We start from the raw sequence: 55,991 nt of genomic DNA on the forward strand, positions 1-55,991 counted from the left end.
TGCGCTGTGTGCTGGACACCGACAGTCTGCGGCCCACGGCCTCGCGCGAGTCCCTGTACGAGGACGAGACGCTGGCGGCCGTGCGGGAGGCGCTGGGGGAGCGGATCAGGTCGTGGCTGACGGGCCTGGCCGCCGGTGATCCGGAGCGGCTCGCGGCCTTCCTGGCCGTGCACCACCTGGGGGTGAAGTCCCTGGCGCGGCACGACGGGGAGATGCTGCGCACGATGCTGCCGTGGCTGCCGTTCGAGACGACCGACGGGCGGCTGTCGCTGGAGGAGTTCGCGCAGCGGCACCCGGTGGTGCACTTCACCCGGACCGTGGAGGAGTACCGCCAGGTCGCGCCGATCGCGTCGGCGCAGGGCGTCGGGGTGGTCAACGGCGGTTACACCTACGACAGCGAGCTGGTGGAGGCGCTGCCGTCGGTGCGGCCGGGAACGGTGGTCGCCGAGCTGGACGCGGACACGGTGACCGCGCACCTGGACGCCGTGGACCCGGCGGAGGAGCTGGCGCTCTCCGGCTTCCTGGCGGCCGCGCGGGCGCGGCTCGACCCGCTGGGCTGCGACGTCGTCCTGCGCGCCTTCCACCCCCTGTCCGTGCCGGCGCTGCACCTGGACGACCGGGCGGCCCGGCACGAGCAGGCGCGGGCGGAGGCGGAGGCCGGGGCCGACGACCTGTGGGCGGGCATCCTGGGGTCGCTGCGCGGCAGCGCCCCGCGCGCGCGTCTGGTGCTCAACCACCTCAACCCGCTGATCCGCCGGATCGGTTCCCTGCGCGACACGGAGCTGATCGGCACCGCGACGGAGTCGCTGTACGGGCAGGCGCTGCTGATGGCGCAGCGGCCGCTCAGGCCGGCCGACTCCGCGCTCCTGAACCGCGCGTTCATCGGCCTTCTGGAGTGGGCCACGCACGGGGGCTCCGCACCGGGGGGCTCCGCACAAGGGGAGGACGGCCACTGATGACGGGGATCACGGACTTCGACGCGCTCCGCCGGGCGATGGCGGAGAACTCCGAACAGCCCGAGGGTCCGGCCCGCAACGCGCGCGCGGAACAGCTGCTCGGGGAGGCCGAGAGGCTGAACATCCCGCTCGCCGTGATCGAGGCGCTCGGGCACCAGCTGAAGGTCTACAACTACAGCTCCGAGAAGGACAAGATGTTCGTCCCGTTCGCGCGGCTGCTGCGCATGTGGGACGAGCGGCCGGAGGACTTCGACGAGTACGAGGCGCACTCGCTGCACTGGGTCTTCAAGTGGGTGTCGGCCGGCATGCTCGACCAGCCGCACGTCCCGCTGGCGTCCGTGGAGAAGTGGCTGGGCGAGATGGAGCACCGCTACCGGCTCGCCGGGCACTCGGAGCGGGCGGTGCGCGGCGCCGAGTTCAGCGTGGCCGCGCACGTGGGGGACGTCGAGCGGGCCGAGCGGGCGTTCGCCGCCTGGCTGGCCGCGGACCGCGACACCATGGCCGACTGCCACGCGTGCGAGCTGCACGGCCAGGGCTGGTGGCAGGCGGAGCGGGGCCGGGACGCGGAGGCCCTCCAGCTGTGGGCGCCGGTCCTGGAGGGCGTCTACAGCTGTGCGCACGAGCCGCACACCGTGCTCGCCTCGTCCCTGGTGCCGCTGTTGCGGCTGGGCCGGCTGGAGGAGGCGCGCGCCCACCATCTGCGGGGCTTCCGGCTGGTGCGGACCATGGAGAGCATGCGTGGCGCGTACGCCGACCACGTGGAGTTCTGTGCGCTGACCGGCAACGAGGCGCGGGGTCTGGAGCTGCTGGCGGAGCGGCCCGCGTACTTCACGGACGAGGGGCATCCGCGCAGCCGGCTGGAGTTCCTGAGCGTGGTCGCGCTGCTCATGGAGCGGCTGTGCGCTCTCGGTCTCGGTGACCAGCGGGTGCCCGGCCCGGCCGGGCGGACGTGGACCGCGAGGGGTCTCGCCGCCCACGCGCGCGGGGAGGCCCTGGCGCTGGCCGCGCGTTTCGACGACCGCAACGGCACGTCGTACGTGAGTGAGCGGGCCCGCGCGCGGATGGCGCAGCGGCCGCTGGCCCAGCGGCTGCCGCTGGGGGTGCGGGCGGTGCGCCCGGCGACGGCGGCCGGGCCCGGGGCCCCGGCCGGCGCGGAGCGTGCGGCCGGACCCGCCGAGGAGTCCGGCCCGTCCCGCCCGCCGGGTCTGCCCGGTCTGCTCGCCGAGGCGCGGCGGCTGTCGGACGGCCTGCTGCCGCACGCCGTGGAGGCGTGGGCGGCGGTGGCGCGCGCCGCCGAGGGGGCGGAGCTGGACGCACGCGACCGCGCGGAGATCGCCGACCACGAGGCGATGGGGCTCGGTCCGCAGGGCGCCGAGACGTTCGAGCGGGCGGCGGAGCTGTACGAGGAGGCGGGCGACCCCGGGGAGGCCCTGGCGGCACACGCGCGTGCCGCGTACGTCCGCGCGCTCGCCGGGGACGTCGACGGGGCGGTCGCGGCGGTCGCCGGCCCCTACGACCGGGTCCTCGCGCTGTACGCCGAGGGCGGCACGGGGATACCGCAGGCGGCGGGCGTCCTCATGGGCCGTGCCCGGATCCTGATGCGCCGCGTCCAGGAGACCGAGGGGCCCCTGCCGCAGCGGGTGCGGACGGACGCCGAAGCGGCCGTACGGGAGGTGCTGGCGCTCGTCGGGGGACGGGCCGGGGACGACGTACGGCTCGCCGCGCGGATCGCCGAGGGGCACGCGATGCTCGCGGAGCTGGCGGCGCGCTCGGGGGACGCCGAGCGGGGCGCGGAGCTGTTCGCCGGGGCCGCGGCGGAGTTCGTCGCGGCGGGGCTGCCGTGGTTCGCCGTGGAGTACGAGGCCCGGCTGGCCGGGCTCGCGCACCAGCTGGGCGACCTGGTGGAGGCGGAGCGGGCGCTGCGGGCCGCCCTGGAGCACGGCGGCACCCATCTGGAGCCGGTCGGACGGGCCCAGCTGCACCTCCAGCTCGCCGAGGTCGTCTGCGGCCGGGGGCGGGGCGGGGAGGCCGCGGAGCACGCGCTGGAGGCGGCGCACTGGGCCGACGCGGCGGGCGAGGGTCCGACGCTCGGCGCGTGGGCGCGGCACCAGTTGGGCGGGCTGCTGGTGCGGCAGGGCCGCTGGGCGGAGGCGGCCGAGGTGCTGGAGTCGGCGCTGGCCGATCTGCGGGCCGACACGCACGGCGACGGGGTCGTCGTCCAGACGCAGTGGTGGCTCGGTGACTGTCTGAGCGAGCTCGGCGAGCACCGGGCGGCCGCCGAACGCCGGCTCCAGGCCGCCGAGACGGCCCGGCACTGGCCCGAGCAGCACGACCACGCCACCCTGGCGCACCTGGCCGCCGAGTCCCTCGGCCAGGCCGGCCTGCCCGCCGACGCGGACCGGGCCTACGCGCGCGCGGGCGAGCTGTGGCGTTCCCTCGGCAACGTCCACGGCCTGGTCCGCTCGCTGCGCGCCCGCGCGTGGCTGGCACTGCGCACGGAGGACGGTCCGGACGCGGCGCGGGCGCTGATGACGGCCGCCGTCGAGGAGTGCGCGGACGCGCTGGGCGGGACGGAGGACGAGGAGTCCCGCCTGCGGCTCGTCGGCGAACTCGGCCACACGCACCGCCAGTTCGGGGACCTGCTCGCCCGCTCGGCGGCGGAGGACGCCGACGACGACTCCATCCGGGCCACGCTGGAGGAGGCCCTGGGGCAGATGGCGCGGGCGGTCGCGGTGTTCGTCTCCCTGGACGACGGCACCCCGCCGCACGCCCGCACCGGCGCCGAGCTGGCCGCGGGCTGGCTGGAGACCGACCTGGGCCGTCCGGCGCAGGCGGCGGCACGCGCGCGTGCGGTGCTCCGGGCGTACGCGGACACCGCGGACGCCGACGGCGGGGCCGACGAGACCGTACGGGCGCGGCGGGCGGAGGCGGAGCAGTTGCTTCAGGTGGTGGAGGAGCAGGCGACGGGCTGAGCGGACCGGTGGAGCGGGGCGTCCGAGCAGGGCCGCCGGGGCGGGGCCTTCGCTACTCGACGCCGATCAGCAGGAGCGCGCCCTGCCGTCCGCCGCGGTACACCACCGTGTCGACGGCGAGGTACCTCTCCCGCACCCGTGTGCGCAGGTGCTCGGCGATGCCCTCGGGGGCCTCGTCGCCGAGCACCAGGGTGACGAGCTCCCCGCCCGCGGCCAGCATGCGGTCCAGGACGGTCTCGGCGGTGGCGGTGACGTCGGCGCCGATGACGGCCACGTCACCGTCGATGAGCCCGAGGACGTCACCGGCCTGGCAGATGCCGGCCATGGTCCAGGACTGGCGCTCGGCGACGGCGACCTCGGCGTGGCGGGTGGCGCCGGCCGCCGAGGTCATCGACACGACGTCCTCGTCGAACCGGCGGTCCGGCTCGTGCACGGCGAGCGCGGCGATCCCCTGGACCGCGGACCGGGTCGGGATGAGGGCCACCCGGACGCCCTCCGAGCGGACCTGCTCGGCCGCGGCGGCCGCGGTGTGGCGCAGGTCGGGGTCGTTGGGCAGCAGGACGACCTCGCGCGCGTGGGCGCGCCGTACGGCCTCGACGAGTTCACCGCTCGCGGGGGGCTCCCCGGGCCGGGCGAGGACCGTGGTCGCGCCGGCCTCGGCGTACAGCCCGGCCAGGCCCTCGCCGGGGACGACGGCGACGACCGCCCGCTCGGCGCGGTCGCGGGCCGGGCGGTCGGCTCCGCGGGTGTGCGCGTCGCCGGCGCCGAAGTGCGTGATGCGGATGCGGTGGGGCCGGCCGGCCTCGACGCCCGCTTCCACGGCGGCGCCGGCGTCGTCGACGTGCACGTGGACGTTCCACAGTCCGTCGCCGCCGACCACGACGAGCGAGTCGCCAAGCGCGTCGAGCCGTTCCCGCAACCGGTCCACGGCCGCGTCGGGCGCCTCCAGGAGGTAGATGACCTCGAAGGCGGGGCCGTCGCCCCCCGCGGTCTCCGGGCAGCCGCCGCCCCCGGTGGGGCCCACGGTGGCGGTTGCGGTGGAGGGAGAAGCGGTTGCGGTGGACGGGGCTGTGGCGAAGGTGCCCGGCCGCTCCCCCGTCAGTGTCTCCACCAGCGCCGAGAGCACCGTCACCAGCCCCCGCCCGCCCGCGTCGACGACCCCGGCACGCTCCAGGACGGCCAGCTGGCCCGGCGTCGCGGCGAGCGCCGCGCACGCCCCCTGGTGGGCCGCCCGGGCCACCGTCCCGCAGTCGCCCCCGGTCCCGCCCGCCGCGTCGGCGGCGGCCGAGGCCACCGACAGGACGGTGCCCTCGACCGGGTGGGCGACGGCCTGCCGGGCGGAGTCGGAGGCGTGCCGCAGGGCCAGCCGAAGTCCCGCCGCGTCCGTGTGAGGGGGCTCACCCTCGGCGAGCACCTGGGCCATGCCGCGCAGCAGCTGCGCGAGGATTGTCCCGGAGTTCCCGCGCGCGCCTATGAGCGCGCCGTGCGCCATCGCGCGGACGGCGTCGGCGAGGGAGGGCTTCCCGGCGGCGGCCGAGCCGGCCTCGTACCCGGCGAACACGGCCTCGACGGCGGCCGCCGCCGACTCGACGGTCAGGTACAGGTTGGTGCCGGTGTCCCCGTCCGCGACGGGATAGACGTTGATCGCGTCGATCTCCTCGCGGTCCCGTCCCAGCGCGCGCAGCGCCAGACCGCACCAGGTGCGCACCGCGAGAGCATCGAGGAATGTCTGCGGCACCTGCGGCACCTGCGCCTCCTTGAGCTGCTGGACTGGGACGCAGCGTAGACCGTGGGCGGGTGTCCACCGGAAGAGGGCCGGGCACCGGCCCGTGGGCGGCCATGGTAGTTTCGTTGCACTGGCGCAGTCGTTGTATGCTGCTCCGGTTGCCCGATCCTGATCGGGCCATCCCCCTGGCACCGCCACTCAGATCTCTGATCCCAACGATCTCGATCCCGGCATGCCGGGATCAACCGTAAGTGCATCTGAAGTCTTTGGAGTGACCCGTGGCTGCCAACTGCGACGTCTGCGGCAAGGGGCCGGGCTTCGGCAACAACATCTCGCACTCGCACCGCCGTACGTCCCGTCGCTGGAACCCGAACATCCAGCGTGTGCGTACCGTGGTGAGCGGGACGCCGAAGCGCGTGAACGCTTGCACCTCGTGCATCAAGGCCGGCAAGGTCTCGCGCTGACGCTCAGCTGAGCGCGCGGCCACTGCCGGTTCGCTGCACAAAGCCGGTCCACCTCGCGTGGGCCGGCTTTCTGCTGTACCTGAAGACGTTCTGTACCTGACAACGTCGTTCGGTACCTGACGACGTTCTGTCCGGGCACACGTGCTGTCCGGAACGACGTGCTGTCCGGAACGACGTGCTCCCCCGACGGGCCTCAGGCCCCGGGCGTCTCCGCCCGCCGGGTGAGCTCCCAGCCGTGGTTCACCGGCCCGATGCCCCCGCCCAGGGCGAACCCCGCCGCGATCGCCCCGGTGACGTACCGCTTGGCCGCCGTCACCGCCTCCGGCACGGTCCGCCCCCGCGCCAGCTGCGACGCGATCGCCGACGCCAGGGTGCAGCCGGTGCCGTGGGTGTGCCGGTTGTCGTGCCGGGGGGCGCGCAGCCAGTGCTCCTCGGAGCCGTCGGTGAGCAGGTCGACGGCGTCGCCGGAGAGATGACCGCCCTTGATCAGCACCCATCGCGGCCCGTACGCCAGCACGGCGGCCGCGGCCTCGGGCAGCTCCCGCTCCGAGGCGACCCGCACGCCCGTGAGCTGCGCCACCTCGTCGAGGTTCGGGGTGGCGACGGTCGCGACCGGCAGCAGCTTGGTGCGGACGGAGTCCAGTGCCGAGGCCGCCAGCAGCGGGTCGCCGTGCTTGGAGACGCCCACCGGGTCGACGACGGCCGGCGCGTCCGTGCCGGCGAGCAACTCGGCCACCGTCTCGACGAGTTCGGCGGAGGCGAGCATCCCGGTCTTCACGGCCTGGACGCCGATGTCGTCGACGACGCTGCGGTACTGGGCCCGCACCGCCTCGGCGGGCAGCTCCCAGGCACCCTGCACTCCGAGGGAGTTCTGGGCGGTGACGGCGGTGACCACGCTCATGCCGTGCACGCCGAGCGCGAGCATGGTCTTCAGGTCCGCCTGGATGCCCGCGCCCCCACCGGAGTCGGAGCCGGCGACGGTCAGCACACGGGGAAGGACGCTCATGACTCTATGCTCCCGAAGTGGTCCCAGCCGCCCTTGCTGGTCCAGGGTGCCCCGTCGACCGTCACCTGGGGCAGCGCGGAGGGGTTGAGGACCTCGCCGATCACCTTCCAGCGGGCCGGCAGCTTCACGTCCGGCGGGAAGGTCGCCACGATCGCGTGGTCCTCTCCCCCGGTCAGCACCCACTGGATGGGGTCGACGCCGACGGCCTGGCCGATGTCGTTCATCTGCGTGGGGATGTCGATCGCGCCGGACCGGATGTCGATGCGGACCTTGCTCGCCTCGGCGATGTGCCCGAGGTCGGCGATCAGCCCGTCGCTCACGTCGCACATGGCCGTCGCGCCGAGCACGGCTGCCGCCGGGCCCGCGTGGTACGGGGGTTCGGGACGGCGGTGGGCCTCGACGAAGGCGCGCGGCGAGCGGAACCCGCGGGAGAGGACCGCGTACCCGGCGGCGGACCAGCCCAGCCAGCCGGTGACCGCCACCAGGTCGCCGGGCTGGGCGCCGGCCCGGGTGATCGGCTCCTGGTTGCGCAGGTCGCCGAGCGCGGTGATCGACACCATGATCGTGTCGCCGCGGACGACGTCACCGCCGACGACCGCGGCCCCGGCGACCTGGCACTCGTCCCGCAGTCCGTCCATCAGCTCGGTCGGCCAGGTCACCGGCAGTTCGGCGGGCACGACGAGGCCGAGCAGCACGGCGGTCGGCACGGCGCCCATCGCGGCGATGTCGGCGAGGTTCTGCGCGGCGGCCTTGCGGCCGACGTCGTAGGCGGTGGACCAGTCGCGGCGGAAGTGCCGGCCCTCCACCAGGATGTCGGTAGTGGCCACGACCCGTCGGTCGGGTGCGGCGACCACGGCGGCGTCGTCGCCGGGGCCGACCCGGACCGCCGGGGTGGTGGTGAGACGGGAGGTGAGCTCCCTGATGAGCCCGAACTCCCCGAGCTCACCGACCGTGCCCTTCATCGTCCTGGCTCCCCTTCTGTCCCTGTCCGTGCCCGGTCGCGCGCCACCAGTGTCCTCGATACGGTCGAGAAGGCCGTCAACCTCTGTCCTGCCCGCACCCCGGCGCGCGATCCGTGGGCCCCGCAGGTCTCCCCGCGGTGAGCGGCGACGCGATACCGTGGCGTTCCTTTTCCCCACATGATCCTCGTGGCCGCCCTGGAGGTTCCGTGGTACAGGCGTACATCCTGATCCAGACGGAGGTCGGCAAGGCGTCGACCGTCGCCGAGACGATCAGCAAGATCCCCGGGGTCGTCCAGGCCGAGGACGTGACGGGGCCCTACGACGTGATCGTGCGGGCCCAGGCCGACACGGTCGACGACCTCGGCCGCATGGTGGTCGCCAAGGTCCAGCAGGTGGACGGGATCACCCGTACCCTGACCTGCCCGGTCGTGCATCTGTAGCCCCCGTCTACCCTGGGCCGGTGAACCTTCTCCGCCACCGGCCGGTCGTTGCGCCGTCGCTCGCCCTCCTGCTCGCTGCGGTGGGCTGCTCCTCAGCAGACGGTGACGCGTCGGCGGCGGTTCCCAGCCCCTCGGCCCCGGTCACCGAACTGTGCCGGAACCTGGACAAGGCGCTGCCGTCCGAGGTGGACGACCTCGGCCGACGGGATCCCTCACCCGCGTCCCCGCTGACCGCGGGCTGGGGGAACCCGGCGATCATACTGCGCTGCGGTGTCGAACGGCCCGCCGAGATGAGCGACGAGGAGGCCGACGGGGTCGAGGTGAACGGGGTCGGCTGGCTGCTGGAGAAGCAGGAGAACGGCTCGTTCCGCTTCACCACGACGCTGCGCAGGGCCTACGTCGAGGTCACGATCCCCGAGGACCGCACGGGCAACGGCATGGCACCGCTCGTCGACCTGGCCGCCGCCATCAAGAAGGCGATCCCCGAAGGGATCGCCGACTAGGTCCTGTCGTCACATTCCCGTCGTCGCCCGCGGGGCAGACGGGAGGCTCGGCCATGTGGGCCTGGGTCGTACCGGCGGGAGCCGGATCAGCGCAGGCCCGTCGGCCTGCGCAGGGCCGACTGCACCAGCCGGTCCACCAGCTCCGGGTAGTCGACGCCGGTCGCCTGCCACATCTGCGGGTACATGGAGATCGGCGTGAAGCCCGGCATGGTGTTGATCTCGTTGATCACGAACTCCCCGTCCTCGGTGAGGAAGAAGTCCGCCCGGACCAGACCCTCGCAGGAGGCCGCCTCGAAGGCGTCCACCGCGAGCCGGCGCACCTCGGCGGTCTCCTCGGGCGTCAGCGGCGCCGGGACGATGCCGGGGGTGGAGTCGATGTACTTGGCCTCGAAGTCGTAGTAGGCGTGCGCCTCCGGCGGCGGGATCTCGGCCGGGACGGAGGCCCGCGGCCCGTCCTCGAACTCCAGCACGCCGCACTCGATCTCGCGGCCCCGCAGCGCCGCCTCGACCAGGATCTTCGGGTCGTGACGCTGCGCCTCGGCGATCGCCTCGTCGAGACCCGACAGGTCGTCGACCTTGGTGATGCCGATGGAGGAGCCCGCGCGCGCGGGCTTCACGAAGAGCGGCCAGCCGTGTTCGCCGGCGAAGTCGATGATCTTCTTGCGGGCGGCGGACTCGTCCCGCTGCCACTCGCGCGGCCGGATCACCAGGTACGGACCCACCTTCAGCCCGAAGGAGGTGAACACCCGCTTCATGTACTCCTTGTCCTGGCCGACGGCCGAGGCGAGCACGCCCGAACCCACGTACGGGATCCCGGACAGCTCCAGCAGCCCCTGGAGCGTGCCGTCCTCGCCGTACGGGCCGTGGAGCACGGGGAAGACGACGTCGACCTCGCCGAGCGCCTTCGGTACCGATCCGGGCTCGCTGTAGACGACTTCGCGGCTCGCGGGGTCGACGGGGAGCACCACGCCGCCCTCCTGCGACTCGGCCAGGTCCTCGACGCTCGGCGTGCGGCGGTCGCTGATCGCCATGCGATCCGGCGCGTCGGCGGTGAGCGCCCAGCGGCCGTCCTGGGTGATGCCGATCGGCAGGACCTCGTACTTGGTCCGGTCGACGGCCGCGAGGACGGCGCCGGCGGTGACCACGGAGATCCCGTGTTCGGAGCTGCGCCCGCCGAACACGACGGCCACGCGCGGCTTGCGAGACGGCTGCTCAGGGCTCTGGGGGAGGTTCTCGGTGCTCATATCGCGATGAGAGTACCCGGTGGTAGGGCCCGGAGACAGCGTCGACTCAGGGGATCGCTCAGCGTCGTTCCGGCTTCGCGCTGCGCGACATCAGTTCCTTCAGCGCCACCACCGGCGGCTTGCCCTCGTGGACGATGCCGACGACCGTCTCCGTGATGGGCATGTCGACGCCGTGCCGACGGGCCAGATCCAGCACCGACTCGCAGGACTTGACGCCCTCGGCGGTCTGGCGGGTGACCGCGATGGTCTCCTGGAGGGTCATGCCCTTGCCCAGGTTGGTGCCGAAGGTGTGGTTGCGGGACAGCGGCGAGGAGCAGGTCGCCACCAGGTCGCCGAGACCGGCGAGGCCGGAGAAGGTGAGCGGGTCGGCTCCCATGGCGAGGCCGAGGCGGGTGGTCTCGGCGAGGCCGCGGGTGATCAGCGAGCCCTTGGCGTTGTCGCCGAGGCCCATGCCGTCGGCGATCCCGACGGCCAGCCCGATGACGTTCTTCACGGCGCCGCCCAGCTCGCAGCCGACCACGTCGGTGTTGGTGTAGGGGCGGAAGTAGCTGGTGTGGCAGGCGGCCTGGAGACGCCGGGCGACGGTCTCGTCGGTGCAGGCGACGACGGACGCGGCCGGCATCCGCGAGGCGATCTCCCGCGCGAGGTTGGGACCGGTGACGACGGCGACGCGGTCCCGGCCCACCTTGGCGACGTCCTCGACGACCTCGCTCATCCGCATGGTCGTGCCGAGTTCGACGCCCTTCATCAGTGAGACGAGGACGGTGTCCTGGGCGAGCAGCGGGCGCCACTCGGCGAGGTTGGTGCGCAGGGTCTGGGAGGGGACGGCGAGGACGGTGAAGTCGGCGTCGCGCGCGGCCTCGGCGGGGTCGGAGGTGGCCCGCAGGTTCTCGGGCAGCTCGACGCCCGGGAGGTAGTCGGGGTTGGTCCGGGTGGAGTTGACCGCGTCGACGAGGTCGGCGCGGCGCGCCCAGAGCGTCACCTCGCAGCCCGCGTCGGCGAGGACCATGCCGAAGGCGGTGCCCCAGGATCCGGTGCCGAAGACGGCCGCCTTGACGGGCTTGCTCACGTGCCGTTCTCCCCTTCTCGGCCGGCCGTCCGGCCTGCCTGTGTCTGTGCCTGTGCCTGTGTCTGCGCCGGTGTCTGCGTCTGTGCCGGTGTCTGTGCCTGCGTACGGCGCCGCTGCTCGATCCGCTCCCGACGGGGGTCGTAGGGCGTGGCGGGCGCCTTCTCGCCGCGGATCTCCTCCAGCAGGACGGTGATGGCGGCCATGATGACCTCCGTCGCCTCCTTCAGCAGCTCGGGAGTCATCTCCTTGTCGTAGAAGCGGTCCAGGTCCACGGGCGGGCCCGCCAGGACGTGGTGCGTCTTGCGCGGCAGGAGGTGCGGCTTCTTGGCGTAGGGCGGGAGCAGTTCGTTGGCCCCCCACTGCGCGATCGGGATCACCGGGCACTTGGTCTGCAGGGCGACGCGTGCGGCCCCCGTCTTGGCGGTCATCGGCCAGCCGTCGGGGTCACGGGTGAGGGTGCCCTCGGGGTAGAAGGCGACGCACTCGCCGCGCTCCACGGCGTCGATCGCGGCCCGGAAGGCGCTGAGCGCGTCGGTGCTCTCGCGGTAGACGGGGATCTGCCCGGTGCCCCGCATCGCGGCGCCGACGAATCCCTGACGGAAAAGCCCGCTCTTCGCCAGGAATCGCGGCACTCGTCCGGTGTTGTACTGATAGTGCGCGTAGGCGAAGGGATCGATGTGTGAATTGTGGTTCACCGCGGTGATAAATCCGCCCTCGGCCGGAATGTGCTGCATTCCTTGCCAGTCCCGCTTGATCAGAACCACCAGCGGCGGTTTGCAGAGGACCGCAGCGAAGCGGTACCAGAAGCCGATTCTGCGGCGGGGCACGCGGACACCTTCCTCTAGAACTTCCTCCGGCCCCTGGGGGCCGCACAAGTGTCGCCCCGGGCCGCCGGTCTGTCGAGAACACCGTACGCCCCGATCGAGGGACCTCCTGAAGAGCCGGGTGACAATGGCGGCGACGAGAGAGGGACGGTACAGCGGTGCTGTGGAGCATGGTCATACCCCTGAAGCCGTTGGCGCTGGCCAAGAGCAGGCTCGCGGACACCGCGGGCGACGGGCTGCGCCCGGGGCTCGCCCTCGCCTTCGCCCAGGACACGGTCGCGGCCGCCCTGGCCTGCCCGGCGGTACGGGATGTGGTGGTCGTCACGGACGACGTCCTGGCGGGTCGGGAACTCACGGCGCTGGGCGCCCGCACCGTCCCCGACGAGCCGCGCTCCGGTCTCAACGCCGCTCTGGCGCACGCCGCGGCCGTCGTACGCGGTGAGCGCCCGGACGACGCGCTCGCCGCCCTGAACGCCGATCTCCCGGCTCTGCGCCCCCAGGAATTGACCCGCGTCCTGGCGGCGGCCGCGCAATTCCCGCGCTCTTTTCTCCCCGACGCGGCCGCGATCGGCACGACGCTTCTCGCGGTGGCCCGAGGCCGTGAATTGCTCCCGGCATTCGGCACGGATTCCCGCGCCCGTCACCGCGCTTCCGGAGCCGTGGAACTCCGCCTCGACGCGGTGGATTCCGTACGCCAGGACGTGGACACCGGCGAGGACCTGCGGGCGGCGCTGGCCCTGGGCGTGGGTCCCCGGACGGCCAGGGCGGCCGCGCGCCTGCTGATCCCCGGACAGTAGGCTGCCGACCATGCAGGCCACCGCGTACACCTACGACCCCGGCACCCGCAGCGGACAGGTGCTGCTGGACGACGGCACCCCGGTGCCCTTCGACGCCCCGGCGTTCGACGCGGGCGGGCTCAGGCTGCTGCGGCCGGGGCAGCGGGTGCGGATCGAGACCGAGGGCGAGGGCGACGCCCGGCGCATCACCCTGGTGACCTTGCAGACCTTCTGAACCGGACCGACGGCAGGGACCGGCGGTGCGGGACCGACGGCCGGAACCGGCGGTGCGGGACCGGCGATCAGGACCGGCGATCAGGGACGGCGGCGGAAGCCGGCGGCTGGCCCGGTGATGGAGCTCGGCAACAGGAACCGGCCGTGCCGGCACCGGCGATCAGCGCCGGTGACCAGTGCCGTCGACAGGGCCGCCGTCAGGGCCGTCGTCAGCAGGGCCGTCGACAGCAGGACCGTCGTCAGCGCCGGTGACCAGGGCCGCCGGTGCGGGGACATCGGTGCCGGAGCCGTCGGTGAGGGCCGGTGACCGGGCCGGAGAACAGCCCCCGGACACGCCGCGGGCCGGACTCCGAGAGGGAGTCCGGCCCGGCGCGTGGGTGCCCCTGGCCTCCGGCGCCTAGCGCGCGGTGGTCTTCTTGGCGGTGGTCTTGCGGGCGGTCGACTTCTTGGCCGGGGCCTTCGTGGCCGTCGCCTTCTTCGCCGGGGCCTTCTTGGCCGTGGTCTTCTTGGCGGCGGCCGCGGTCTTCGCGGTGGAGGCCTTCTTCGCCGCGGGCGTCGCCGTCTTGGTGGCCGCCTTCTTGGCGGTCGTCTTCTTGGCGGCGGCCGTGGTCTTCTTCGCCGTCGCCGCCTTCTTCGCCGGAGCCGCCTTCTTGGCGGCAGCCGTCTTGGTGGTGGCCTTCTTCGCTGCGGCCTTCTTGACCGTCGCGGTCGCGCCGCCGGTCAGGCTGCCCTTGGGGGCCTTCTTGACGGAGACCTCGCCGCCACGCGGCAGCTTCTTCGAGCCGCTCACCAGGTCCTTGAAGCCCTGGCCTGCGCGGAAGCGCGGTACGGACGTCTTCTTGACACGAACACGCTCGCCCGTCTGGGGGTTGCGTGCGTAACGCGCCGGGCGGTCGACCTTCTCGAACGAACCGAAGCCGGTGACCGAGACCCTCTCCCCCGCGACGGTCGCGCGGACGATCGCGTCCAGGACCGCGTCGACGGCGTCGGCGGCCTGCTGTCGGCCGCCCAGCTTGTCGGCAATCGCTTCTACGAGCTGCGCCTTGTTCACGTCTTCCCCTTCGGAGACATCGCCAGAACGAAAGTGTTCAAGCTTTTTCGCACGTTAGGCAGATATATACCGCAAATCAAACACGAAACGGGCTAATCACCCTTGTGCCGCAACGAACTCGGCTGCTCCGGAGGCGATCAGCTCTCCTCTTCGGGCATTCGCCCTTCGTCGAGGTCCGCCATGAACCGCTCCAGACGCCTTGTCGCATCGGCGAGATCGTGCTTGGCCGCGGCCGTAATGACCAGCAGCTTCCGGGTCAGCGCCATCCGTACGCCCTCCGGGACTTGCAGTGCGCGCACCCGCGAGTGCGCTTCCTTGAGCTGGTTCGCGACTGCCGTATAGAGCTCGAGTTGGCCGTCGTGTTCCATGCACAGATTGTGCCATCTGGGGCGAGTTGTCGCCCCCCCAGGGGGCAACTGCCGCCTCGAGCCGCCGCCCGGGTGCCGTCGCGGGCCACGTCGCCAGAGGGCGCTTACCCGGCCAACCACCCCGTTAACGTGGGGCGTTGGGAGGAATGGTGAGGACCCGGGGGCCGAAAGGGGGCAGACACAGCCGTACCCCCGATCGGACCGATCGGGGGTACGGAGGGGGTGTCGCGGTGGCCGAAAGTCGACCTGTCCCAGGGGGTCAGACCTGGAGCGTGCGCGGCTTGAACGACGGGCGCCCGGCCTCGTAGGCGGCGATGTCGTCCTCGTTCTGGAGGGTGATGGAGATGTCGTCCAGGCCGTTCAGCAGCCGCCAGCGGGAGTTCTCGTCCAGCTCGAAGGAGGCGGTGATGCCCTCGGCCCGCACCTCACGCGCCTCAAGGTCCACAGTGACCTCAGCCGTGGGGTCCTTCTCCGTGAGCTCCCAGAGGGCGTCCACGATCTTCTGCTCGATGACCACGGTGAGCAGGCCGTTCTTCAGCGAGTTGCCACGGAAGATGTCGGCGAAGCGGGAGGAGATGACGGTCTTGAAACCGTAGTTCTGCAGCGCCCAGACGGCGTGCTCACGGGAGGAGCCGGTGCCGAAGTCGGGGCCGGCGACCAGGACGGTCGCACCCTGCCGCTCGGGGCGGTTGAGGATGAACTCCGGGTCCTTGCGCCAGGCCTCGAACAGCCCGTCCTCGAAACCGTCCCGGGTCACCTTCTTGAGCCAGTGAGCAGGGATGATCTGGTCGGTGTCGACGTTGGAACGGCGCAGCGGGACGGCCCGGCCGGTGTGCGTGGTGAATGCTTCCATGGCTGATCAGACTCCAGCGGGCGTACGGGTCTCGGCGTCGGACAGGTCGGCCGGGGAGGCCAGGTGGCCCAGGACCGCGGTGGCCGCCGCGACCTGCGGCGACACCAGGTGGGTGCGACCGCCCTTGCCCTGCCGGCCCTCGAAGTTGCGGTTGGAGGTGGACGCGGAGCGCTCACCCGGCGCGAGCTGGTCGGGGTTCATGCCCAGGCACATCGAGCAGCCCGCGTGCCGCCATTCGGCGCCGGCCTCCTTGAAGACGACGTCCAGGCCCTCGGCGACGGCCTGGAGGCCCACCCGGGCGGAGCCGGGGACGACCAGCATCCGTACGCCGTCGGCGACTTTGCGGTCCTTGACGATCTCCGCGGCGGCCCGCAGGTCCTCGATGCGCCCGTTGGTGCAGGAGCCTACGAAGACGGTGTCCACCTTGATGTCGCGCAGCGGCTGGCCGGCCTCCAACCCCATGTACTCCAGGGCCTTTTCGGCGGCGAGGCGCTCCGAAGCGTCTTCGTACGAAGCCGGGTCGGGGACGTTCGCCGAAAGCGGCGCGCCCTGGCCGGGGTTGGTGCCCCAGGTGACGAACGGCGACAGCGCGGCGGCGTCGATGACGACCTCGGCGTCGAACTCGGCGTCGTCGTCCGTCTTCAGCGTCTTCCAGTACGCGACGGCCGCGTCCCAGTCCTCGCCCTTGGGGGCGTGCGGGCGGCCCTCGAGGTAGGCGAAGGTGGTCTCGTCGGGGGCGATCATGCCCGCGCGGGCGCCGGCCTCGATCGACATGTTGCAGATGGTCATCCGGGCTTCCATCGAGAGCTTCTCGATGGCGGAGCCGCGGTACTCCAGGACGTAGCCCTGGCCGCCGCCGGTGCCGATCTTCGCGATGATCGCCAGGATCAGGTCCTTGGCGGTGACGCCGTCGGGCAGTTCGCCGTCGACGGTGATCGCCATGGTCTTGGGCCGGGTCATCGGCAGCGTCTGGGTGGCCAGCACGTGCTCGACCTGCGAGGTGCCGATACCGAAGGCCAGACCGCCGAAGGCGCCGTGCGTGGAGGTGTGCGAGTCGCCGCAGACGACGGTCATGCCGGGCTGGGTCAGACCCAGCTGCGGGCCGACGACGTGCACGACGCCCTGCTCGACGTCGCCCAGCGGGTGCAGACGCACGCCGAACTCGGCCGCGTTCTTGCGCAGCGTCTCCAGCTGGACGCGGGAGACCGGGTCCGCGATGGGCTTGTCGATGTCGAGGGTCGGGGTGTTGTGGTCCTCGGTGGCGATGGTGAGGTCGAGACGGCGCACCGTGCGGCCGCTCTTGCGCAGGCCGTCGAAGGCCTGCGGGCTGGTCACCTCGTGCAGCAGGTGCAGATCGATGAAGAGGAGGTCGGGCTCGCCCTCGGCGCGCCGGACGACATGGTCGTCCCAGACCTTCTCCGCGAGTGTCCTACCCATCGCTTTCCCTCCGGCCGGCAGACGATCACCGGCCCAACTAGAGATCTTGTGGAGGCGGCGCCCACGCCCCTGTTCACGGGCACCCTCCGCCAGGCCCGTCGGTCTTCGGGCGCTGTGCATCCAAGGGTTGCGCGTCTCACGGAAAATTGAACTTGCGTTTCACAGAGTGAGACGGGAATATCGTTTCATGGACAACAGTAGCGGCGTCGGCGTCCTGGACAAGGCAGCACTTGTCCTGAGCGCCCTGGAGTCCGGTCCGGCCACCCTCGCGGGCTTGGTCGCGGCGACCGGACTGGCACGACCCACGGCCCACCGGCTGGCCGTGGCTCTGGAACACCACCGCATGGTGGCGCGGGACATGCAGGGCCGTTTCATTCTCGGTCCTCGCCTGGCGGAACTGGCCGCGGCCGCCGGTGAGGATCGTCTCCTCGCCACCGCCGGCCCGGTGCTCACCCACCTCCGCGACATCACGGGCGAGAGCGCACAGCTCTACCGCCGCCAGGGCGACATGCGCATCTGCGTCGCCGCGGCGGAACGTCTGTCCGGCCTTCGGGACACGGTCCCGGTCGGTTCGACGCTCACCATGAAGGCCGGCTCCTCGGCTCAGATCCTCATGGCCTGGGAGGAGCCCGAGCGCCTCCACCGCGGCCTTCAGGGGGCCCGCTTCACGGCGACGGCCCTGTCGGGCGTACGGCGCCGGGGCTGGGCCCAGTCCATCGGCGAGCGCGAACCGGGCGTCGCCTCCGTCTCGGCGCCGGTACGCGGCCCGTCCAACCGCGTGGTGGCCGCCGTCTCGGTCTCCGGTCCGATCGAGCGCCTGTCGCGCCACCCGGGCCGGATGCACGCCCAGGCCGTCATCGACGCGGCCTCCCGCCTGTCGGAAGCCCTGCGCCGCACCGGCTGAGCGGCCGCCCGGTAGAACGGGACACCCCGGGACGTCACCGGGGAGAGCCGGCCTCAACGCCGCGGCAGGCTCTCCCCGGTCCCCCGGATCCCCCCGTCACCCGGTCTTCCCGCCGGCCTCCGCCGTGCGGTAGGCGTAGCGGTCCTTCGCGGTCCGGCCGCGCCGCTCCAGCGGGACCTGCCCGTGCGCGGCGGCGAGTCCGAACGCCGGCATGTCGCCGTAGATCGCTTCGTAGGACCCCTCCGGCACGACGTACGTCTCGTGCCAGATCCCCACATGGCCGCCCAGCTTCCCGTCCCGTTCCATGCGGTTGACCTTCGTCCACACCGCGTGATGGAAGGCGTCGGGCGCGCTCGCGTACGCGTACAGCTTCTCCTTGGACTCCCAGTACTGGACGACGTAGTACGTCCGCGGGGAGGCCGTGAGCAGTACCCGGGAGAGCAGCCCGCGGCCGGGCTCCTTCTTCAGCTCGGCCAGCATGCGGAACATGGCCAGCAGGACCGGCAGCCACTGGTGTACGGCCCGGAAGTGGTTGATCCGCATGCCGATCAGCAGGACGACCACCTCTCCGCGGGCGTCCGCGGTGGTCCGGCGTGCGGTCGAGGTCCGTTTCCCGTTCCCGTCCATGCTTGGATAGTGCCGCTGACCAACAAGGAGCACAAGAGATGCGGCTGGCCGAATTGAGCGAGCGCAGTGGCGTGGCCACCGCGACGATCAAGTACTACCTGCGCGAGGGCCTGTTGCCGCCCGGCCGCCAGATCAACACGACGACCGCCGAGTACGACGAGGAGCACCTGCGCCGGCTGCGGCTGGTGCGCGCGATGATCCAGGTGGGCAGGGTCCCGGTGGCCACGGTCCGGGAGGTCCTCGGCCACGTCGACGACGACTCCCTGGGCCGTACGGTCCGTCTGGGCGCGGCCCTGTGGGCGCTCCCGCAGGTGCCGGAGCCGGACACCGAGGACGAGCACGTACGGTCCGCGCAGCGGGAGGCGGACGCGTTGCTGCACACGCTCGGCTGGGCGAACGCCCGGCTGCTGACGAGCCTCTCGCCCGCCTACCGCTCGCTCGTGGTGTCGGTGGCCGCGCTGCGCCGGCTGGGCTACGACTGGGACGCCGAACTCCTCGTGTCCTACGCCCGGTTGATGCACCGGGCGGCGGTGCTCGACCTGGACTTCGTGGAGACGCGGGAGTCGGAGGCGGAGCGGGTCGAGACGGCGGTGCTGGGGGCGATCCTCGTCGAGCCGATGTTGCAGGCGCTGCACCGGCTGGCACAGGAGGAGGAGTCGGCACGGCGGTACGGCTTCGAGTGAGGCACGGCGGTACGGCTTCGAGTGAGCGTGTGCCGGGACACGGCGAAGGCCCCCCGCCGAAGCGAGGGGCCTTGCGATGGTGTACCCCCGACCGGATTCGAACCGGCGCTACCGCCTTGAGAGGGCGGCGTGCTAGGCCGCTACACAACGGGGGCGTGGACACTGCGTTTCCGCAGGTCCGAGCTGGTCTACCTGGACTCGAACCAAGACTAACTGAACCAGAATCAGTCGTGCTGCCAATTACACCATAGACCAATGTGGTTTAGACCAGTCAGTACCCCCGACCGGATTCGAACCGGCGCTACCGCCTTGAGAGGGCGGCGTGCTAGGCCGCTACACAACGGGGGCCCTAGCGATTCCGAGGTGGTCGGAACCAGTACCCCCGACCGGATTCGAACCGGCGCTACTGCCTTGAGAGGGCAGCGTGCTAGGCCGCTACACAACGGGGGCTTGCGGATGTGATCCGCGGGCGCAGATGAGCTCTGCGAGCTGGCCTACCTGGACTCGAACCAAGACTAACTGAACCAGAATCAGTCGTGCTGCCAATTACACCATAGGCCACTGGAACGCAAGCCCCGGAGGGGATTTTGTTCTAGCTTGCGCCTCCGGGTTCCGGCCTTTCGGCCCGCTCCCCGGCGGCGCAGAAAGAACATTACCCGAAGGTGGACCGGGCTCCAAAACGGGTATCGGCGCCGAGGATCGCGGGCAGTTCGGCGAGGGTGGCGATCCGGTGCCGTCCGGACGGGAGCTCCACGGTTGCCGTACCGCCGAAGCGGTCGATCCACACCGAGAGCAGTCCGGCGTCCGCGGCGCCCTGGCCGTCGATCTCCGGGTGGTCGCCGACGTAGGCCACCTCGTGCGGGGGGAGGGACAGTGCCTCGCAGGCCGCGAGGAAGGCGGCCGGCTCGGGCTTGGACACGCCCAGCTCGGCGGCGCACAGGATCGCCTCGAAGCGGTCGTGGACGCCGAGGACGCGCAGCTTGCGGTCCTGGACGTGGATGCTGGAGTTGGAGAGCACCGCGTGCCGGTGGCTGGCGGCGAGGGCGTCGAGGACGGGCAGGACGTCCGGGAAGAGGGCCCAGGCGGCCTCGTAGTGGCCGACGTAGCGCCGGAACCAGTCGTCGGCCTCGTCGTCGGTCATCTCCCGTCCCAGGAAGACCCGCACCCGGTCGCGGCGCTGGTCCTCGAAGGTGGCCTCGCCGGCCGCGTAGCGCGCCCACTGCCGGTCGGTGATCTCCCGCCACAGGTCCAGGGCCTGTTCCGGGGTGCCGTACCCGTCCAGCAGCCCCTCCGCCGTGAGATGGCCGCGCATGCCCTCCCGGTCCGCGGTCGTGTAGTCGAAAAGGGTGTCGTCCACGTCCCAGACCACGGCGCGAATGTTCATGCTCCGACGGTAACGCGGAGTACGGCGGTCTGTCCGCCGATCGCCGCCGGTCCGCCGTCGGCTCAGGCGGGGCCGCTCGTGCCCTCGTCCGGGCCGGGGGCCACGAAGAAGTCGGTGACGAAGCAGGTGACCTCGCCCTCGGCGGAGCGGCCCGTCCAGGTCGGGTACGCGCCGTCGCCCCAGCCGGAGGTGAAGGCCGCCAGGGTGTGGCCGGTGGCGGGGGACCGCACCAGATGGGGCCCCTCCGACCAGTCGCTGTTCTCGAAGGCGTCCCACAGCGGGCCCTCGTCCTCGTCGGCCTCGGGGAAGCCCTCCTCCGCCGCGGCGTCGTAGAAGCAGCCGGTGCCGGCGTCCACGCCGTAGCCGAAGAACTCGTCGTCGCCGAGTTCGGCGGGGTCCTGGCCGGGGAGCAGGGCCAACTCCCAGGTCACGGCGGGTTCGTCGCGGATGACGAGGCGGGCCGCGGCCACCCGCCGGTGGGGACGGGCGGCCGGCGGCTCGTCGGGCCGGGCGAGCGTCGCCACGGCCGCCTCGACGCGGTAGCGGCCGGGGGCCACCGTGACCGTGAACGGCTCGATGTCCCCGGTGCCGAGGTACACGAAGGGGTCGCAGGCGACGACCCGGCCGGTGGGCAGGTCCAGTGCGCCGCCGTCGGTCACCTGGATCACTCCGGTGGTCCCGGACTCGTAGCGGAACGTGCTGCCCGGTGTGAACAGCCAGGTGTAGTCACGGGGGGACATCGGCATCGCGGGGCCTTTCGGGGCGGGCTGGGCCGGGCCGCCCACGTGCCGGAGCCCGCGCGCACGCGCCGGGACCTCCCCCGGTACGACGGCGGTGTGGCAAGTCCCCGGAACACTAGCCGTCGGCACTGACATCGATCTCCGCCCCTCGGACGTCGATGCCCAAAGCTCCCGCCCCTGCCCCCGGCACCCTCGCCGGGGGGCATGCGACGAGGGCGGCAGCTTCCGCAGCTGCCGCCCTCGTCGTGTGCGTCAGGCGGTGCCTACGCCGCCGCCAGCTTCGCCAGTGCCGCGTCGATGCGGGCCAGCGTCTTCTCCTCGCCCAGGATCTCCAGGGACTCGAAGAGGGGCAGGCCGACCGTGCGGCCGGTGACCGCCACCCGGACCGGGGCCTGGGCCTTGCCGAGCTTGAGGCCGTGGGCCTCGCCGGCGGCCAGGACGGCCTCCTTGAGGGACTCGGCCGAGGTCCAGTCCGCGGCCCGGAGCTTCTCCCGGGCCGTGGTGAGCAGCGCGTCGCTGCCCTCCTTCATCGCCTTCGTCCAGCTCGGCTCGTCGAAGACCGGCTCGGGCAGGAAGAGGAAGTCGACGTTGTCGGTGATCTCCGACAGGACCTTCAGGCGGGTCTGCGCGTGCGGGGCGATCGCCTGCCAGCGGGCCTCGTCGAAGTCCTCCGGCGCCCAGGGGGCGAAGGGGGCCCTCAGCCACGGGCGGCAGCGCTCCGTGAAGTCCTTCACGTCGAGCAGGCGGATGTGGTCGGCGTTGATGGCCTCGCACTTCTTCAGGTCGAAGCGCGCCGGGTTGGGGTTGACGTCCTTGAGGTCGAACGCCGCGACCAGCTCGGCGGTGGTGAAGATGTCCTGGTCGGCGGAGAGCGACCAGCCCAGGAGGGAGAGGTAGTTGAGCAGGCCCTCGGGGAGGAAGCCCCGCTCCCGGTAGAGGTTGAGGGACGCCTGGGGGTCGCGCTTGGAGAGCTTCTTGTTGCCCTCGCCCATCACGTACGGCAGATGGCCGAAGGCGGGGATCTCCTTGGCGACGCCCAGCTCGATCAGCGCCTTGTACAGGGCGATCTGGCGGGGGGTGGAGGAGAGCAGGTCCTCGCCGCGCAGGATGTGGGTGATCTCCATCAGGGCGTCGTCGACCGGGTTGACCAGCGTGTACAGCGGGGCGCCGTTGGCGCGGACGATGCCGTAGTCCGGGACGTTCTCCGGGGTGAAGGTGAGCTCGCCGCGGACCAGGTCCGTGAAGGTGATCGTCTCGTCGGGCATGCGGAACCGGACGATCGGGTTGCGGCCCTGGGCCCGGTACTCCTCGACCTGCGCCTCGGTCAGGTCGCGGCAGTGGCCGTCGTAGCCGGAGGGCTTCCCGGCGGCGCGGGCGGCCTCGCGGCGGGCGTCCAGCTCCTCCTGGGAGCAGTAGCAGTGGTAGGCGTGGCCGGCGTCCAGCAGCTTGCGCGCGACGTCCTGGTAGAGGTCCATGCGCTGCGACTGGCGGTACGGCGCGTGCGGGCCGCCGATCTCGGGGCCCTCGTCCCAGTCGAAGCCCAGCCAGCGCATCGAGTCCAGGAGCTGCTCGTAGGACTCCTCGGAGTCGCGGGCGGCGTCGGTGTCCTCGATGCGGAAGACCAGGGTGCCCTGGTGGTGCCGGGCGAACGCCCAGTTGAACAGGGCGGTGCGGACCAGGCCCACATGGGGGTTACCGGTGGGCGAGGGACAGAAACGGACGCGTACGGGAGAGCCGGGTGCGCTAGCCACGCTTGACAACCTTGTTGGTGAGAGTGCCGATGCCTTCGATGCTGACGGCGACCTCGTCGCCGACAGCCAGGGGGCCGACCCCTGCCGGGGTGCCCGTGAGGATCACGTCGCCGGGGAGCAGCGTCATGGCCTCGGTGATGTTGACGATCAGGTCCTCGATCGAGTGGATCATCTCGCTGGTGCGGCCGAGCTGCCGCTGCTGCCCGTTGACCGTCAGCTGGATGGTGAGGTCGCTCGGGTCGAGGTCGGTCTCCACCCACGGGCCGAGCGGGCAGGAGGAGTCGAAGCCCTTGGCCCTGGCCCACTGCTTCTCGCGCTTCTGGACGTCCCGCGCGGTGATGTCGTTGGCGCAGGTGTAGCCGAGGATCACGTCCTTGACGCGCTCGCGCGGGACCTCGCGGCACATGCGGCCGATGACCACGGCGAGCTCGGCCTCGTGGTGGAGGTCCTGGGAGAAGGACGGGTACTGGATGTCGTCGCCCGGGCCGATCACGGAGGTCGACGGCTTGAAGAAGGCGAACGGGGCGTCGGGCACCTCGTTGCCGAGTTCGCGCGCGTGCTCGGCGTAGTTGCGGCCGAAGGCCACGACCTTGTTGGGGAGCACGGGTGGGAGCAGCCGGACCTTGCTCAGCGGCACCTTGGTGCCGGAGAGCTCGTGTTCCGCGAACGGGATGCCCTTGATGATGTCGAGGACGAGCTCGTCCGGCTTGTCGCCCTCGACCGCGCCGAAGGCGACGTTCCCGTCGATGGAGAACCTGGCGATGCGCACGGGTTGGTTGGCCCCTTGCTGAGCTGGCTGGAGTCTGACGCTCCAGGCTAACGCGGAAGGGCGCCCCCGGCCGGGGACGCCCTTGACATCCGTGGCCGGCCGCCCCCTGGTGCGGCGGCCGGAACGTGTGACTACTGCGTCGGGGAGGTGACGGGCACCTCCCTTGCGACTACTGCGCCGCGGAGGTGACGGGCACCTCCATGAGGATGGTGCGCCGGGGGTTGGCGGTCTGGGCGGGGAGGTCGACGGCGTGCTCCGGCTGCTCCGGAAGCTGCAGTGCGTCGGCGCCCTCGAGGTGCGCCAGCGTCGTGCGCCGCGGGTTGGCGATCTTGTGGAACATCGTCGTCGTCTTCACTGTTGTACTGAGCCCTGTCCTGTCCGGGCGCCCGGCGGGCCGTGGCCGGCCCGCCGCTTCAGGCGCGGCTTGTCGGTTTTGCCATTTCTGTAAAGCGTCAGGCTAAACACGTGATTCCCGGTGAATCCGTGAAGGTCTCATGATGCGAGTGTGAGTTTGCTCACTGATCCATGGGCAAACCGGTCATACCGACCCGTCAACCGACCACTAGGAAACGGACATTGCACCCCTGAAGCGCGCATTCCGCTCCTGATCATGGCGACTAGGACACCGCTCGAACCCACCCGGTTGGCCCACCCATGTCCGGTTTCTTCATGATCACTTTCTACGACCGGTGACCCACCCCTCACGTGCTGTCACGGATGTCACAGCCCGGCCAACACACCTTGTTGGAGATCCTGCACTGTGCTGGAATTCCACGGAACCGCCGCGGGATCGAGCCGGCGCGCAGGGGGCGCACAGCAGCGCCGAGTGGCGGCGAGAAGGGGGAGCCAGCGCCGGTCACTCACGACTCGGAGGGCGTACTCAGAACGCCCTTCCGGACGCCGACACCGTCCTTCCGTTCATCCGGAGGGACGCCTGGTCCAGAGGTTGCGACGCTAGTGCAGGGACGTTTCAAGAGGGATGGCAGTGCTTCGGCCGAGCCGGAGCCGCATGGCGGGACTGCCCCCAGCAATGGCAGCTCCTCGCCCCAGCACGCCCAGAACCCGGGCCCGGCGCCGTCCGGCGAGGGCGGTGAGCGCCCCGGGCGCCCCGCCGCGTCCGCGTCGCCGAGCGCCCTGCCGCCGACTCCCCCCGTCAAGCCGGCGCCCGACCCGGCCGGTTCCGCCGGTCACGGTTCGCGGGTGGCCCTGCGCAACTGGCGCATCTCCACGCGTCTGGTCGCGCTGCTGACACTGCCCGTGGTCGCGGCGACCACCCTGGGCACGATGCGCATCAGCCAGTCCCTGGACGACATCCAGCAGCTCGACAACATGCAGCTGCTGACCGAGATGACCAACCAGGCGACCGACCTGGCCTCCGCGCTCCAGGAGGAGCGCGACAAGTCCGCCGGTCCGCTGGCGCACGGCGCGAAGCCCTCCACCGCCACGGTGAAGGGGGCCCGCGCCAAGACGGACCAGACGCTGGCCGCGTTCAGCGACGCCTCGGAGGAGATCGACGCCTCCAGCAAGGACGGCAACCTCCAGGGCGTCCGCGACAGCCTCGTCGGTCTCCTCAGCGACCTCGGCAACCTCGCCAAGATCCGCAAGTCGGCCTACGCGGAGGAGAACAACTCCACCCAGACGGTGGAGGCCTACCACCGCCTCATCACCAGCCTGCTCGACCTCTCGCAGGACATGGCCCAGGCCACCAGCAACCCGGAGATGATCCAGCGCACCCGCGCGCTGGCCGCCTTCTCCTCGGCCAAGGAGTACGCCTCCGTCCAGCGCGCCACCCTCGCGGCCGCGCTGCCGGTCAGCAACGACGTCTACGGCAAGCTCTCCGAGAACGACCGTCAGTACGCCGAGGCGGCCCTGGAGAACCAGGACTCCGAGCTCGCCAGTTTCCGCAGCATCTACGGGGACGACGGCGCCGAGGAGCTGCTCCAGCCCATCGAGCAGGGCAGCCCGACCATCGAGGACGCCGACACCTACGCCACCCGTGCGCTGAGCTCCTCCACCGGTCTGGAGTCGCTGGACAAGCGGTCGTACCAGGACTGGTTCGACGCCAGCTCGACCAAGATCAAGCAGATGTCCAACATCGAGACCACGCTGCTCGAGGACATGGAGCAGAAGGCGCGTGAGCTGCGCACCGAGTCGGAGAGCGAGGCACTCATCACGAGTGCGCTCATCCTGCTCGTGCTCGGTGTGTCGCTGGTCGGCGCGTTCGTCGTCGCCCGGTCCATGATCCGCTCGCTGCGCCGCCTCCAGGAGACCGCCACCAAGGTCGCCCAGGACCGTCTGCCCGAGCTGGTCAAGCAGCTGTCCGAGTCCGACCCGCAGGACGTCGACACGTCCGTGGAGTCGGTCGGTGTGCACTCCCGCGACGAGATCGGCCAGGTGGCCGCGGCCTTCGACGACGTGCACCGCGAGGCGGTCCGCCTCGCCGCCGAGCAGGCCCTGCTGCGGGGCAACGTCAACGCGATGTTCACCAACCTCTCGCGCCGCTCCCAGGGTCTGATCCAGCGCCAGCTGTCGCTCATCTCCGAGCTGGAGTCCCGCGAGGCCGACCCCGACCAGCTGTCCTCGCTGTTCAAGCTCGACCACCTCGCGACGCGTATGCGCCGTAACGGTGAGAACCTCCTCGTCCTCGCGGGTGAGGAGCCCGGCCGCCGCTGGACCCGTCCGGTCCCGCTGGTCGACGTGCTCCGCGCCGCCGCCTCCGAGGTGGAGCAGTACGAGCGCATCGAGCTGGCCTCCGTGCCGACCACCGAGGTGGCCGGCCGGGTCGTCAACGACCTCGTGCACCTGCTCGCCGAGCTGCTGGAGAACGCCACGTCGTTCTCCTCCCCGCAGACCAAGGTCAAGGTCACCGGTCACGCGCTGCCCGACGGCCGCGTCCTGATCGAGATCCACGACACCGGCATCGGCCTCTCCCCCGAGGACCTCGCCGCGATCAACGAGCGGCTCGCCGCGCCGCCCACCGTCGACGTCTCCGTCTCCCGCCGCATGGGCCTCTTCGTGGTCGGCCGGCTGTCCCAGCGGCACGGCATCCGCATCCAGCTGCGCCCGTCCGACTCCGGTGGTACGACCGCGCTGGTCATGCTGCCGGTGGACGTCGCCCAGGGCGGCAAGAAGCCGCAGCCCAAGCCCGGTCAGGGCGGCGCGTCCGGCGGCCCCGCGGCCGCGCAGGCCGCCGCCGGTGCCGCCGCGGCCCGTCGCCAGAACGGCCAGCAGGGCGGTGCCCTCGGTGCCGGTGCGCCCGGGGGCGGTGCCCTCGGCGCCGGTCCCGGCGGAGGCGGTGCCGGCCGGCTGGCCGCCGGTCAGGGCCCCCGGGCCGCGCTGCCCGGACGGGACGGCACGGGCCGTCCCGGCGCGCCGCGCGGACCGCAGGCTCCGGGCTCCCCGCAGCAGGGCCGCCCGGCTCCGGCCGGCGCCGGCTTCGGCGGGCAGGCTCCGGGTGCGCCGCAGGGGTTCCAGGCGGCAGGCCAGGGTGCGCCCGGCCAGGGCCAGGACCTGTTCGGCGGCGGGCGCCCGGCGCCGCAGCGCCAGAACGACGCCGAGCAGGGCGGCGGTCGCGGGCGCCGGCCGCAGCTGCCGCCGCGCGGCGGAGCCCGTGCCGAACTGCCCGGCGCGGCCCCGCAGCAGCGCGCCGCGAGCTGGGGCGACGACAACGCCCAGCCGCACACCCCGCTGGACGCCCCGCGCGGCCACGAGGAGCCGGACGTCACCCAGACGTCCCCGATGCCGCGCATCGACGACCGCCAGGGCCCCGGCTCCACCGCGGAGATACCCCGCGTCGAGGAGCACCAGGCCCCGGGCGGCCCCGCCGACTTCACGCGTCCCGGCCTCAACGGCGTCCAGGGCACCGGGCAGTTCCCGGTCGTCACCGGCGGCCAGGACACGGGCCAGTTCCCCGCGCCCGGCGTCAACGGGCAGCAGCAGGACGGCTTCGTCCGCTCCGACGTCTTCGGCACCCCGGGCGGCCAGAACACCCCCGCGAACACGGGCGGCTTCGCCGCTCCGCAGGCGTACGACAACGGTTCCACCGGTCAGTTCGCCGCGCCCGGCTACGAGAGCTCCTCCACCGGGCAGCACGCGCTGCCCGGCCGGCAGGACCCGCAGACCACGGGCCAGTTCCCTCGTCCGCAGCCGGGCGACGGCTACGGCTCCCCGCAGCAGCCGGCCCCGCCCCGCCCCGCCGCGCACCGCCCCGAGCAGGACAACGGCGGCTTCGCACAGCGGCCCGACCAGGGCCGTGGAGCGGGCGACGGGTGGGCGCTGCCGCCGGCCCCGGGCCCGGGCGACGGCCGTACCCCGCTGTACGACAACCTGGAGACCAACTGGTTCCACGGTGGAGGACAGCAGGGCGCCGCGCACGGCAACGGCTCGGCTCCGGCACCTCAGCAACAGCAGCCGCAGACTCCGGCTGCTCCCCAGCGTTCCGCGGGCGGTGCCTGGCGCACCTCGCCGAACGACGAGCTCGTCCGACAGGCCGAGCGCGTCCGGCAGCCGGCCGCGGGCGGCGTCACCACTTCCGGTCTGCCGCGCCGGGTACCGCGGGCGAACCTCGTCCCGGGCACGGCACAGCAGCAACAGCACCAAAGCGGTCCGCAGGTCTCGCGCGCGCCTGACGACGTGCGCGGACGGCTGACCAATCTCCGTCGGGGCATCGCGCAGGGTCGCCAGGCCGGCAACGGTCAGACCGGCAGTTTCCCGAGCCCCACTCACCAGCAGGAGCGTTAGTTGAGCCAGATGAGCCAGGCGGCACAGAACCTGAACTGGTTGATCACCAACTTCGTGGACAACACCCCCGGGGTGTCCCACACCGTCGTCGTGTCCGCCGACGGGCTCCTGCTCGCGATGTCCGAGGGCTTCCCGCGCGACCGTGCCGACCAGTTGGCGGCCGTCGCGTCGGGGCTCACCTCGCTGACGGCAGGCGCCTCCCGGATCTTCGAGGGCGGCCAGGTGGCCCAGACCGTCGTCGAGATGGAGCGGGGTTTCCTCTTCCTCATGTCCGTCTCGGACGGTTCGTCCCTGGCCGTGCTGGCGCACCCCGAGTGCGACATCGGCCTGGTCGGTTACGAGATGGCGCTGCTGGTCGACCGGGCGGGAGCGGTGCTCACGCCCGACCTGCGCGCCGAACTGCAAGGCAGTCTGCTCCACTGATCGTCCCCGGTACCACCCCCCTCACGAAATCACCGTCCGGCCGACACAATCCCCCCACCGGCCGACGGACGGCACGACTGACCGAGACATGCTGTCCCGCCCGGAGGATCAATGACCCCGCCCACCGCCTCTCATGATCCGTACGCGGAGCCGTACGGGGACGAGGGCGACCAGCCGCTGGTGCGTCCGTACGCGATGACCGGCGGCCGGACCCGGCCGCGCTACCAGCTCGCCATCGAGGCGCTGATCAGCACCACGGCCGACCCGGCAGCGCTCATGGGGCTGCTCCCCGAGCACCAGCGCATCTGCCACCTGTGCCGCGAGGTCAAGTCGGTGGCAGAGGTGTCGGCGCTGCTGGCCATGCCGCTGGGTGTGGCACGGATCCTGGTCGCGGACCTGGCCGAGGCCGGCCTGGTGGCCATCCACCAGCCGGGCGGCGACGAGAACAACGGCGGCGCACCGGACGTGACGCTGCTCGAAAGGGTGCTCAGTGGACTTCGCAAGCTCTGACGGCGGCCGGGCGACCACCTCCGCGAAAATCGTGGTGGCGGGTGGCTTCGGCGTGGGCAAGACCACGTTCGTGGGTGCCGTCTCGGAGATCAACCCGCTGCGCACGGAGGCCGTGATGACGTCCGCGAGCGCGGGCATCGACGACCTCACCCACACCGGGGACAAGACGACCACCACGGTCGCCATGGACTTCGGCCGCATCACCCTGGACCAGGACCTGATCCTGTACCTCTTCGGTACGCCCGGTCAGGACCGCTTCTGGTTCATGTGGGACGACCTGGTGCGCGGCGCCATCGGCGCGGTGGTCCTGGTGGACACCCGCCGACTGGCCGACTGCTTCCCCGCCGTGGACTACTTCGAGAACAGCGGCCTGCCGTTCGTCGTCGCCCTCAACGGCTTCGACGGGCAGCAGCCGTACCAGCCCGAAGAGGTGCGCGAGGCGCTGCAGATCGGACCGGACACCCCGATCATCACCACCGACGCCCGCCACCGCGCGGACGCCAAGAGTGCGCTGATCACGCTGGTGGAGCACGCGCTGATGGCCCGGCTGCGCTAGCGAAAAACGCGGTGCTCCACGGCAGTTGCCGGGGGCCTGGGAGCCGGCTGTGGCTTAGGACACGGCCGGCTTCGGTGTTCATAACGTTTCGGCAGAGGAATCGCCACGGGGCCGCCACGCGTCGCGGTCGCTCGGTCTCGCTACGCGCATGAAGGCCCCGTCTTTTGACGGGGCTCGCTCTTTATGACCGTTTTATCTGGGGCTTACATCACACTGAATCCATGCTCCCCACTGTTTTGAAGAGCGCAGGTCGTCATGCTGGAATGCCTGAACTGCCCAATAGTCAATGACGTACTCATGGTCGATGGCTGACCGGGCTCTGAGACACTGCGGCACGACGTAGGTGCCGACCGCCGAGAGGTTGTTGGTCGAGTGAGGCGAAGCAAGAAAAGTCCCGAGCCGGCGGCGCGGGGCAACTTCACCCCGCCGCCGCGCGGAGCGGCGACCACCCCTGTGCCGGGCACGGAGTCGCCGGCCGCGCCCGCCGAGAGCGCCGGCCGTCTGTCTCCGCGCAACTGGCGGGTGCGCACCCGGCTCAACGCGATCCTGCTGATACCCGTGCTGGTCGGCCTGGTCATGGGCGGCTTCCAGGTGAAGAGCTCGATCGACACCTGGCAGGAGGCCGAGGACGCGGAGAACACCGCGCGCCTGGTCCAGGCCTCCCTCACCTACGCGGACGCCCTCTACAAGGAGCGGGACACCACCGCCGTTCCCCTCCTCACCGGCGAGAAGGACGACTCGGCCGTCACCGACGCCCGCAAGGCGACCGACGCCGCCGCCGACGCCTTCGACGCGGCCGCCCAGAACATGCCGCAGAAGTCCGGCCTCCAGCGCCGTCTCCAGCTGTTCCGCACCGCCGAGACCAAGCTGACGGCGCTGCGCGCGGCCGCCTACACCTCGCAGCTCACCGGTGTGCAGACCGAGGAGGGGTACACCGCGGTCGCGCACCCCCTGATGGAGTTCTCCAACGAACTCGGCCTCGGCACCGGAAACATCACCTCCTACGGCCGTACCGTCTACGCGATCTCGCTGACCAAGGCCGCCCTCTCCCTCGAGCGCTCGATCGGCATGCACCTGCTGGTCAGCCCCGGCCCCAAGAACGCCGACCTGGCCAAGCAGCGCGTCGCCCTCTCCTCGTACGCCTACCTCGAGGGCATCGCCGTCGAGGAGTACACCGGCGGTGGCACCGAGGCCGACGCGCAGAAGCTGGAGGACGCCGAGGCGAAGATCAAGACGGACGCGACGGCGCAGGCGGCCGCGGCCAAGCAGAAGGACCCGGACTACGTCCCGCCGCCCTCCGACCCCACCGACATGGTCTCCGCGCTGGCGTCGTTGCAGAGCACCGACGAGTCCGAGCGGGCCGCGCTCGCCGAGGAGGGCATCACGGCGGAGAACTGGTGGGCGGTCACCACGCTGAAGTACGACGCGTACCTCCAGATCGAGTCGGACATGGCCGACAAGGCGGTGACCGAGGCCTCGGACATCGCCGCCGACGCCCGGACCGACGCGCTCGTCACCGGTGCCGCGGTCGTGATCGCCCTGCTCCTCGCCTTCATCCTGGCCGCCAGCGTGGCCCGCCAGATGAGCCGCTCGATGCGCCAGCTGCGCAACGCCGCCTTCGGTATCGCCGAGCAGCGGCTGCCGATGCTGGTCGACCAGCTCTCGCGCACCGACCCCGGCCGCGTCGACACCCGGGTCACCCCGATCCCGATCACCACCACCGACGAGATCGGCGAGGTCGCCCGCGCCTTCGACCAGGTCCACCGCGAGGCCGTCCGGCTCGCCGCCGAGCAGGCCCTGCTGCGGGGCAACATCAACGCGATCTTCACCAACCTCTCGCGCCGCAACCAGTCGCTGATCGAGGGCCAGCTGACCCTCATCACCGACCTGGAGAACAACGAGGCCGACCCGGACCAGCTGGAGAACCTCTTCCGCCTGGACCACCTCGCGACCCGTATGCGCCGCAACGGCGAGAACCTCCTCGTCCTCGCCGGCGAGGAGCCCGGCCGCCGCTGGGACCAGCCGGTGCCGCTGGTGGACGTGTTGCGCGCCGCCTCCTCCGAGGTGGAGCAGTACGAGCGCATCGAGCTGTCGGGTGTGCCGGAGGCCGAGATCCACGGCCGTGCCGTGACCGACCTCGTGCACCTGCTGGCCGAGCTGCTGGAGAACGCCACCACGTTCTCCTCGCCGCAGACCAAGGTCCGCGTCACCGCGACCCGTCTGCCCGACGGCCGCATCATGATCGAGATCCACGACAAGGGCATCGGTCTGACGGCCGAGGACTTCGCGGACATCAACCACAAGCTGGCCAACCCGCCGACCGTGGACGCCGCGATCTCGCAGCGCATGGGTCTCTTCGTGGTCGGCCGGCTGTCCGACCGGCACGGCATCCGGGTCCAGCTGCGCCCCTCGGGCGAGCAGGCCGGCACCACCTCGCTGGTCATGCTGCCGGACGCGATCACGCACGGCGGTGGCGGCGAACAGCCCGCGGGCCGCGACGAGTTCACCGTCTCGCAGATCATCCCCGAGCAGCAGTTCCAGGGTGAGAACTTCAACCAGCCGCAGCAGCGCACGGCGGCCGAACTCGGCTTCGACGACAGCCGCTACGTCGAGGTCCCCGACGACATCCGCGACCTGGACCCGGTGGGCCGCACCCGGATGCGCGAGGAGCGCCGGGCGGCCCTGGAGTCCCAGGACCACGGCCGGCAGCAGGACTCCCCCGAGCCGTCCGCGTACGGCGAGGGCCTCGACCACGCCCAGCAGCAACAGCAGCAGGCGTACGACGGTTCCCAGAGCGGCTTCGCCGGTGCGGAGAACGCCTACGGCGACGGTACGGCCGGCGCGACCGGGTACACCGAGCAGCCGACGGGGTCGTACGACCAGCAGACGGCGTACCAGGAGCAGCAGCGTCCGGCGTACGAGGATCCGTACCTCGCGTCGAACGGCACCACCGCACCGAACGGTGGCTTCCCGTCGAACGGCGGCTACCCTGACCCCGCGTATGCGGAACCGTCCCAGGAGGACCGCACGCCGCCCCAGGCGTCCGCGCCGGAGGGCTTCCCGCCGTACGGGGAGCAGTCCTACCAGGGCGACTGGCCCCAGCAGACCGGTTACCAGAACGGCTACCCGGACCAGTACGCTCCGCAAGCGGAATCGGCGCAGGCCGCTGACGCGCAGGAGCGGGACCGCGTAGGCTTCGACCGTCCGGGACCGGCCCCCTCCGCCGCCCACGCGCTGACCGACGCCGGACTGCCCCGCCGCGGCTCCACCGCGGCGAGCGGTTCGAACGGCGCCGCGCAGCCCGTGAACCGCGAGGCGCCGGCCCCCGCTGCGGACAACGGCGGCGACGGCGACTGGCGTTCGGCGAACGACGAGCGCTGGCAGCAGGCCGCGCAGCTCCGCAAGCCGAAGGCGGGCGGGGTCACCTCCTCCGGCCTTCCGCGGCGGGTGCCCAAGGCCAATCTGGTCGAGGGCACCGCCGAGAGCACCCCCCAGGGAGGCCCGCAGGTCTCCCGCGCCCCGGAGGACGTCCGAGGCAGGCTGAGCAACCTGCGTCGAGGCGTCCAGCGCGGACGCAACGCAGGCAGTGAAACGAACGGCCAGGGCTTCGGTCCTGACAGCACCTACGACCAGGAGCGTTAGTGTGAGCCCGATGAGCCAGGCGGCACAGAACCTGAACTGGTTGATCACCAACTTCGTGGACAACACCCCGGGGGTGTCCCACACGGTGGTGGTCTCCGCCGACGGACTCCTTCTGGCGATGTCCGAAGGCTTCCCCCGCGACCGCGCCGACCAGCTCGCGGCCGTCGCCTCCGGTCTGACGTCACTGACGGCAGGCGCCTCCCGGATCTTCGAGGGGGGCAGCGTGAACCAGACGGTTGTGGAGATGGAGCGGGGATTCCTCTTCATCATGTCCATCTCCGACGGTTCTTCGCTCGCAGTCCTCGCACACCCCGAGGCGGACATCGGCCTCATTGGGTACGAGATGGCCCTTCTGGTGGACCGGGCCGGCACGGTCCTGACGCCCGACCTTCGTGCGGAGCTCCAAGGGAGCCTTCTCAACTAACAGACGGACGGTGCGTTTTGGCGTCCCGAGGCCGTAGGGTTTCGGGACGCGGCGTCCACGTGGTGGGTGCCAGGCACAGTCGGAGGAGGAGAAAAGTGGTAACACCCCCAAGCGGTGCGCATTCGGGCAACTGGTCGTACGGCCCTGCCCAGGGCCAGGGCGACGGTTCCCAGAACGCGAACCGTTACAACTTCCCCTCCGCCCCGAGCCAGCAGCGTCAGCCGTACGCGCCCCAGGGCCCGCAGGGTCCCGGACCGTCGCCGTACGACCAGCCGCACGCACCGCGCGTCCAGCCCGTGCAGCCGCAGCGCCGCACCCCTGAGCCGTCGCCCGCCGGGGCGGCCGGCAACCCCTTGGTGCGTCCGTACGCCATGACCGGCGGCCGGACCCGCCCGCGGTACCAGCTCGCCATCGAGGCGCTGGTGCACACCACCGCGCAGCCGCACCAGATGCAGGGCCAGCTGCCCGAGCATCAGCGGATCTGCAACCTCTGCCGAGAGATCAAGTCGGTCGCCGAGATCTCGGCGCTCCTGACCATCCCCCTCGGCGTGGCCAGGATCCTCGTCGCCGACTTGGCGGAGGCGGGACTGGTCGCCATCCATCAGCCCGGCGGCGACGAGAGCGCCGGCGGCCAGCCAGACGTGACACTGCTCGAAAGGGTGCTCAGTGGACTTCGCAAGCTCTAGCGGCGGTCCTTCCCGCTCCACCACCTCCGCGAAGATCGTGGTGGCGGGCGGCTTCGGCGTGGGCAAGACCACGTTCGTCGGCGCTGTCTCGGAGATCAACCCGCTGCGCACAGAGGCCGTGATGACTTCCGCTTCGGCGGGCATCGACGACCTCACCCACACCGGGGACAAGACGACTACCACGGTCGCCATGGACTTCGGCCGCATCACCCTGGACCAGGACCTGATCCTGTACCTCTTCGGTACGCCCGGCCAGGACCGCTTCTGGTTCATGTGGGACGACCTGGTGCGCGGCGCCATCGGCGCGATCGTCCTGGTGGACACCCGCCGGCTCGCCGACTGCTTCCCGGCGGTCGACTACTTCGAGAACTCGGGTCTTCCCTTCGTGATCGCCCTCAACGGTTTCGACGGCAACCAGCCGTACCAGCCGGACGAGGTCCGCGAGGCCCTCCAGATCGGGCCCGACACCCCGATCATCACCACCGACGCCCGCCACCGCGCGGACGCCAAGAGCGCGCTGATCACGCTGGTCGAGCACGCGCTGATGGCGCGGCTGCGGTAGCGGCGGCGCACGGCACGGTACGAACGACAGGGCGCCCTCTCCTCCGGGAGGGGGCGCCCTGTCGTTGTGTGCGGGGTCCTGGGGACGCGCGGCCCGGCGCCGCTTCGCCGGGCACGGCCCGTGCGGGCGCCCGCTCCTCGCGTGCAGGCGGGGCGAACGGCGTACCCGCGCCCTCTGGACGGGCGAAGGCCCCGGCCGCCCGGAGGGGGCGTCGGGGCCTTCGTGGGTGCGGCGTGGGGTGGTCAGCGCCAGCTGTGCGGGGCGCGGAAACCGCCCTCGCGTTCCAGGCGGCGCCAGCCGGCCCTCGGGCGGCCGCGGTGGGCCGGGGCGGGCTCGGGGGTGCGGGCGGCGGCGCGGGCCAGGAGGATCGCCGTGATGGCGGCGACCTCCTCGGGCTCGGCGTGGCCCTTCTCGACGCGGATGTCAGGGGCGTTCATGGCTGTCAGTCTCCGTGAGAGAGGTTTCCGCGAGGGTGTCGCGGAAAGTCCGCTGGGTTACTGCGGGGGGTTGCCGTGCTTGCGGGAGGGCAGGTCGGCGTGTTTCGACTGGAGCATCGCCAGGGACCTGATGAGGATCTCGCGGGTCTCGGCGGGGTCGATGACGTCGTCGACCAGACCGCGTTCGGCCGCGTAGTAGGGGTGCATCAGCTCGGACTTGTACTCCTTGACCATGCGGGCCCGCATGGCCTCGGGGTCCTCGGCCCCGGCGATCTGACGCCGGAAGATGACGTTGGCGGCACCCTCGGCGCCCATCACGGCGATCTCGTTCGTCGGCCAGGCGTAGGTGAGGTCCGCGCCGATGGACTGGCTGTCCATCACGATGTAGGCACCCCCGTACGCCTTGCGCAGGATCAGGGAGATCCGGGGCACGGTCGCGTTGCAGTAGGCGTACAGGAGCTTCGCGCCGTGCCGGATGATGCCGCCGTGCTCCTGGTCGACGCCGGGCAGGAAGCCGGGGACGTCCAGGAGGGTGAGGATCGGGATGTTGAAGGCGTCGCACATCTGCACGAAGCGGGCGGCCTTCTCCGACGCCTCGATGTCGAGGACGCCGGCCAGCGCCTGCGGCTGGTTGGCGACGATGCCCACCACCTGGCCGTCGAGGCGGGCCAGCGCGCAGATGATGTTGCGCGCCCAGCGCTCGTGGACCTCCAGGTACTCGCCGTCGTCGACGATCTCCTCGATCACCTTGGCCATGTCGTAGGGCCGGTTGCCGTCCGCCGGGACCAGGTCCAGCAGCACCTCGCCGCGGCGGTCGACCGGGTCGCCCGACTCCACGCGCGGGGGGTTCTCCCGGTTGTTCTGCGGCAGGAGCGACAGCAGGTAGCGGACCTCCGCGATGCAGGTCTCCTCGTCGTCGTAGGCGAAGTGGCACACCCCGGAGGTCTCGGCGTGCACGTCCGCGCCGCCCAGGCCGTTCTGGGAGATCTCCTCACCGGTGACGGCCTTGACCACGTCGGGCCCGGTGATGAACATCTGCGAGGTCTCACGGACCATGAAGACGAAGTCGGTCAGCGCCGGGCTGTAGGCCGCGCCGCCCGCGCACGGGCCCAGCATCACCGAGATCTGCGGGATGACACCCGAGGCCCTGGTGTTGCGCTGGAAGATCCCTCCGTAACCCGCGAGCGCGGAGACACCCTCCTGGATCCGGGCCCCCGCGCCGTCGTTCAGCGACACCAGCGGAGCACCCGCCGCGATGGCCATGTCCATGATCTTGTGGATCTTCGTCGCGTGGGCCTCGCCCAGCGCCCCGCCGAAGATCCGGAAGTCATGGGCGTAGACGAAGACCGTACGGCCCTCCACCGTGCCCCAGCCGGTGATCACACCGTCGGTGTACGGCTTCTTCGCCTCCAGACCGAACCCGGTCGCCCGGTGCCGGCGCAACTGCTCGACCTCCTGGAAGGACCCCGGGTCCAGGAGCAGCCCGATGCGCTCACGGGCGGTCAGCTTGCCCTTGGCGTGCTGCGCCAGGGTCGCCTTCTCGCTCGGCCCGGCCAGCGCCTGCGCACGGATCTCGTGCAGCTCGGCGACGCGCCCGCGCGCGTCCGTGGGCTCCGTGGTCGGCTCACCCGTCGTCTCTTCCAAAACGGTCATGTAGCGACCTTACGAAGCCCACCAAGGAAAGCGAGACGTCGACTCCGTACAGTGTCCGACGCGTTTTCCTGGTGCCCCTGAACAGATCCAAGGGGGCATGCAGGCTTTCCGACTGCTCAGAGGGCGTCACGGTTGTGGAGACCGCACAAAAGCGGCCGGCGAGACCCGCCGCACATTCGCCGGGCGGCGATCCCTCCAGGCGGGTGACGCGACGAGCTTAGCCTGCGCGGTCGGGTTCGCGAGGACGACCTGCCGTCACCCCGGGATCACCCTGCGCATGAGGTTGAAAGTTGAACGGAATAGGTCTACAGTCGACCTCGTTGAAGTCGTTGAACATTCAACAGCCTCCAGCCCCGCCATCGATCCGACCCCCCAGGAGCACGTCATGGGCATCTTCGGCCGCAAGAACTCCGAGACCTCCACCGCCACCGCGTCCGGCACGGCCACCGCCGTCGCCACCGTGAACCCGGAGCTCGCCGCGCTCACCGGCGAGTACACGATCGACCCGGCGCACTCGACGCTCGGTTTCGTCGCCCGGCACGCGATGGTCACCAACGTCAAGGGCAAGTTCAACGACTTCACCGGCACGCTGCACCTGGACGGCACCGACCCGTCCCGCTCGACCGCCACGCTCGACGTCACGATGGACAGCATCGACACCGGGTCCGCCGACCGCGACGGGCACCTGAAGAGCGCCGACTTCTTCAAGACCGACGAGTTCCCGGCGATGACCTTCCGCTCCACCGCGGCGCAGGCCCTCGGCGGCGACGACTACCGCATCACGGGCGACCTGACCATCCTCGGCGTCACCCGGCCGCTCACCATCGACCTGGAGTTCAACGGATCCGCGAAGGACCCGTTCGGCAACGAGCGCGTCGGCTTCGAGGGCCGGGCCGAGATCCTGCGCTCCGAGTGGGGCCTGACCTGGAACGCGGCGCTGGAGACGGGCGGCGTACTGGTCTCCGACAAGATCAAGCTGAACTTCGACATCTCGGCCGTCCGCAACGCGTGACACGCCCCCGGCGGTGCACCGACACCGCCCCCTCCGAGCGCGCCCGCCCTCCACTCCCCCCTCGGGAGGGCGGGCGCTCGGCGTGCCTGGACCGTGCTTCCCCGCGCCCCCCACTCCCACCGCCGTCACTCGTTGCTCAGGGTGTCCCCCTGAGACGGCAGGGAAGACGCTCGAGCAAGGAGGCAGCATGAGCACCAGGACAGGACCGCAGAAATACCCGGGCGCCGACCGCGACCACTGGTACCAGGACGACTTCGAAGGCGACCGCATGGAGGTCAACGTCGTCGTCCTGCACACCACGGAGGGCACCTCGCTCCCCGGCTACGGAGGCGGCGCCTCCGCGCCGAACCTGACGGCGGTGCCCGACCTCGCGGCCAAGAAGCTGAAGTGGTACCAGCACTTCGACATCGACATCTCCTCGCGCGCCCTGCTCAACAAGCCCGGCGGCGTCGAGACGAACACCCTGAACGTCTGCCAGGTCGAACTGGCCGGCACCTGCGACCCCGAGACGCACACCAAGTGGCGCACCGGCGACCGGGCCCACGTCTACTGGCCGAAGGCCCCCGACTGGGCCCTGCTCGGCGTCGCCCGCTTCCTCACCTGGATGCACACCGAGCACGACGTCCCCCTGCGCGGCCCGGCCCTGTGGCCCGCGTACCCGAAGTCCTACGGCAACGGCGGCGGGCAGCGGATGAGCAAGGCGCGCTGGAACGCCTTCAAGGGCGTGTGCGGGCACATGCACGTACCGGAGAACACGCACGGGGATCCGGGGGCCATCGACTTCGAGCGGCTGCTGGAACTGGCCAAGGGATAGCGGGGCCCCGGGTCCCGTACGCGCCCTGCGGCGTCCGCGGGCCCGGCGCGCCCCGCGCCGGGCCCGTGCCGGTCTCCCGCGGGGACCGGGTCAGAAGCCTCCCCCGAAGTCCCCGCCGCCGCCGAAGTCGCCGCCCCCGAACCCGCCGAAGCCGCCGAAGTCCCCGGTGTCGAAGTCCGCGCCGGAGACGTCACCGCCCTCGTAGCCACCGCCGAAGTCGCCGTAGCCGCTGCCGTAGTCGGCGGCGTAGGACGGGGTGGCCATCATGCTGCCGAGCAGGGTGCCGACGAGCAGGCCGGGCAGGATGCCGCCGCCGAAGTAGCCGCCCGCCCAGGGGCCATAGGCCGGGCCCGCCTCCCAGTACGGGCGGCGGCCGTAGTCGGTGTCGACCTCGCGGACCGCCGGGTCGAGGCCGTCGGCGAGGCGGGTCCGGTCCGCGGCGCAGACCGGGACCTCGCGCGGCGCGCCGCCGGACGGCGTCCAGGTGGCGTCGGCCACGGAGGTGCCGTGGCGCGGGTCGAAGAAGCAGGGCGGCCGGCGCTCGGGCAGCTCCCCGCCCGTCCTGCGCGCGGCGAGCCGGGCCAGGGAGAACCGGCCGTCGTCCAGGGCCTGGGTGACCGCGCGCACGTCCTCCGGCCTGCTCGCGGCGGCCATGGACGACTTGGCCCGGTCGTAGGCGTCGAGGGCGTGCTCGTAGTCGGTGCGCATGGTGTCGTCGGCGCCCGGTTCGGCCGGGTGGAAGTCCAGGCGGTCCAGTTCCTCGCCGAACGCGGTGATGTCCTCGTCGACGACGACCCGGAGCCGTTCGAGGGCGGCCCGCTGCTCCTCCGCGTGCCGCCGACGGCTGCGGCGGACGAGGGTGTACGCGCCGGCGCCGCCGGCCACCAGGACCGCGCCGGTGGTGATCAGCGCGGTGGAGGAGATACCGGCGCCGTCCGGGCTCCAGCTCGCGGGGGCCGAGCCGCCCATGTTGGCCAGGGCCCGGTCGGTGAACTCGTCGAGCTGGGTGGCGGTGTCGGTCTCGCCCCGCACGCTGGAGACCAGGTTGCGGACGGCCGCGTTCGGCAGCACGGCGGAGTCGGCGCGGGCGTCGAAGCGGTCGCCGAGGCGGACGGCGTACAGGCCGGTCACGCCGGTGGCGGTGCGCAGGTCCGTGAAGAGGTTCTCGGTCGGCTGGTCCGCGGGCAGGACCGCGACGAACACGGGCTTGTCGGCGCTCTCGATCGTCTTGCGCAGCGCGTCGGCGTCCGCCCGCGACAGCAGGGCGGACGCCTCCGGGTCGACGTACACGGGGCTCTCGCGGAGGGCCTCGGCGATCGTCGTGACGCTGCTGTCCGCGACCGCGCGCGGGGCGCCCGCCGACACCAGCGTCAGCGTGGCGAGCGCCAGCGCGGCCAGGAGGCCGGCGAAAGCTCGGGCCGATGGTGCGACCTTCATACTTTGACGCTACCCGAATCGCCAACAATTAGGGCATATGGGTTCTATTGGGCTTTCTGTGCTTCCCGATAGGCCTCGGTCAGCTTCCCCACCGCCTCTCCGTACCGTCCCGTCAGCAGCAGGTGGTCGGCGTCGGCGAAGGGGCCCGCGACGGCCGCCGTCATCCGGCCGGCCCGCTGCTGGACGATCAGCCGGGCCTTGGTGACCAGCGCCCGGCCCGCGCTGTCGGCACCGGTCCGCTCGGCCGCCCGGGCCGCGGCGGCGAGCGTCCGCAGGGTGCCCTCGCCACCCTTCGGCACCTCGGTCAGCGTGGTCAGACCCCACCCGTAGGGGAACTGCGGGTCGTACGCCGTGTCGCCGACGTTGATCGGCAGCTGCGCCTCGGAGCGCGGCCAGGTGACGGGGAGCTGCCCGGTGAAGGGCCGCCTGCCGTAGAGCACGTCGGCCACACCGTCGCCCTCGGTGCCCGGCAGCCAGGAGGCGACCAGGGCGTCGACGGCGTCCAGCCGGTCGCCGACGAGCTGGGGCCGTCCGGAGACGATCAGCACCACGCACTTCATCGCCGCGCAGACGGTGTCGACGGCGGCCCGGTCGGCCGCGGACAGTTCCAGGTCGTGGCCGTTGCCGACGTCGCCGACGCCCTCGGCGTACGGGGTCTCGCCGACGACGACCACACCGACGTCGTGGCCGGCGGTCGGCGCGGAGGCGTCCTTGCTGTACGTCAGGTCGGGGTCCGCCGCGCGCATGGCCTCCAGGACGGTCGTGCCCGGGGTGATGTCACCGGAGGAGCCCTGCCAGGTGATGGTCCAGCCGCCGGTCTGGTTGCCGATGTCGTCGGCGTTGGAGCCGGCCACGTACACCTTCTGGGACTTCTTCAGGGGCAGCACGCCGCCCGCGTTCTTCAGCAGCACCTGGGACTCGGCGACCGCCTCGCGGGCCACGGCGCGGTGCGCGGCGGAACCGATCTCCGCGATGCCGCTCGTGTCGGCGTACGGCTGCTCGAACAGGCCGAGCCGGAACTTCTGGGTGAGGATGCGGGAGACGGCGTCGTCGATCCGCCGCTCACTGATCCGGCCGGCCTCGACCTCGTCGACGAGCGTGGTGTGGAAGGTCTTGTAGACGTACGGGACCATGATCATGTCGAGGCCCGCGTTGACGGACGTCCGCACGTCGGAGGCGTAGTCGCCGGGGAGCTGGTCGATGGCCTGCCAGTCGCTGACGACGAAGCCCTCGAAGCCCATCCGGTCCTTGAGCACGCCGTTGATCATGTCGGCGCGGGCGTGCATCTTCACCGGCCCCTGGTCGTCGCCGATGATGTCGAGCGAGGAGTACGACGGCATGACCGTGCCGACGCCCCGGTCCACGGCGTCCTGGTAGGGCGCCAGGTGGACGGCCTCCAGCTCCTGCCGGGTGACCTCGGTGACGCCCTGGTCGAGGGTGTAGGTGCCGGTGGTGGAGGAGCCGTAGGCGGTGCCGCCGTCGCCGACGAAGTGCTTGGCCGTGGCCAGGACCGTGTCGGAGCGGTCCAGGTCGGCTCCGTCGGCGCGGCCCTGGAGGCCCTGGATCACCGTCTCCAGCGACTCCACGAGCGCCGGGTCCTCGCCGAAGGACTCGTAGGTACGGCCCCAGCGTTCGTCACGGGCGACGCACAGGCAGGGGGCGAACGTCCACGGGACACCGGTGGCCCGGGTCTCGGCGGCGGTCACCCGGCCGGTGCGCCGGACCAGGTCCGGGTCGCGGGTCGCGCCGAGGCCGATGTTGTGCGGCAGGACCGTCGCGCCGACGAGGTTGTTGTGGCCGTGCACCGCGTCCACGCCGTAGATCAGCGGGATCTGGAGGCGGGTGGCCTGCGCCCGCAGCTGGAAGGTGTCGATCATCTTCGCCCAGGCCTCGGGGGTGTTGGGCGTCGGTGTGGAGCCGCCGCCGGACAGCAGTGAGCCGAGGTCGTAGGCGGCGATGTCACCGGCGGCGGTGAGCGCGCCGCGTTCGGCCTGGGTCATCTGCCCGGCCTTCTCCGCCAGGGTCATCCGGGAGAGCAGGTCGGCGACCCGCTTCCGCACGGGCAGCCGCTCGTCCAGGTACGGCAGTCCGTGCGCGTCCACGACCACGCTCGGGTTCTCGGCCGGCGCCTTGGCGCCGGTGACGGTCAGCCGCAGGGGGATCGTCTCGGCGGTCTCGCCCGTCCGGTCCTTCAGGGTCGGCACCTCGATGGTCCGGGAGGCGCCGGAGGCCGTGCCCGCGGGGAAGGTGAGGGTGCCGCTGACCGGCGTGTAGTCGCTGCCGGAGCCGGCGCTGCCGCCGCCGGTCTCGTACGCCACCGTCACCGGCTCGTCGACGGGCACCGCACCGGTGGTGGCGACGGTGACCCTCACCTTCGCCGTGCCGCCCTCCGTCACCGGGTAGACGGCCGCGTCGGTGGTGACCGAGGCGCGCAGGGACTGGTCGGCCTTCCCGTACAGCTCGACGGCGTCCATGGCGAAGTCGCCCGGGGTGCCGACGGGCAGGGTGACGGCGTACCCCCACATCGCGGTGAGGCCCAGGACCTGGTCGATGCCGCCGACGGGCTGGTAGTCCGTGCGATAGGTGAAGTCGGTGAACGGGATCTCGATCTGTTTCCAGCCGCTGAAGTCGTCGGTGAACGACGTCGTCCACAGCTCGGAGGCCTCGCCGTGGGCGCCGCCGTCCTTGAGCTCGAAGGCGATCTTCGCGCCGGTGCCGCGGCCCTCCCACCAGAAGCGGATGCCGCGGTGGGCCGACCAGTCGTGGGCGGGTTCGTCCGCGGCGAAGTCGTGGGTGAAACCCCCGTAGCCGCTGATGTCGTAGGTGCCGGTGAGGACCTTGTCGCCCTCGGGGGCGTCGGCGCGGTCGGCCAGCCGGAGGGCGGGCGGGTCGTCGGCGTCGCCGCCCCAGGTGAAGATTCCCTCGGCGGGCTGGCCCCCGAAGGGCACCTCGCCCTCGAAGCGGTCGACGGAGACGGGAGCGGGGTCGTCGGCGGCCGTGGCGGACGCCCAGGGGAGCAGGGCTGCGAGCAGGGTGGCGGAGGCGAGCAGGGCGGTTCTTCGCATGGACCTTCCCTCGGCACTCGTAAGTCCACTGAATCACTCATGGCTTAGATCAGGCCGTGAGTTAACTGACGGGGCCTGGCGGCGTCAAGGCTTCACGTCGGGACTGGTGCAGAGGTGGCGGACGGCCGGATCGGGGGGTCTGTTCGTTCGGCTTGTGAAGGCGGGGGGGGTGCACGGGGGGCTGACGCGGCGTCATGTGCGGGGCGGGGGGGGCGGCGTGGGTTGCTCGCCCCCGCCGCCCCTTCCCGTCCCGTCCCCGGGGGCTCCGCCCCCGGACCCCCGTTCGGCCCTGAACGGGCCTCGTCCTCAAACGCCGGACGGGCTGGGGGGCGGCCTCGTCCTCGAACTGCCCCGGAGGGGGCACCCCCAGACGGGCTGGGACGAACCGGCTTACTCGGCCGGGGTCACCCCGGCCCTCAGGAGGCCGTAGGTGTAGGCGTCCTCCAGGGCCTGCCAGGAGGCCGCGATCACGTTCTCGGCGACGCCGACCGTGGACCACTCGCCCGCGCCGTCCGTCGTGGCGATGAGGACGCGGGTGGTGGACTGGGTGCCGTGGACGCCTTCCAGGATGCGGACCTTGTAGTCCACCAGGTCGAGCTTGGCGAGCTGGGGGTAGATCTTCTCCAGGGCCACGCGCAGGGCGCGGTCGAGGGCGTTGACCGGGCCGTTGCCCTCGGCGGTGGCGACGATGCGCTCGCCCTTGGCCCAGAGCTTGACGGTGGCCTCGTTGGCGTGGGTGCCGTCGGGGCGGTCCTCGACGATCGCGCGCCAGGACTCGACGGTGAAGTACTTCAGCGGCCGGCCCTCGACCTCGGTGCGCAGCAGCAGCTCGAAGCTGGCGTCGGCCGCTTCGTACGTGTAGCCCTTGAGCTCGCGCTCCTTGACGCGCTCCACGACCCGGCCGACCAGCTCGCGGTCGCCGCCGAGGTCGATGCCGAGTTCCTTGCCCTTGAGCTCGACCGAGGCGCGGCCGGCCATGTCGGACACGAGCATCCGCATGGTGTTGCCGACCAGCTCCGGGTCGATGTGCTGGTACAGGTCCGGGTCGACCTTGATCGCGGAGGCGTGCAGGCCCGCCTTGTGCGCGAAGGCCGAGACGCCCACGTAGGGCTGGTGCGTGGAGGGGGTGAGGTTCACGACCTCGGCGATGGCGTGCGAGATACGGGTCGTCTCGCGCAGCTTGCCCTCGGGGAGGACCTTCTTGCCGTACTTCAGTTCCAGGGCCGCCACGACCGGGAAGAGGTTGGCGTTGCCGACCCGCTCGCCGTAGCCGTTCGCGGTGCACTGGACGTGGGTCGCGCCCGCGTCCACGGCGGCCAGCGTGTTCGCCACCGCGCAGCCGGTGTCGTCCTGGGCGTGGATGCCGAGGCGGGCGCCGGTGTCCGCGAGGACGGTCGAGACGACGGCCTGGATCTGCGCCGGGAGCATGCCGCCGTTGGTGTCGCAGAGGATGACCACGTCGGCGCCGGCCTCCGAGGCGGCCCGGACGACCGACTTGGCGTACTCCGGGTTCGCACGGTAGCCGTCGAAGAAGTGCTCGCAGTCGACGAAGACGCGGCGGCCCTGCGCGCGGAGGAAGGAGACGGTGTCGCGGACCATCTCCAGGTTCTCGTCGAGCGTGGTGCGCAGGGCGAGCTCGACGTGCCGGTCGTGGGACTTCGCCACCAGCGTGATGACCTCGGCGCCCGAGTCCAGCAGCGCCTTGACCTGCGGGTCCTCGGAGGCCTTGGCCCCGGCCCGGCGGGTGGCGCCGAAGGCGACGAGCTGGGCGTGCCGGAAGTCGATCTCCTGGCGCGCGCGGGCGAAGAACTCGGTGTCGCGCGGGTTGGCGCCCGGCCAGCCGCCCTCGATGAAGCCGACGCCGAAGTCGTCCAGGTGCCGTGCGATCGCGAGCTTGTCGGAGACGGTGAGGTTGATGCCCTCACGCTGGGCGCCGTCCCGCAGGGTCGTGTCGAAGACGTGGAACGAGTCGTCGAGTTCGCTGGTTGCCGTCTCGGTCATGGTCTCAAGGCTCCTGTTGTGGATCTTCGGTCTTACCGGAATGACCGGCTCCACCATCCCCCCATGGTCCCTCACGCTCTCGCTCCCGGCTGAAGGTGGGCCAGGAAAACGAAAAACCTCTCGCGGGTGCGAGAGGTCTGCGCGCGGGTCGAGGACGACGGTGGCCGCCCGTACCTGGTCGTACGTGGCGGTCACTGCGGACCGGCGCGCCTGCTGCCAATAATCATGGCGAACGAGAGCACGGGGGCAGTCTGGCACAAGCCGCCCCCGTGGCCACGGGGTGTCTCAGGATGCGGGCGGTGGGGTGTCACGGCACGGGCCCCGTACGGCCCCGGCTCAGGTGTCCGCGAGGAGCGTGCGCTCCACGAACTCCCGTACGTGGCCGAGAACCTGGTCCCGGTCCGTGCCGCGCAGGCCGATCGCCACATGGATGGAGAAGCCGTCGAGGAGGGCGCGCAGCCGGGTGGCGGCGCGGTCGGGGTCCACGGGCCGGAACTCCCCGCGCGAGGTCCCCTCGGCGATCAGCGCCACCAGGTCGCGGTGCCAGGCCCCCTCGATGGCGGCCTGCCGGTCCCGGGCGGCGTCGTCGGCGTTCTGCGAGCGGTTCCAGACCTCCAGCCACAGGGTCCAGTGCGGGTCGCGATGGCCGTCGGGGACGTACAGGTCGACGTAGGCGTCGAGGCGTTCACGGGCCGGTCCCCCGCGGGCCAGCAGTCGGCTCCGCTCGGCGCCCAGCCGGCCCTCGCTCCACTCCAGGGTGCGCAGCAGGAGTTCGTCCTTGGAGCGGAAGTAGTAGAGGAGGTGGCCGCTGCTCATGCCGACCTCGCGGCCGAGCGCCGCCATGGTGAGCTTCTCCAGCCCGCGTTCGGCGATCATCTCCATGGCGGCGGCGAGGACGTCCTCGCGCGGCGGCGCCTGTCTGCGCCCACCGGCCATCTGCGGCTCCTAGATCTTCGGCTGCTGCTGGGTGATGCAGTGGATGCCACCGCCGCCCGAGAAGATCGTACGGGCGTCGACCAGCGTCACCGTGCGCTCGGGGAACAGCCGCCGGAAGATGCCGGCCGCGGTCTCGTCGCGCGGGTCGTCGAAGCCGCACAGCACGACCCCGCCGTTGCAGAGGTAGTGGTTGATGTAGGAGTAGTCGGCCCAGTGGCCGTCGGCCTCCAAGGCGGTCGGGGCGGGTACCTCGACGACCTCCAGACGGCGGCCCCGGGCGTCCGTGCAGGACCGCAGCAGGCCGATGACCTCCTTCGTCACCTCGTGGTCGGGGTGGGCCGGGTCCGGCTGGTGGTGGGCGACGACCACGCCGGGGCGGGCGAAGGCGGCGACGATGTCGACGTGGCCGAGGGTGCCGTAGCCGTGGGGAGGGTAGTCGCCGGTGAGGCCGCGCGGCAGCCAGATGGCCTTGCGGGTGCCGAGGTGGGCGTGGATCTCGGCCTCGACCCGCTCGCGGGACCAGTCCGGGTTGCGCTCGGGGCCGAGCTGGACCGTCTCCGTCAGCAGGACGGTTCCCTCGCCGTCCACGTGGATCGCGCCGCCCTCGTTGACCAGCTTCGAGGCGTACGTCCGGGCGCCGGCGAGGTCCGCGACGGACGCGGCGATCTTCGCGTCGTGGTCCCAGCGGGCCCAGTGCTGGGCGCCCCAGCCGTTGAACGTCCAGTCGACGGCGGCGAGTTCCCGGCCGTTCGTCAGGAACGTGGGGCCGATGTCGCGCATCCAGGCGTCGTCGAGGTCCCGCTCGACGGTGTCGACGCCGGGTCCCAGCAGGGTCCGCGCCTCGGACGACTGCCCGGGGCCGCACACCACCGTGACCGGCTCGAAGCGGCGGACCGCCCGCGCGACGGACGCCCAGGCGCTCCGCGCGGCGGCCAGGTCCGCGGGGTCGTCGAAGGTGGGGTTGGGGGACGGCCACGCCATCCAGGTGCGCTCGTGCGGGGCCCACTCGGCGGGCATGCGGAAGCCGTCGGCGGCAGCAGACATGACGGGTCCTCAGAGGAAGTAGAGGCGGTTGAGGGAGACGGACTCGGCCGGCCGGGAGCGCAGCGGCTCGCCGTCGAGGGTGACCAGGCCGGTGCGCTGGTCGACGTCGACGGCTCCGGTGCGGGAGTTCAGGCGCAGGTCGGCCGGGCCGATGCCGCGGGTGCCGCGGACGGCGACCCTGCGGCGGCGGGTCGGCATCGAGTCGTGGCCCTGGTCGAGGGCGGCGCGCGCGACGAAGGCGACCGAGAGGTCGGCGGGGGTGGCGCCGTAGGCCCCGAACTGCGGCCCGAGCACCAGGGGTTCACAGGTGTCCGTCGCCGCGTTCGGGTCGCCGACCACGCCGTACGCCGGGAAGCCGGCCTTCAGTACGAGCTGCGGCTTGGCGCCGAAGTACTCCGGGCGCCACAGCACGATGTCGGCGAGCTTGCCGGTCTCGATCGAGCCGACCTCGTGCGCGAGGCCGTGGGCGATGGCGGGGTTGATGGTCAGTTTGGCCATGTACCGCAGGACGCGCTCGTTGTCGTGCTCCTCGGGCGCGCCGAGCTCGGCCTTCATCTTGCCGGCCATCGCGAACGTGCGGCGGACCGTCTCGCCGGCGCGGCCCATGCCCTGCGCGTCGGAGGAGGTGATGCCGATGGCGCCCAGGTCGTGCAGGACGTCCTCGGCGCCCATGGTCCCGGCGCGGATGCGGTCGCGGGCCATGGCGGCGTCGCCGGGCAGGTCGGGCTTGAGGTCGTGGACGGAGACGATCATGCCGTAGTGCTCGGCGACGGCGTCCCGCCCGAAGGGGAGGGTGGGGTTGGTGGAGGAGCCGATGACGTTCGGGACGCCGGCCATCTTCAGGACGTTCGGCACGTGTCCGCCGCCGCAGCCCTCGATGTGGAAGGCGTGGATGGTACGGCCCTCCAGCACCCGCAGGGTGTCCTCGACGGAGAGGCACTCGTTCAGCCCGTCGCTGTGCAGGGCGACCTGGACGTCGTGTTCCTCGGCGACGCGCAGGGCCGTGTCCAGCGCCCGGGTGTGGGCGCCCATGTCCTCGTGCACCTTGAAGCCGGACGCGCCGCCCTCGGCGAGCGCCTCGACCAGGGGTGCCTCGTGGGAGGACGAACCCCGGGCCAGGAAGCCGATGTTGACCGGCCAGGCGTCGAAGGCGCCGAACGCGTGCCGCAGCGCCCACGGCGAGTTGACCCCGACCCCCCACACCGGCCCGAACTCCTGCCCGATGACGGTGGTCACGCCGGAGGCCAGCGAGGCCTCCATGATCCGCGGCGACAGCAGGTGGACGTGCGTGTCGACGGCACCGGCGGTGGCGATCAGCCCTTCGCCGGAGACGATCGAGGTGCCCGTGCCGACGACGACGTCTACGCCGTCGAGGGTGTCGGGGTTGCCGGCCCGCCCGATCGCGTGGATCCGGCCCTCGCGGATCCCGATGGACACCTTGCGGATGCCCTGCACGGCGTCGATCACGACGACGTTGCTGATCACGACGTCGCAGGTGTCGCGCACGGCGGCGGCCTTGAGGTGCAGTCCGTCGCGGGCGGTCTTGCCGAAGCCGGCCAGGAACTCGTCGCCGGGGCGCTGGGAGTCGGACTCGACGCGGATCACCAGCCCGGAGTCGCCGAGGCGGACGCGGTCGCCCGCGCGCGGGCCGTGCGTGGCGGCGTACTCGTACGGGGTGAGGTGGCGGTTCTCGGCGGGGTGTCCTCCGGGGCGGCTCATCGTCCGTCCTCCTCGTCCGTCGTTCCCGGTACGCCGTCCGTCGTTCCCGGTACGCCGTCCGTCGTTCCCCGTACGCCGAGATAGCCGCAGGCGGCGGCCCGGCGCAGGGCCTCTTCCTTCGCGCCGGGCGCGTCCAGCGGCCCGTCGACCAGTCCGGCGAAGCCGACCGCGATCCGGTCGCCGCCGATCGGCACCAGTCCGACCTCGTGCGTCTCCCCCGGCCCGAACCGCACCGAGGAGCCGGCGGGGACCGCGAGCCGCATCCCGTAGGTCCGCTCGCGGACGAAGTCCAGGCGCGGGTTGGCCTCGAAGAAGTGGAAGTGGGAGGTGACGGAGACGGGCACGCCGGCGGTGTTGGTGACGGTGAGCCGCACGACCGCCTCGGGCTCGGTGTGCCCGGGGCCCGGCAGCAGCGCGCCGGGCGCTTCGGGGCCGAGCCCGCCGCCGAGGGGGTCGGAGACCACCGCGAGCCGTGAACCGTCGTCGAAGACGGCCTCGACGTGCACCTCGGTGACGACGTCGGCGACGCCCGGCAGCACGTCGTCCGGGCCGAGGACCGACCGGGCGCGCTCGATCGCCTCGGCGAGCCGGGCGCCGTCGCGGGCGGCCTCGCAGACGGTGTCCGCGATCAGCGCGGTCGCCTCGGGCACGTTGAGCCGCAGCCCGCGGGCGCGGCGCGCGCGGGCCAGCTCGGCGGCACCGAAGAGCAGCAGCCGGTCACGTTCCGTGGGGGTCAGTCTCACGACGGGGACCTCCTTGCCTTCCCACACTTTAGAGCACCACTCTAAAGGCAAGGAGTGGGTTGCAGAAGCCCGTGCCGACCACCATGGACTTCCTCACATTGAGCGTCACTCAAACACGCGGTGATGGGGAGCCGGGAACGCGGCAGGGCCGCCGCGGACGCGTGGCGTCCGGGGCGGCCCTGGGGTGACGGTGGTGCGGCGGTGGGGCGCCGGCGGGGCTCAGCCCAGCTGCTGCATCCATCCGTGCCGGTCCTCGGCGGTGCCGCGCTGGATGTCCAGCAGGGCCTGGCGCAGCCGCAGCGTGACCTCGCCGGGCTCGCCGTCCGACTGCTTCCACTCGGCGCCGGCGCGCTTGACCGTGCCGACGGGGGTGATGACGGCGGCGGTGCCGCAGGCGAAGACCTCGGTGAGGGTGCCGTTCTCGGAGTCGCGCTGCCACTGCTCGACGGAGACGCGGCCCTCCTCGGCCTCGTAGCCGAGGTCGCGGGCGACGGTGAGGAGGGAGTCGCGGGTGACGCCCTCCAGGATGGAGCCGGTGAGGGTCGGCGTGATGATCTTGTTGCCGTACACGAAGTACAGGTTCATGCCGCCGAGCTCCTCGACCCACCGGTGCTCGACCGCGTCGAGGTAGCAGACCTGGTCGCAGCCCTCGGCGGCGGCCTCGGCCTGGGCGAGCAGGGACGCCGCGTAGTTGCCGCCGGTCTTGGCGTCGCCCATGCCGCCGGGGACGGCGCGGACGCGGTCCTCGGAGACCCAGATGGAGACCGGCTTCACACCCCCGGCGAAGTAGGCGCCGGCCGGCGAGGCGATCACCAGGAAGAGGTACTCGTTCGCGGGCTTGACCCCCAGACCGACCTCGGTGGCGATCATGAAGGGGCGCAGGTAGAGGGACTCCTCGCCGCCGTGGGCCGGCACCCACGCCTTGTCCTGCTCGACCAGGACGTGGCATGCCTCGATGAACGTCTCGACCGGCAGCTCGGGCATGGCGAGGCGGCGCGCGGAACGCTGGAAGCGCTTGGCGTTCTGGTCCGGACGGAAGGTGGCGACGGACCCGTCGGGGCGCCGGTAGGCCTTCAGGCCCTCGAAGATCTCCTGGGCGTAGTGCAGGACGTTGGTCGCCGGGTCGAGCGGGATCGGCGCGTACGGAACGAGCTGGCCGTCGTGCCAGCCGCGGCCCTCGGTCCACTTGATCGTCACCATGTGGTCGGTGAAGTAGCGGCCGAAGCCGGGGCTGGCCAGGATGGCCTCGCGCTCGGCGTCGGAGAGCGGGCCGGCGGACGGCTTGAGCTCGATCGTGGGCGTCGTCATGGGTGGTTGTCCTTCACCGGTTGTAGTGACGGGCCGCGCTCACCCCCGCACGGCCGGTGGCCGGTGCTAGGACGTCCGAGCATTCCCTCGTACCGCAGCTCCGCGTTCGATTATCACGCGGCGGCTGCGCTGGAAGAAAACGGGGTGAATGCGGCCCGGGGTCGATGGTGGCACCCGGCGACGGCATACGGGAAACCGCCGGGTGCGGAAGCGACCCGGCGGTTTCTCGTAGTGATCTGCGGGAGATCGAGTGCGCGGCGGGTCAGCCGGCTACTCGTACGGAGAGGGCGTCGCCGATCTCCGAGGTGGAGCGGGCGGGCTTGCCGGTGCGCTCGGCGAGGTCGGCGGAGACCGCGTCCTCGATGCGGGCCGCCTCGGCGTCGTAGCCGAGGTGGCGCAGGAGCAGGGCGACGGACAGGACCGTGGCGGTGGGGTCGGCCTTGCCCTGGCCGGCGATGTCCGGGGCCGAGCCGTGGACCGGCTCGAACATCGACGGGAACGCGCCGGACGGGTTGATGTTCCCGCTCGCCGCGACGCCGATGCCGCCGGAGACGGCCGCGGCGAGGTCGGTGATGATGTCGCCGAAGAGGTTGTCGGTGACGATCACGTCGAAGCGCTCGGGCTGGGTGACCAGGAAGATGGTCGCCGCGTCGACGTGGATGTACTCGGTGGTGACCTCGGGGAACTCCTCGGCCACCTTGTTGAAGATGTTCGTCCACAGGTGGCCGGCGAAGGCCAGCACGTTGTTCTTGTGGACCAGCGTGAGCTTCTTGCGCGGGCGGGCCTGCGCACGGGCGAAGGCGTCACGGACCACGCGCTCGACACCGAAGGCCGTGTTCACGGAGACCTCGGTGGCGACCTCGTGCTCGGTGCCCTTGCGGATGGTGCCGCCGTTGCCGGTGTACGGGCCCTCGGTGCCCTCACGGACGACGACGAAGTCGATCTGCGGCTCGCCGGCCAGCGGGGTGGCGACACCCGGCAGCAGCTTGGACGGGCGCAGGTTGACGTGGTGGTCGAAGGCGAAGCGCAGCTTGAGCAGGAAGCCTCGCTCCAGGACGCCGGAGGGGACGCTCGGGTCGCCGATGGCGCCGAGCAGGATGACGTCGTGCTTCTTCAGGGCGTCGAGGTCGGCGTCGGTGAGGGTCTCACCGGTGGCGTGGTAGCGCTGGGCGCCGAAGTCGTACTCCTTGGTCTCCAGCTTCACATCCTGCGGGAGGACGGCGGAGAGGACTTTGAGACCTTCGGCCACGACTTCCTGGCCGATGCCGTCACCCGGGATCACTGCGAGATTGATGCTGCGAGACATGCCCGGCACCCTACCCCTCGTCCCATGGAATGACATGGACCGTCCGCCATACGGACAGCGGGGGTGTGTCGGCAGCGTGCCGGAACCGCGGTTCCGGAGTGCGGCGCGGAGCCCGAAGTCCCGTTCGGGGCCCGCGCCGCACCCCGTCGGGTGCGGCTCCCGGTCCGGGGCGGCCTGGGGCAGGCCTACAGGTGGCCGGTCTCGCCGCCGTTGTCGCGGCGGTCGAGGGCGCGCTGGAGCGCGGCGGCGGCGTTCTTGCGGTCGGACTCGCTCGTACGGGGGGCACGGCGGACTCGGCGGCGGACGGTCGTCTCGGCCATGGGTGATCGACTCCTTCGACACAGCAGGGAGTACGGAAGGGGGTACGAGACGCCGGATGGGCGGGGAGCGTGGCCGCAGGGGTGGCCTGCCGGGGCCGGGCTCACGACCGCCATTCGCTGGATCGAGCGAGACGTTCGGCTCCTACAAAGCTAAGCGAGGAGCACGCGGCTGTCTCCACAATTACTCGGACTTCCTACTATCTGAGACAGTGCGGTGCGTCACACGGTCCCCACCTGCGGTTTCCCGGACCCGGTGCGCCCCTCGCCGCGGGACCGGTCGTCCACCGCCGATCCTCCGCACCGCCGATCCTCCGCACGGCCGATCCTCCGCACGGCTGATCCTCCGCACGGCGTGTGGCATCGCGTTCCGGCCGGGGGAACGGTCTTGGTCATGAGCGACGAGCCCCAGGCACTTCTCGAGGGCGGTCCGGCCGATCTGCCCGACCGGATCGTCCCGATCACGACTCCCGGAGAGGACGTGAAGATCGAGCTCCGCAACGGCTACGAACACTTCCGTCCCACCGACCGCCAGGCCGACACCCCCCGGGGCAGGCTGCCGGTGTACGAGTGGTGGGAGCGGACGGAGATGCCCGGCTAGGGCCGGTGCGGGGCGGGGCGGGACCCCACACCCGTCTCCGGCACGCGCGAGGGGCCGGGCTGTCCGCCCGGCCCCTCGCCCGTCGTGTCCGCCCGCTCGTCAGCCCATGTGCGGGTAGCCGTAGTCGGTCGGCGGGACCAGCGTCTCCTTGATGGCGCGGGTCAGGGTCCAGCGCGTCAGGTTCTGCGGGGCGCCGGCCTTGTCGTTGGTGCCGGAGGCGCGGCCGCCGCCGAAGGGCTGCTGGCCGACGACGGCGCCGGTCGACTTGTCGTTGATGTAGAAGTTTCCGGCCGCGTACCGGAGCCGGTCCATGGTGTGCGCCGCCGCCGCGCGGTCGTTCGCGATGACCGAGCCGGTGAGGGCGTAGTCGGACACCGACTCCATCTGGGTCAGCATCTCGTCGTACCGGTCGTCCTCGTAGACGTGCACGGCGAGGACCGGGCCGAAGTACTCGGTGGTGAAGACCTCGTTCTCCGGGTCGGTGCACTCGATGACGGTCGGGCGGACGAACCAGCCGACCGAGTCGTCGTAGGAGCCGCCCGCGACGACCGTGCAGGACGGGTCCTCCTGGGCGCGGTCGATGGCGGCCTTGTTCTTGGCGAAGGCGCGCTCGTCGATGACGGCGCCGATGAAGTTCGACAGGTCGGTGACGTCGCCCATGGCGATGCCGTCGACCTCGGCGGCGAACTCCTCCTTGAAGCCCGAGTTCCAGATCGACGCCGGGACGTACGCCCGGGAGGTCGCCGAGCACTTCTGGCCCTGGTACTCGAAGGCACCGCGGGTCAGGGCGGTCTTCAGGACGGCGCGGTCGGCGCTCGGGTGGGCGACGACGAAGTCCTTGCCGCCGGTCTCGCCGACCAGGCGCGGGTAGGCGCGGTAGTTCTCGATGTTGGCGCCGACCGTCTTCCACAGGTGCTGGAAGGTCTTGGTCGAGCCGGTGAAGTGGATGCCGGCGAGGTCGCGGTGGGTCAGGGCGACCTCGGAGACCTCGATGCCGTCGCCGGTGACGAGGTTGATGACGCCCTTGGGCAGGCCCGCCTCCTCCAGCACCCGCATGAGCAGCACGGCGGCATGGGTCTGCGTCGGGGACGGCTTCCACACCACGACGTTGCCCATCAGGGCCGGGGCGGTGGGCAGGTTGCCCGCGATGGCCGTGAAGTTGAACGGCGTGATCGCGTAGACGAAGCCCTCCAGCGGGCGGTGGTCGAGGCGGTTCCACACGCCCGGGGAGTTGGCCGGGGGCTGCTCGGCGAGGATCTGGCGGGCGTAGTGCACGTTGAAGCGCCAGAAGTCGACCAGCTCGCAGGGGGTGTCGATCTCGGCCTGCTGGGCGGTCTTGGACTGGCCGAGCATGGTGGAGGCGGCCAGCGTCTCGCGCCAGGGGCCGGCAAGCAGCTCGGCGGCGCGCAGGATGATCGCCGCGCGGTCGTCGAAGGACATGACGCGCCAGGCCGGGGCGGCGGCGAGGGCCGCGTCGACGGCGTCCTGGGCGTCTTGCCGGGTGGCGTTGGCGTAGGTGCCGAGGCGGGCCTTGTGGTTGTGCGGCTGCACGACGTCGAAGCGCTCGCCACCGCCCATCCGCCGCTCGCCGCCGATGGTGCAGGGCAGGTCGATCGGGTTGTCGGCCAGCTCCTTGAGCCTGGCCTCCAGACGGGCGCGCTCCGCAGAGCCGGGGGCGTAGCCGTGCACCGGCTCGTTGACGGGCGTGGGGACCTGGGTGACAGCGTCCATGGGTTCCGTGACTCCTTGAGTTGAGCGGGTGGTTCGGGCTCAGCCCTTGCTGACCATCGAGCGGACGAAGAAGCGCAGGTTCGCCGGCTTCTCCGCGAGGCGCCGCATGAAGTAGCCGTACCAGTCGGTGCCGTAGGCGGTGTAGACGCGCATGCGGTGGCCCTCGGCGGCGAGCCGCAGGTGCTCCTCGCCGCGGATGCCGTACAGCATCTGGAACTCGTACTCGTCGAGCTTGCGCCCCGCGGAGCGGGCGAGCTCCTGGGCGATGCTGATGAGCCGCGGGTCGTGCGACCCGATCATCGGGTAGCCCTCGCCCTCCATCAGCGTGCGCAGGACCCGGACGTACGCCTTGTCGATCTCGTGCCGGTTCTGGTACGCGACCTCGGCGGGCTCCTTGTACGCGCCCTTGACCAGCCGGACTCGGCTGCCGTTCGCGGCGAGGCGGCGGGCGTCGGCCTCGGTGCGGAAGAGGTAGGCCTGGATGACGCAGCCGGTCTGCGGGAAGTCCTTCCGCAGCTCGTCGTGGATGGCGAACATCGAGTCGAGGGTGGTGTGGTCCTCGGCGTCCAGGGTGACGGTGG

51 protein-coding genes and 5 tRNA genes (2 of these 56 running past the window's edge) are annotated in these 55,991 nt (G+C 71.8%); 20 read left to right on the forward strand and 36 right to left on the reverse strand.

The genetic code is table 11. The annotated features are described in order from the left end of the window. Positions 1-956: the 3' portion of an HSP90 family protein gene (locus ACFYWQ_RS28935; RefSeq protein ID WP_389520301.1), read on the forward strand. 901 nt of this gene lie to the left of the window's left edge; the window shows 956 of its 1,857 coding nt (coding positions 902-1,857); the start codon falls outside the window, past its left edge; the stop codon is at positions 954-956. Further along, positions 956-3,928: a tetratricopeptide repeat protein gene (locus tag ACFYWQ_RS28940; protein WP_389520303.1), complete on the forward strand. Its 2,973-nt coding sequence runs from the start codon at positions 956-958 to the stop codon at positions 3,926-3,928. Before ACFYWQ_RS28935 ends, ACFYWQ_RS28940 begins: the two co-directional genes overlap by 1 nt. Before the next feature lie 52 nt (positions 3,929-3,980). On the opposite strand, the gene ACFYWQ_RS28945 is transcribed toward ACFYWQ_RS28940, so the two are convergent. Further along, positions 3,981-5,675: a DAK2 domain-containing protein gene (locus ACFYWQ_RS28945; protein ID WP_389520305.1), complete on the reverse strand. Its 1,695-nt coding sequence runs from the start codon at positions 5,673-5,675 to the stop codon at positions 3,981-3,983. Positions 5,676-5,932: 257 nt separating this feature from the next. Between ACFYWQ_RS28945 and rpmB the strand changes: the two genes are divergently transcribed. After that, on the forward strand, positions 5,933-6,118 hold the full coding sequence (gene rpmB, locus ACFYWQ_RS28950; RefSeq protein ID WP_003973430.1) for a 50S ribosomal protein L28: 186 nt from the start codon (positions 5,933-5,935) through the stop codon (positions 6,116-6,118). Positions 6,119-6,311: 193 nt separating this feature from the next. Here rpmB and thiD read toward each other — a convergent pair whose 3' ends face one another. After that, entirely contained in the window at positions 6,312-7,124 is an 813-nt protein-coding gene (gene thiD, locus ACFYWQ_RS28955) for a bifunctional hydroxymethylpyrimidine kinase/phosphomethylpyrimidine kinase (RefSeq protein ID WP_389520307.1), read from the reverse strand. Continuing rightward, positions 7,121-8,086, reverse strand: coding sequence for a thiamine-phosphate kinase (locus tag ACFYWQ_RS28960; protein WP_389520309.1), 966 nt, complete (start codon positions 8,084-8,086; stop codon positions 7,121-7,123). Before ACFYWQ_RS28960 ends, thiD begins: the two co-directional genes overlap by 4 nt. A 206-nt stretch (positions 8,087-8,292) precedes the next feature. On the opposite strand from ACFYWQ_RS28960, the gene ACFYWQ_RS28965 reads away from it, so the two are divergent. Beyond that, complete coding sequence (locus ACFYWQ_RS28965; protein ID WP_037677600.1) at positions 8,293-8,526, forward strand: Lrp/AsnC family transcriptional regulator; 234 nt, start codon at positions 8,293-8,295, stop codon at positions 8,524-8,526. Positions 8,527-8,546: 20 nt separating this feature from the next. Next, complete coding sequence (locus ACFYWQ_RS28970) at positions 8,547-9,029, forward strand: DUF3515 domain-containing protein (protein ID WP_389520311.1); 483 nt, start codon at positions 8,547-8,549, stop codon at positions 9,027-9,029. Between the two features lie 86 nt (positions 9,030-9,115). On the opposite strand, the gene ACFYWQ_RS28975 is transcribed toward ACFYWQ_RS28970, so the two are convergent. The 3 genes from ACFYWQ_RS28975 to ACFYWQ_RS28985 are packed head-to-tail and all read right to left on the reverse strand — an operon-like array spanning position 9,116 to position 12,169. Further along, the gene (locus ACFYWQ_RS28975; protein ID WP_389520313.1) at positions 9,116-10,273 is read right to left on the reverse strand and encodes a D-alanine--D-alanine ligase family protein; all 1,158 of its coding nucleotides are present in this window, start codon (positions 10,271-10,273) and stop codon (positions 9,116-9,118) included. A 58-nt stretch (positions 10,274-10,331) separates the two neighbouring features. After that, on the reverse strand, positions 10,332-11,342 hold the full coding sequence (locus ACFYWQ_RS28980; protein WP_389520315.1) for an NAD(P)H-dependent glycerol-3-phosphate dehydrogenase: 1,011 nt from the start codon (positions 11,340-11,342) through the stop codon (positions 10,332-10,334). Next, positions 11,339-12,169 carry a lysophospholipid acyltransferase family protein gene (locus tag ACFYWQ_RS28985; RefSeq protein ID WP_389520317.1) on the reverse strand — a complete coding sequence of 277 codons (831 nt, stop codon included), beginning with the start codon at positions 12,167-12,169 and terminating at the stop codon, positions 11,339-11,341. Before ACFYWQ_RS28985 ends, ACFYWQ_RS28980 begins: the two co-directional genes overlap by 4 nt. Before the next feature lie 167 nt (positions 12,170-12,336). Here ACFYWQ_RS28985 and cofC point away from each other — a divergent pair, with 167 nt between their 5' ends. Together cofC and ACFYWQ_RS28995 are read left to right on the forward strand one after the other, a co-directional pair. Further along, on the forward strand, positions 12,337-12,963 hold the full coding sequence (gene cofC / locus ACFYWQ_RS28990; protein WP_389520319.1) for a 2-phospho-L-lactate guanylyltransferase: 627 nt from the start codon (positions 12,337-12,339) through the stop codon (positions 12,961-12,963). A gap of 10 nt (positions 12,964-12,973) precedes the next feature. Further along, on the forward strand, positions 12,974-13,177 hold the full coding sequence (locus ACFYWQ_RS28995) for a hypothetical protein (protein ID WP_389520321.1): 204 nt from the start codon (positions 12,974-12,976) through the stop codon (positions 13,175-13,177). 80 nt (positions 13,178-13,257) lie between these two features. Here ACFYWQ_RS28995 and ACFYWQ_RS29000 read toward each other — a convergent pair whose 3' ends face one another. The 5 genes from ACFYWQ_RS29000 to leuC form a co-directional block, all read right to left on the reverse strand. Continuing rightward, positions 13,258-13,452 carry a hypothetical protein gene (locus ACFYWQ_RS29000; RefSeq protein ID WP_389520323.1) on the reverse strand — a complete coding sequence of 65 codons (195 nt, stop codon included), beginning with the start codon at positions 13,450-13,452 and terminating at the stop codon, positions 13,258-13,260. A gap of 121 nt (positions 13,453-13,573) precedes the next feature. Beyond that, the gene (locus ACFYWQ_RS29005) at positions 13,574-14,227 is read right to left on the reverse strand and encodes an HU family DNA-binding protein (protein WP_389520325.1); all 654 of its coding nucleotides are present in this window, start codon (positions 14,225-14,227) and stop codon (positions 13,574-13,576) included. A gap of 137 nt (positions 14,228-14,364) precedes the next feature. After that, complete coding sequence (locus ACFYWQ_RS29010) at positions 14,365-14,595, reverse strand: hypothetical protein (RefSeq protein ID WP_385068488.1); 231 nt, start codon at positions 14,593-14,595, stop codon at positions 14,365-14,367. A gap of 259 nt (positions 14,596-14,854) precedes the next feature. After that, the gene (leuD, locus tag ACFYWQ_RS29015; RefSeq protein WP_389520327.1) at positions 14,855-15,448 is read right to left on the reverse strand and encodes a 3-isopropylmalate dehydratase small subunit; all 594 of its coding nucleotides are present in this window, start codon (positions 15,446-15,448) and stop codon (positions 14,855-14,857) included. Between the two features lie 6 nt (positions 15,449-15,454). Next, positions 15,455-16,885, reverse strand: a complete 1,431-nt coding sequence (gene leuC, locus ACFYWQ_RS29020) for a 3-isopropylmalate dehydratase large subunit (RefSeq protein WP_389520329.1) — start codon at positions 16,883-16,885, stop codon at positions 15,455-15,457. A gap of 187 nt (positions 16,886-17,072) precedes the next feature. Between leuC and ndgR the strand changes: the two genes are divergently transcribed. Continuing rightward, positions 17,073-17,789 carry an IclR family transcriptional regulator NdgR gene (ndgR, locus tag ACFYWQ_RS29025; RefSeq protein WP_385068494.1) on the forward strand — a complete coding sequence of 239 codons (717 nt, stop codon included), beginning with the start codon at positions 17,073-17,075 and terminating at the stop codon, positions 17,787-17,789. Between the two features lie 96 nt (positions 17,790-17,885). Here ndgR and ACFYWQ_RS29030 read toward each other — a convergent pair whose 3' ends face one another. After that, entirely contained in the window at positions 17,886-18,416 is a 531-nt protein-coding gene (locus tag ACFYWQ_RS29030; protein WP_389520330.1) for a DUF4188 domain-containing protein, read from the reverse strand. Between the two features lie 38 nt (positions 18,417-18,454). On the opposite strand from ACFYWQ_RS29030, the gene ACFYWQ_RS29035 reads away from it, so the two are divergent. After that, on the forward strand, positions 18,455-19,099 hold the full coding sequence (locus tag ACFYWQ_RS29035; protein WP_389520332.1) for a MerR family transcriptional regulator: 645 nt from the start codon (positions 18,455-18,457) through the stop codon (positions 19,097-19,099). Between the two features lie 82 nt (positions 19,100-19,181). Here the strand turns inward: ACFYWQ_RS29035 and ACFYWQ_RS29040 are convergent. The 10 genes from ACFYWQ_RS29040 to ACFYWQ_RS29085 form a co-directional block, all read right to left on the reverse strand. Next, a tRNA-Glu gene (locus tag ACFYWQ_RS29040) sits at positions 19,182-19,254 on the reverse strand. 28 nt (positions 19,255-19,282) lie between these two features. Further along, positions 19,283-19,354: transfer RNA gene (locus ACFYWQ_RS29045), tRNA-Gln, on the reverse strand. A 20-nt stretch (positions 19,355-19,374) separates the two neighbouring features. After that, positions 19,375-19,447: transfer RNA gene (locus ACFYWQ_RS29050), tRNA-Glu, on the reverse strand. 29 nt (positions 19,448-19,476) lie between these two features. Then, a tRNA-Glu gene (locus ACFYWQ_RS29055) sits at positions 19,477-19,549 on the reverse strand. 39 nt (positions 19,550-19,588) lie between these two features. Next, positions 19,589-19,660: transfer RNA gene (locus ACFYWQ_RS29060), tRNA-Gln, on the reverse strand. A gap of 91 nt (positions 19,661-19,751) precedes the next feature. After that, positions 19,752-20,483 carry an HAD family hydrolase gene (locus ACFYWQ_RS29065; protein ID WP_389520334.1) on the reverse strand — a complete coding sequence of 244 codons (732 nt, stop codon included), beginning with the start codon at positions 20,481-20,483 and terminating at the stop codon, positions 19,752-19,754. A 62-nt stretch (positions 20,484-20,545) separates the two neighbouring features. Beyond that, positions 20,546-21,229: a DUF4241 domain-containing protein gene (locus ACFYWQ_RS29070; protein WP_389520336.1), complete on the reverse strand. Its 684-nt coding sequence runs from the start codon at positions 21,227-21,229 to the stop codon at positions 20,546-20,548. A 257-nt stretch (positions 21,230-21,486) separates the two neighbouring features. Further along, positions 21,487-22,974, reverse strand: coding sequence for a glutamate--tRNA ligase (gltX, locus tag ACFYWQ_RS29075; protein WP_389520338.1), 1,488 nt, complete (start codon positions 22,972-22,974; stop codon positions 21,487-21,489). Continuing rightward, positions 22,967-23,743 (reverse strand): fumarylacetoacetate hydrolase family protein, encoded by a 777-nt coding sequence (locus tag ACFYWQ_RS29080; protein WP_389520339.1) that lies wholly within the window; start codon positions 23,741-23,743, stop codon positions 22,967-22,969. The genes gltX and ACFYWQ_RS29080 overlap by 8 nt, the downstream gene beginning before the upstream one ends. Before the next feature lie 169 nt (positions 23,744-23,912). Next, entirely contained in the window at positions 23,913-24,098 is a 186-nt protein-coding gene (locus tag ACFYWQ_RS29085) for a hypothetical protein (RefSeq protein WP_389520341.1), read from the reverse strand. Positions 24,099-24,700: 602 nt separating this feature from the next. On the opposite strand from ACFYWQ_RS29085, the gene ACFYWQ_RS29090 reads away from it, so the two are divergent. The 8 genes from ACFYWQ_RS29090 to ACFYWQ_RS29125 all read left to right on the forward strand — a co-directional run bounded on the left by ACFYWQ_RS29090 (position 24,701) and on the right by ACFYWQ_RS29125 (position 35,286). Beyond that, entirely contained in the window at positions 24,701-28,483 is a 3,783-nt protein-coding gene (locus ACFYWQ_RS29090; RefSeq protein ID WP_389520343.1) for a nitrate- and nitrite sensing domain-containing protein, read from the forward strand. Between the two features lie 9 nt (positions 28,484-28,492). Beyond that, a complete protein-coding gene (locus tag ACFYWQ_RS29095) occupies positions 28,493-28,906 on the forward strand; it encodes a roadblock/LC7 domain-containing protein (RefSeq protein ID WP_365460581.1) in 414 nt (137 codons plus the stop codon). Between the two features lie 111 nt (positions 28,907-29,017). Further along, on the forward strand, positions 29,018-29,416 hold the full coding sequence (locus ACFYWQ_RS29100) for a DUF742 domain-containing protein (RefSeq protein WP_019058642.1): 399 nt from the start codon (positions 29,018-29,020) through the stop codon (positions 29,414-29,416). After that, on the forward strand, positions 29,397-29,972 hold the full coding sequence (locus tag ACFYWQ_RS29105) for an ATP/GTP-binding protein (protein ID WP_132855910.1): 576 nt from the start codon (positions 29,397-29,399) through the stop codon (positions 29,970-29,972). The genes ACFYWQ_RS29100 and ACFYWQ_RS29105 overlap by 20 nt, the downstream gene beginning before the upstream one ends. A 372-nt stretch (positions 29,973-30,344) precedes the next feature. Beyond that, entirely contained in the window at positions 30,345-33,614 is a 3,270-nt protein-coding gene (locus ACFYWQ_RS29110; RefSeq protein ID WP_389520344.1) for a nitrate- and nitrite sensing domain-containing protein, read from the forward strand. Between the two features lie 10 nt (positions 33,615-33,624). Beyond that, on the forward strand, positions 33,625-34,038 hold the full coding sequence (locus ACFYWQ_RS29115; protein ID WP_004983065.1) for a roadblock/LC7 domain-containing protein: 414 nt from the start codon (positions 33,625-33,627) through the stop codon (positions 34,036-34,038). Between the two features lie 95 nt (positions 34,039-34,133). Then, entirely contained in the window at positions 34,134-34,724 is a 591-nt protein-coding gene (locus ACFYWQ_RS29120; RefSeq protein WP_389520346.1) for a DUF742 domain-containing protein, read from the forward strand. Further along, positions 34,705-35,286: an ATP/GTP-binding protein gene (locus ACFYWQ_RS29125; RefSeq protein ID WP_071369867.1), complete on the forward strand. Its 582-nt coding sequence runs from the start codon at positions 34,705-34,707 to the stop codon at positions 35,284-35,286. Before ACFYWQ_RS29120 ends, ACFYWQ_RS29125 begins: the two co-directional genes overlap by 20 nt. A gap of 242 nt (positions 35,287-35,528) precedes the next feature. On the opposite strand, the gene ACFYWQ_RS29130 is transcribed toward ACFYWQ_RS29125, so the two are convergent. Together ACFYWQ_RS29130 and ACFYWQ_RS29135 are read right to left on the reverse strand one after the other, a co-directional pair. Further along, complete coding sequence (locus ACFYWQ_RS29130; protein WP_389520349.1) at positions 35,529-35,723, reverse strand: acyl-CoA carboxylase subunit epsilon; 195 nt, start codon at positions 35,721-35,723, stop codon at positions 35,529-35,531. 57 nt (positions 35,724-35,780) lie between these two features. Next, positions 35,781-37,376, reverse strand: a complete 1,596-nt coding sequence (locus ACFYWQ_RS29135; protein ID WP_389520351.1) for an acyl-CoA carboxylase subunit beta — start codon at positions 37,374-37,376, stop codon at positions 35,781-35,783. Positions 37,377-37,761: 385 nt separating this feature from the next. Between ACFYWQ_RS29135 and ACFYWQ_RS29140 the strand changes: the two genes are divergently transcribed. Both ACFYWQ_RS29140 and ACFYWQ_RS29145 read left to right on the forward strand, forming a co-directional pair. Beyond that, a complete protein-coding gene (locus ACFYWQ_RS29140) occupies positions 37,762-38,388 on the forward strand; it encodes a YceI family protein (RefSeq protein ID WP_389520353.1) in 627 nt (208 codons plus the stop codon). A 187-nt stretch (positions 38,389-38,575) separates the two neighbouring features. Beyond that, positions 38,576-39,202: a hypothetical protein gene (locus ACFYWQ_RS29145; RefSeq protein WP_389520355.1), complete on the forward strand. Its 627-nt coding sequence runs from the start codon at positions 38,576-38,578 to the stop codon at positions 39,200-39,202. A gap of 90 nt (positions 39,203-39,292) precedes the next feature. Here ACFYWQ_RS29145 and ACFYWQ_RS29150 read toward each other — a convergent pair whose 3' ends face one another. From ACFYWQ_RS29150 to ACFYWQ_RS29195, 10 genes are all read right to left on the reverse strand, one after another. After that, complete coding sequence (locus ACFYWQ_RS29150; protein ID WP_389520357.1) at positions 39,293-40,639, reverse strand: hypothetical protein; 1,347 nt, start codon at positions 40,637-40,639, stop codon at positions 39,293-39,295. A 44-nt stretch (positions 40,640-40,683) separates the two neighbouring features. After that, complete coding sequence (locus ACFYWQ_RS29155) at positions 40,684-43,704, reverse strand: glycoside hydrolase family 3 N-terminal domain-containing protein (protein WP_389520358.1); 3,021 nt, start codon at positions 43,702-43,704, stop codon at positions 40,684-40,686. A gap of 390 nt (positions 43,705-44,094) precedes the next feature. Beyond that, complete coding sequence (cimA, locus tag ACFYWQ_RS29160) at positions 44,095-45,705, reverse strand: citramalate synthase (protein WP_389520360.1); 1,611 nt, start codon at positions 45,703-45,705, stop codon at positions 44,095-44,097. Between the two features lie 336 nt (positions 45,706-46,041). After that, complete coding sequence (locus tag ACFYWQ_RS29165; RefSeq protein ID WP_389520361.1) at positions 46,042-46,641, reverse strand: TetR/AcrR family transcriptional regulator; 600 nt, start codon at positions 46,639-46,641, stop codon at positions 46,042-46,044. A gap of 9 nt (positions 46,642-46,650) precedes the next feature. After that, on the reverse strand, positions 46,651-47,685 hold the full coding sequence (locus tag ACFYWQ_RS29170) for an agmatine/peptidylarginine deiminase (RefSeq protein ID WP_389520363.1): 1,035 nt from the start codon (positions 47,683-47,685) through the stop codon (positions 46,651-46,653). Positions 47,686-47,694: 9 nt separating this feature from the next. Further along, on the reverse strand, positions 47,695-49,404 hold the full coding sequence (locus tag ACFYWQ_RS29175; RefSeq protein WP_389520365.1) for an urease subunit alpha: 1,710 nt from the start codon (positions 49,402-49,404) through the stop codon (positions 47,695-47,697). Next, the gene (ureA, locus tag ACFYWQ_RS29180; protein WP_389520366.1) at positions 49,401-50,147 is read right to left on the reverse strand and encodes an urease subunit gamma; all 747 of its coding nucleotides are present in this window, start codon (positions 50,145-50,147) and stop codon (positions 49,401-49,403) included. The genes ACFYWQ_RS29175 and ureA overlap by 4 nt, the downstream gene beginning before the upstream one ends. Positions 50,148-50,366: 219 nt before the next feature. Continuing rightward, positions 50,367-51,455, reverse strand: coding sequence for a branched-chain amino acid aminotransferase (locus ACFYWQ_RS29185; protein ID WP_389520368.1), 1,089 nt, complete (start codon positions 51,453-51,455; stop codon positions 50,367-50,369). 262 nt (positions 51,456-51,717) lie between these two features. Beyond that, positions 51,718-52,761 (reverse strand): 3-isopropylmalate dehydrogenase, encoded by a 1,044-nt coding sequence (locus ACFYWQ_RS29190; RefSeq protein WP_389520370.1) that lies wholly within the window; start codon positions 52,759-52,761, stop codon positions 51,718-51,720. Between the two features lie 185 nt (positions 52,762-52,946). Then, positions 52,947-53,081: a hypothetical protein gene (locus tag ACFYWQ_RS29195; RefSeq protein WP_389520372.1), complete on the reverse strand. Its 135-nt coding sequence runs from the start codon at positions 53,079-53,081 to the stop codon at positions 52,947-52,949. A 391-nt stretch (positions 53,082-53,472) separates the two neighbouring features. Between ACFYWQ_RS29195 and ACFYWQ_RS29200 the strand changes: the two genes are divergently transcribed. Then, positions 53,473-53,679, forward strand: coding sequence for a DUF5988 family protein (locus tag ACFYWQ_RS29200; protein WP_385068536.1), 207 nt, complete (start codon positions 53,473-53,475; stop codon positions 53,677-53,679). 99 nt (positions 53,680-53,778) lie between these two features. Here the strand turns inward: ACFYWQ_RS29200 and pruA are convergent, their stop codons facing one another. After that, entirely contained in the window at positions 53,779-55,410 is a 1,632-nt protein-coding gene (gene pruA, locus ACFYWQ_RS29205) for an L-glutamate gamma-semialdehyde dehydrogenase (protein ID WP_389520374.1), read from the reverse strand. Positions 55,411-55,449: 39 nt separating this feature from the next. Then, positions 55,450-55,991, reverse strand: partial view of a proline dehydrogenase family protein gene (locus ACFYWQ_RS29210; protein WP_389520376.1) — the 3' portion only. Its footprint extends 385 nt past the window's final position; the window shows 542 of its 927 coding nt (coding positions 386-927); the start codon falls outside the window, past its right edge; the stop codon is at positions 55,450-55,452.

Source organism: Streptomyces sp. NPDC003247, assembly GCF_042888135.1.
In the GTDB taxonomy this organism is placed as follows: Bacteria; Actinomycetota; Actinomycetes; order Streptomycetales; family Streptomycetaceae; genus Streptomyces.

Excerpts from the sequence above, each read along its gene's own strand:
- ACFYWQ_RS29115 (WP_004983065.1), top strand. The coding sequence starts at position 33,625 with ATGAGCCAGGCGGCACAGAACCTGAACTGGTTGATCACCAACTTCGTG.
- thiD (WP_389520307.1), bottom strand. The coding sequence starts at position 7,124 with ATGAGCGTCCTTCCCCGTGTGCTGACCGTCGCCGGCTCCGACTCCGGT.
- ACFYWQ_RS29185 (WP_389520368.1), bottom strand. The coding sequence starts at position 51,455 with ATGACGACGCCCACGATCGAGCTCAAGCCGTCCGCCGGCCCGCTCTCC.
- ACFYWQ_RS28940 (WP_389520303.1), top strand. The coding sequence starts at position 956 with ATGACGGGGATCACGGACTTCGACGCGCTCCGCCGGGCGATGGCGGAG.
- ACFYWQ_RS29030 (WP_389520330.1), bottom strand. The coding sequence starts at position 18,416 with ATGGACGGGAACGGGAAACGGACCTCGACCGCACGCCGGACCACCGCG.
- leuC (WP_389520329.1), bottom strand. The coding sequence starts at position 16,885 with ATGGGTAGGACACTCGCGGAGAAGGTCTGGGACGACCATGTCGTCCGG.
- ACFYWQ_RS29010 (WP_385068488.1), bottom strand. The coding sequence starts at position 14,595 with ATGGAACACGACGGCCAACTCGAGCTCTATACGGCAGTCGCGAACCAG.
- ACFYWQ_RS29170 (WP_389520363.1), bottom strand. The coding sequence starts at position 47,685 with ATGTCTGCTGCCGCCGACGGCTTCCGCATGCCCGCCGAGTGGGCCCCG.
- leuD (WP_389520327.1), bottom strand. The coding sequence starts at position 15,448 with ATGGAAGCATTCACCACGCACACCGGCCGGGCCGTCCCGCTGCGCCGT.
- ACFYWQ_RS29200 (WP_385068536.1), top strand. The coding sequence starts at position 53,473 with ATGAGCGACGAGCCCCAGGCACTTCTCGAGGGCGGTCCGGCCGATCTG.
- ACFYWQ_RS28960 (WP_389520309.1), bottom strand. The coding sequence starts at position 8,086 with ATGAAGGGCACGGTCGGTGAGCTCGGGGAGTTCGGGCTCATCAGGGAG.
- ACFYWQ_RS29100 (WP_019058642.1), top strand. The coding sequence starts at position 29,018 with ATGACCCCGCCCACCGCCTCTCATGATCCGTACGCGGAGCCGTACGGG.
- ACFYWQ_RS29140 (WP_389520353.1), top strand. The coding sequence starts at position 37,762 with ATGGGCATCTTCGGCCGCAAGAACTCCGAGACCTCCACCGCCACCGCG.
- ACFYWQ_RS29130 (WP_389520349.1), bottom strand. The coding sequence starts at position 35,723 with ATGAACGCCCCTGACATCCGCGTCGAGAAGGGCCACGCCGAGCCCGAG.
- ndgR (WP_385068494.1), top strand. The coding sequence starts at position 17,073 with ATGGACAACAGTAGCGGCGTCGGCGTCCTGGACAAGGCAGCACTTGTC.
- ACFYWQ_RS29000 (WP_389520323.1), bottom strand. The coding sequence starts at position 13,452 with ATGTCCCCGCACCGGCGGCCCTGGTCACCGGCGCTGACGACGGTCCTG.
- ACFYWQ_RS28995 (WP_389520321.1), top strand. The coding sequence starts at position 12,974 with ATGCAGGCCACCGCGTACACCTACGACCCCGGCACCCGCAGCGGACAG.
- ACFYWQ_RS29135 (WP_389520351.1), bottom strand. The coding sequence starts at position 37,376 with ATGACCGTTTTGGAAGAGACGACGGGTGAGCCGACCACGGAGCCCACG.
- ACFYWQ_RS29150 (WP_389520357.1), bottom strand. The coding sequence starts at position 40,639 with ATGAAGGTCGCACCATCGGCCCGAGCTTTCGCCGGCCTCCTGGCCGCG.
- ACFYWQ_RS29195 (WP_389520372.1), bottom strand. The coding sequence starts at position 53,081 with ATGGCCGAGACGACCGTCCGCCGCCGAGTCCGCCGTGCCCCCCGTACG.
- ACFYWQ_RS29155 (WP_389520358.1), bottom strand. The coding sequence starts at position 43,704 with ATGCGAAGAACCGCCCTGCTCGCCTCCGCCACCCTGCTCGCAGCCCTG.
- cofC (WP_389520319.1), top strand. The coding sequence starts at position 12,337 with ATGGTCATACCCCTGAAGCCGTTGGCGCTGGCCAAGAGCAGGCTCGCG.
- ACFYWQ_RS29070 (WP_389520336.1), bottom strand. The coding sequence starts at position 21,229 with ATGCCGATGTCCCCCCGTGACTACACCTGGCTGTTCACACCGGGCAGC.
- cimA (WP_389520360.1), bottom strand. The coding sequence starts at position 45,705 with ATGACCGAGACGGCAACCAGCGAACTCGACGACTCGTTCCACGTCTTC.
- ACFYWQ_RS29165 (WP_389520361.1), bottom strand. The coding sequence starts at position 46,641 with ATGGCCGGTGGGCGCAGACAGGCGCCGCCGCGCGAGGACGTCCTCGCC.
- ACFYWQ_RS29095 (WP_365460581.1), top strand. The coding sequence starts at position 28,493 with ATGAGCCAGGCGGCACAGAACCTGAACTGGTTGATCACCAACTTCGTG.
- ACFYWQ_RS29145 (WP_389520355.1), top strand. The coding sequence starts at position 38,576 with ATGAGCACCAGGACAGGACCGCAGAAATACCCGGGCGCCGACCGCGAC.
- pruA (WP_389520374.1), bottom strand. The coding sequence starts at position 55,410 with ATGGACGCTGTCACCCAGGTCCCCACGCCCGTCAACGAGCCGGTGCAC.
- ACFYWQ_RS29175 (WP_389520365.1), bottom strand. The coding sequence starts at position 49,404 with ATGAGCCGCCCCGGAGGACACCCCGCCGAGAACCGCCACCTCACCCCG.
- ACFYWQ_RS29065 (WP_389520334.1), bottom strand. The coding sequence starts at position 20,483 with ATGAACATTCGCGCCGTGGTCTGGGACGTGGACGACACCCTTTTCGAC.
- ACFYWQ_RS29190 (WP_389520370.1), bottom strand. The coding sequence starts at position 52,761 with ATGTCTCGCAGCATCAATCTCGCAGTGATCCCGGGTGACGGCATCGGC.
- ACFYWQ_RS28975 (WP_389520313.1), bottom strand. The coding sequence starts at position 10,273 with ATGAGCACCGAGAACCTCCCCCAGAGCCCTGAGCAGCCGTCTCGCAAG.
- ACFYWQ_RS29035 (WP_389520332.1), top strand. The coding sequence starts at position 18,455 with ATGCGGCTGGCCGAATTGAGCGAGCGCAGTGGCGTGGCCACCGCGACG.